Raw genomic sequence first — 51796 nt, 5'->3', positions numbered from 1 at the left:
TCGGGTGCGGGCAAGGCGGGCGCGGTCGCGAAGGCGTTGTCGGTGGCGGGCAAGGCGGGCAAGGTCATCGACCCGATGACGTATGTCGCCAAGGGGGCGGGCGCCGGCCTGTCGAAGATCGGCGACATCTCCAAGGCCCTGAAGGGCATGGGCAAGATCGACATCCCGGAACTCCCGGAGAACGCGATCACCCTGCCCAAGGGCTCGGTGAAACTCCCCGACGGCTCCTTCCACCTCCCCGAGGGCGCGCCGATCCCGGAAGGCGCGACGAAGCTGCCGGACGGCAACTTCAAACTCCCCGACGACGTCCCGGTCGTCCACGAGGGCGCACACCCCCTGCACACCCCCGAAGGCACCGGACAGGTGTACGGGCACCCGGACGGCCACATCGTCGACGGCAACGGCGACATCCTCATCCACGCCGACGAACTCGACCCCCCGGGCGCCGGCACCGGGGCGGGTACGGACCTCCCCCACACCCCGGCCCCGGTCAAGGAACCCGCCCTGGTCGGCGCAGGCGCCCACACGGCCGCCGACACCGCAGGCCACGCCGGCGAACACATCCGCCTGGGCCACAGCCTCGACACCGACCTCGGCGACACCGGCCGCATCGGCGACAACACCCACACGACACCCACCGTCCACGCGGGCGGCGACACCCCCACGATCCACGCGGGCGGCGAACACACGCCCGGCGGCCACCCTCCGCACCACACACCCGGCGGCCACGCGGGCGACCACCTGCCGGGCGGCAACGCCAACGAACACGGGCCGGGACCGAGTGCCCACCATGAGCCACCGTCGAGCCATGAGGAGAGCCGTTCCGGCGGCTCCGACTCGTCCGGCCATGATGGCCCTGCGGGCCGTGGCCACGAGACAACCTCTTCGGCCGGGCACGAGAGGGGAACCGGCGGCCGTGAGGGCGGTGTGAGCGGTCATGGCGAGGAGCCGGGTGGCGGCGGGCACACCGATGGAGGAGGCGGAGAGCCGCTTGGCGAAAACCTTCCTGACCAGCCCGAGCCAGGCCACGCCGACCACTTTGACGGATGGGAGAAACCGACAGAGGACTCAGGGCCGCTTGAACGTGGCGGAGAGCTCGAGCACCAGGTCCGGGACCAGATTCGTGGCACCAAGGTCAAGCCTGGGGACGTCGAGTCGATCTTGGACACTCTCAACAAGACTCCCGCCGGCAAGGAGATCGCCGATACGATCGCCGCGGGACGGTTCAGAGATTCGGCCGGTTTCTCGGACGTGGTGTCCAACCTGTCACGGCCGAGTGAACTATCTGGTTGCCTGGAGCAGATCCGCCTGGCAAACCGACTGCACGAGGGCGGCCTGACCGACATCTCCTTCGAAGTGAAGCAGGGCGGCCATGAGATCAAGCCCGGCGTCTTCACCGGGCCGAAGACAGATCTGGACTTGATGGCCAGGGAAGCGGACGGCACGACCCACGGGTGGCAGTTCAAGGACATGACAGGTGAGGATTCACCGGTAGAGGCGAGTAAGGTCGTACGCAACATCTTCAAGAAGATTTCTCAGCTGACAGACTCGCACGCCGACGTGCAGACGTTCGTCGTCGACACGAAGGCCCCCACTCTCGATATGGAAACCCAGTTGGGTCGACTCGAGAAGGGTTACCAGGGAAAGAATGTTCAGTTCGTCATCCGTACGCCTGACAGAACGTTCTTCATTCCTCGTGGTGGCCGGTTCACTCCGGAGGAATTGCTGTGATTGCTTCCACGCCTGTGGCCCGATGGATCTGGGGTCGTGACGATGAGACGGCTGACCCACTGGTTTGCTGTCTGCATGACCTGCTGAAAACTTATGGAATCCTCGTTGCGCAAAGTTTCGCAACCGGTATGCCAATGGTACGTGTCGTCGTCTCCGAGGCCGGTAAGTCGAACAGCTACCTGCTCCAAAGTGACCTTGCGGTGGACTTTTCGGCACCTGACGCCGTCAAGTTGTTGACCGACCAGGTGCGGGCGGCGCTGCGGCCTGGAGAAATCGGGTCCGTAGACGGGTCCATCGAGTGTTCCGGATCAGTTGTGACGAGTGCTGACGGGGCAGTGGTACGGCAGGAGAAGCTCTTCCGGCTGAGCGCTTCTTCATTCGCTGACTTTGTCAGTGTAGATTTGGTGACGCATTCCGACGTCTGGCTGCCGTACGATCTCAAGGGGCGCTCGCAGTCAGAAATCTATGAGCTGAACGGTCATCGTCTGTCCACCCTGTTGCGTACCATTTCCGAGGTCCTGGACACCGAGACGGACCCGGACGACCCCACCTACTTTGCCAAGCCGACCGAGACGGGCGCCGAGAACTATTTCGACCCGGACGGAAAAGCATCGGACGTATGGAGGAGTTTCGAGGTGCCGACCCGGTACGACGTGTTCACGCACGCCCCCGGTTTCGGGCGGATCGGGTATCGGCGTACGGCTGAAGGCGAAGTGCAGTGCGTGCCGGTGCATGGTGGGCAGGGCGAGCTGTTCGGTCACCTGTGGGTTTCCGTCTCCGAGAAAGCGGCGAGCTTCGAGCCCTGTGACGTCGGTGACGATGCCACTTACCGTGCCGGACTGGTGTGGTTGGAGCGTCTGAGGTCTGCCCATGACCGTGGTCTGTCACCTTCTGAAGCTCTGGTCGAGCTGACTTCACTGCCTGACGAGAACGGCTCGGGCCGGGCCTCGGACTCAGAACCGCGCACCATGTCTCTTGCCGCCCTCCGTGAAGGTCTGGCGGGGCGTTGACCGATGCACATGAGCGCTCACATCCTTGGACCAGCGGCAGAACGCTCGGTGTTCAGGTGTGCTGTCCGGACAGGTTGGTGACGCGGCTGGTCGGCGTTTGGCCGTTGATGCCGGTGTGAACGATGGCCCTGTATGCAAAGTGGAACTCCGGGTGGACCATCGCATGAAGCGGAAGACCGCTATCGAAGGCCCGGAACCCATTCCGTACGAAACCGTGATCCACGAGGCTGCGCTACGCATCAGGGTCGCCGGGCGGGCTGTGAGCCGCGCTCAACTGGAGCGTGTCCTGGAGATGTCCGAAGCCGACCACGTGACGGTGTACGTCGTCCCTTTCGCGCTGGACGACTTCGCAGGAGCCGGGAGCACCATGGTGTATCTGGGCGGCGCCGTCCCGCGCCTCGACACTGTGGTGCGTGACGCTCCCCATGGTACGGCCTTCGTCGACTCCGAAGCACAACTGGAGCACTTCCGGAAGCTGTTCCGTAAGGTCAGAGCGGGGTCGCTCTCCCCGGAACGTTCACGCGACCTCATCCATCAGCTGATCAAGGAAATGTGAGGCGCAGGCATGAGCCCCCGCATCCAGTGGAAGAAGTCGTCCTTCTCTGGCGGAGGTGAGGGAAATGACTGCGTCGAAGTCGCAAGCCTCCCCCTCCGCATATCCGTACGGGACTCGAAGACCCCGGTCAGAGCAACCCTCTCCTTCTCGCCCGGCGTCTTCACCGTCTTCGTCGATTCCCTGAAGACCGCGGAGGACCCGTCTCCGTGCTGATGCGCGCCCCGAGCGAGTGTGCTTCCTGGTTCTGGGACCTGGAAGATCATGCGACGCCGGGGTTGCGGGCAGCGCTCAGTGCCGCAGCCCGGATGTCCGGTGTGCTGAGGAAGCACGGGCTGCTCCGCCCGGACGGGCTGGAATGGTTCTGGGTCGTTCCTGAGCAGGGAGGTGCCGTCGGGAAGACCCGGCTGCAACTCACGGCTCCCCTTGATGATGAAGGGACAGCGCGCAGGGTCGAAGACTTGCGCCCCGTCGGTTTTCCCAATGCTGAATTCAGTGGCTTCCTTGTCACGGGGGCCGGTGTGTGGTTTGACGAGCACGGTGTCCAGCGCTATGAAGACCGCCTGGTCGAGCTCACTGTTTCGGCAGAGCCTCTGGGGCTGTCGGCCGATGTTTCCGTCCATCACGACATCTGGGGCCCGTACGACTTCAGTGGTACGCCACACCCCGATTCCCAGCGGCAGAACGCTCCGCGTCTCGCGGCGGCCTTGAAAGAGCTGGACGACGTGCTGGGAGTCGCTGCGGAGCCGGGGGAGGCGACGTATTTCGGGGTTGCGGAAGGGCACGGAGTCGCGGACCCCGAGGTGACCGACGGGCGTGGTCCAGACCTGACCAGCCGACTGTGACCGACAGGCTCACGTTCCCACGTGACAGCTGGGGCGATCTCTGCCGGAGGTGGTGAGATGGAACCTGGCAAGAGGGACAAGTGGCTTCCTCCCAGACCCCTGGGGGACGAGGTCGCCGCGCAGCGGTTGCGTGAGTGGTTGGAGGAGGACGGCGGCCTCGATGCCGTCGGACTCGGGTCGTCACCCCCGCCGGATAGAGGTGACGCCGTCCGGAGTCGCCGAGGGCTACGGACGGAGGGTGCGGAACCGCGGACCCGGCGGTGACCGACGGACGTGGCCCGGCGCCGGCCCGGCGCCGGCCCTGGACCAGTCAGCCGTGACCGCCGGAAGAACACGACGACAGGACGCCGAGGTGCGGTGACATACTCCGCCCATGAGCACCGAGGCGACAGCGAGGACCACTGCCTGGACACTGCGTCCCGCGGTGACGGCCGACATCGAGCCGATCGCTGAGTTGCGGGCCGCGGTCATGCGCGCCGACCTGGAACGTCTCGGGCGTTACGACGAACACCGGGTGCGGCAGCGGCTGCGTGACGCCTTCTCCACGCGGTACACGTCCGTCGTCATGGCCGACGGCGAACTCGCGGGATGCGTGACGTTCCGTCCGGCCGACGGCAGGTGGTGGCTGGAGCACTTCTACCTCGCGCCGCGGCACCAGGGCCGGGGCCTGGGCTCCGCCGTGCTGGGCACCCTGCTGGAACGGGCCGACGCAGAAGGCACGGCTGTCGCGCTGAACGTCCTCCAGGGCAGCCCCGCCCGCCGGCTCTACGAGCGCCACGGCTTCGTCCTCGAAGCGGAAGACCCGGTCGACGTGTTCATGGTCCGCCCGCCGGCAGCGCTTCCGCACACGGCCGCGATGCCCGCTTCGCGGCCCTGCGACGCCGAGTAGCCCGTAGCCCGTAGTCATTGCCAGTCGCCATGGCCCCGCCAGCCAGTAGCCGAACAGGATGAGTGGCCGAGTGGCCTCACAGGTGTTGTGCCGCAGCGCGGAGGCGGCAGGCGTCGCCCGCGACGGCTCACACCGCCCTCGGCGTCCGTGACGGACGCGAGCCCGTGACCGGTGCGGGCTCCGTCCCGTAAGCCTCGACGGCTGCGACGACTTCGCCGTGTCCGTCGCAACTGCCGTCTACCAGTTGTCGGTTGGCCAGAGCGAAGGCATCCTCGGCCTTGGGGTGGGACTTGCCCAGCCGGGCGTTCAGGACCAGCGCGCCCCTGCGCGCGAGAGCCGCCGGGGGCGGGTCGTCCAGCGCGTGCATGCCCTGACTTCAGGACCTTGTCCCGGAACCCGCCCATCGCCGTATGACCGCACCTGGCCAGTCAGGCGGCCGGCCTCACTCCTCGTCCCCGGCGAACACCTCCCGGGCATCCGCCGCCTGCACAGCCCGCTGGGCCCACTCCTCCAGCCGGTCCAAATTCGTGCAGGTGTTCACCCGCTCGCGGACGGCCTCCGGCACCAGGATGCCCCGCCATTCGAGGATGCGGAGGGTCATCTCCCGACGGTCCTGGAGACGGCCTTGCTCCATCCCCTGCTCCAGACCTTCCTCCCGGCCCTCCTCCCGCACCTGCTCGGCCAGCGGGTGCCGCCAGAAGTACTGTGTCGCCGTCATCAGTTCCCTCCACATCTGTTGTGCCTGGGGGTCGGCCAGGCAGGAGTCGACGAATTGCACGAAGACCGCGGCGTTGTCGGGGTCGATCGTCCGCAGGGCGGATGCCAGGGACTCCAGTATGGCCGGGGCCTGCGGGCCGCGGCCGTGTGCCATCGCCGAGAGCACCGCAAGGGGTACGTCCCGTTCGGCCTGCCGTTCGTCGGCGATCACGGGGACGTTGTCCGGGCCCAGCACCAGCGGACGGACGGTCAGCGACTCCCAGCCCGGGAAGCCGAGCCGGATCGGGCGGGACGCCCACCGTGCCGTGGCGCTGCTCTGGGTGGTCACGATGAGCACCGGCTCGCACCGGTACTTCTCGTACAGGTAGGACAAGTAGTACGGCCAGCTGCCCCTCTTGCGCTCGTCCTTCTTCCCCTGTGCCTCGACCACGAGGAGATACGTACCCACGTCCGTCTCCGCCCGCAACAGGGTGTCGACGCGGCGTTCCACCGGTTCGATCTCGGTCAGGTCCACGTTCAGCGCGGCGATCTCTGTTGGTTCGGGAAACGGAACGTGCAGCACCTTCTGCAGCGCTCTCGTCAGCAGCGCCGGATCCTTCTGGAAGATCCGGTGCAGCGCCTCATGCGACGAGCCGACCATCAGCTCTCCTTTCCGTACGAGCGGATCAACGATCCGCGCCGCCGGAAGTCGCGCCCGCGTTCGACAAGTGCCCCCCGCCCCGCTGTCACCCCCCACCGGTACCGTCGGCACCATGGCTCAACAGGCGGGGACCCAGACCGGTGAGCGGCGGTTCGCCGTGCTCGAAGGGGTGCTGGAGCGGATCACGTACGCGAACGAGGAGAACGGGTACACGGTCGCGCGGGTCGACACCGGCAGGGGCGCGGGGGACCTGCTGACGGTCGTCGGCGCGCTGCTCGGTGCGCAGGCGGGGGAGTCGCTGCGGATGGAGGGACGGTGGGGGTCCCATCCGCAGTACGGGAAGCAGTTCCTCGTCGAGAACTACACGACGGTCCTGCCGGCCACGGTCCAGGGCATCCGGCGCTACCTCGGCTCCGGGCTGGTCAAGGGGATCGGGCCGGTCTTCGCCGACCGGATCACGCAGCACTTCGGGGTGGACACCCTCAGGGTCATCGAGGAGGAGCCCAAGCGGCTCGTCGAGGTGCCCGGTCTCGGGCCCAAGCGGACGAAGAAGATCGCCGACGCCTGGGAGGAGCAGAAGGCGATCAAGGAGGTGATGCTGTTCCTCCAGACCGTGGAGGTGTCCACCTCCATCGCCGTGCGGATCTACAAGAAGTACGGGGACGCGTCGATCTCCGTGGTGAAGAACCAGCCCTACCGGCTGGCCGCCGACGTCTGGGGCATCGGGTTCCTGACCGCCGACAAGATCGCCCAGTCCGTCGGCATCCCGCACGACAGCCCGGAGCGGGTCAAGGCGGGGCTCCAGTACGCGCTGTCGCAATCCGCCGACCAGGGGAACTGCTACCTGCCCGAGGAGCGGCTGATCGCCGACGCCGTGAAGCTGCTCCAGGTCGACACCGGGCTCGTCATCGAATGCCTGGCCGAACTCGCGCAGCCCACCGAGGACGGCGGCGACCCCGGTGTCGTACGGGAGAAGGTGCCCGGGGCGGACGGCGACGCGCAGGAGTCCGTCACCGCCGTCTACCTCGTCCCCTTCCACCGTGCCGAACTCTCGCTCTCCGCCCAGTTGCTGCGGCTGCTGCGGACCGAGCAGGACCGGATGCCGGGGTTCCGGGACGTGGTCTGGGAGAAGGCGCTGGGCTGGCTCAAGGGGCGTACGCGGGCCGATCTCGCACCCGAGCAGGAGGCGGCCGTCAAGCTGGCGCTGACCGAGACGGTGGCGGTGCTGACCGGGGGACCCGGCTGCGGCAAGTCGTTCACCGTGCGCTCGATCGTGGAGCTGGCCCGCGCGAAGAAGGCGAAGGTGGTGCTGGCCGCGCCGACCGGGCGGGCCGCCAAGCGGCTGTCCGAGCTGACCGGGGCCGAGGCCTCCACGGTCCACCGGCTGCTGGAGCTGAAGCCCGGCGGTGACGCGGCGTACGACAGGGACCGGCCGCTGGACGCCGACCTGGTCGTCGTCGACGAGGCCTCCATGCTGGACCTGCTGCTCGCCAACAAGCTGGTCAAGGCCGTGCCGCCGGGTGCCCACCTGCTGTTCGTGGGGGACGTGGACCAGCTGCCGAGCGTGGGCGCGGGCGAGGTGCTCAGGGACCTCCTGGCCGACGGGAGCCCCCTTCCCGCCGTGCGCCTCACACGCGTCTTCCGCCAGGCCCAGCAGTCCGGCGTGGTGACCAACGCGCACCGGATCAACTCCGGGCAGCACCCCCTCACCGACGGCATGAAGGACTTCTTCCTCTTCGTCGAGGACGACACCGAGGAGGCGGGCCGGCTCGCCGTGGACGTGGCGGCGCGGCGGATCCCGGCCAGGTTCGGACTCGATCCGCGCCGGGACGTGCAGGTGCTCGCGCCCATGCACCGGGGCCCGGCGGGCGCCGGCACGCTCAACGGGCTGCTCCAGCAGGCCATCACGCCGGGCCGTCCCGACCTGGCGGAGAAGCGGCTGGGCGGGCGGGTCTTCCGCGTCGGCGACAAGGTCACCCAGATCCGCAACAATTACGAGAAGGGGGAGAACGGCGTCTTCAACGGCACCGTGGGCGTGGTCACCTCGCTCGACCCGGTCGACCAGCGCCTGACGGTGCTGACGGACGAGGACGAGGAGGTCCCCTACGAGTTCGACGAGCTGGACGAACTGGCGCACGCCTACGCCGTGACCATCCACCGCTCGCAGGGCAGCGAGTACCCCGCCGTGGTGATCCCGGTGACCACCGGCGCCTGGATGATGCTCCAGCGGAACCTGCTCTACACGGCCGTGACCCGGGCCAAGAAGCTGGTCGTCCTGGTCGGTTCGCGCAAGGCGATCGGCCAGGCGGTGCGGACGGTGTCGGCGGGCCGGCGGTGCACGGCGCTGGATTTCCGGCTCAAGGGGTCCTGAAGCACAAAAAACTCCGGATGGCCCGCAAGGACGACAAAAATACACGAACACACCCGGTCGGCACGGCATCGGCCCCACCCGCACCCCGGCATCACAAAAAATGATCGATCAAACGAGTCGCAAAGGTCACAGAACACTTCCCGTCGCCGGGTGGAGGGGGCAGGATGAGCAGGTTGGCGGCACTGAGTGCCGCCCATAGGCCCAATGGTCGACCCCGAGTGCACTCTCCTGAGCCAAATGGGGGATGGTAGAGACAGTCAGGGCACCTCGAAGATGAGGCACTACGTCGGTGAGGGAAGACGTGAGCGACAACTCTGTAGTACTGCGGTACGACGGCGGCGAGTACACCTACCCGGTGGTCGACAGCACCGTCGGCGACAAGGGCTTCGACATCGGGAAGCTCCGCGCCCAGACCGGTCTGGTGACTCTGGACAGCGGCTACGGCAACACGGCAGCGTACAAATCCGCCGTCACCTACCTCGACGGCGAGCAGGGCATTCTGCGGTACCGCGGCTACCCCATCGAGCAGCTGGCCGAGCGCTCCACCTTCCTGGAGGTGGCCTACCTGCTCATCAACGGTGAGCTGCCGACCGTCGACGAGCTCTCCACCTTCAAGAACGAGATCACGCGGCACACCCTGCTGCACGAGGACGTCAAGAACTTCTACAAGGGCTTCCCGCGCGACGCCCACCCGATGGCGATGCTGTCCTCGGTCGTCTCGGCGCTGTCCACCTTCTACCAGGACAGCCACAACCCGTTCGACGAGAAGCAGCGCGACCTGTCCACGGTCCGCCTGCTCGCCAAGCTCCCGACGATCGCGGCGTACGCGTACAAGAAGTCGATCGGTCACCCGTTCGTCTACCCGCGCAACGACCTCTCCTACGTCGAGAACTTCCTGCGGATGACGTTCTCGGTCCCCGCCGACGACTTCGAGCCGGACCCGGTCGTCGTCTCCGCGCTGGACAAGCTGCTCATCCTGCACGCGGACCACGAGCAGAACTGCTCGACCTCCACGGTCCGCCTGGTCGGCTCCTCGCAGGCCAACATGTTCGCCTCCATCTCGGCCGGCATCAACGCGCTGTGGGGCCCGCTGCACGGCGGCGCCAACCAGTCGGTGCTGGAGATGCTGGAGGGCATCCGCGACTCCGGCTCCGACGTCGACACCTTCATCCGTAAGGTGAAGAACAAGGAGGACGGCGTCCGCCTGATGGGCTTCGGCCACCGGGTCTACAAGAACTTCGACCCGCGCGCCAAGATCATCAAGGCCGCCGCGCACGACGTGCTCTCGGCGCTGGGCAAGTCGGACGAGCTGCTCGACATCGCCCTCAAGCTGGAGGAGCACGCGCTCTCCGACGACTACTTCGTCGAGCGCAAGCTCTACCCGAACGTCGACTTCTACACCGGCCTGATCTACCGGGCCATGGGCTTCCCGACCGAGATGTTCACGGTCCTGTTCGCCCTGGGCCGGCTGCCGGGCTGGATCGCCCAGTGGCAGGAAATGATCAAGGAGCCGGGTTCCCGCATCGGCCGCCCGCGCCAGATCTACACGGGCATCGTCGAGCGCGACTTCGTCCCGGTCGAGGAGCGCTGAGGCACACCGCCTCCCGGGCCGCGTGTCCCTGGGCCCCGTGTCCGCCGGTCGAGTTCGAGGCCGGCGGGTGCGGGGCTTCGTGCTGCGCCCGAAGCACGCCGGAACGCGAAAGACGCCCTGGCGCCAGTCCCCCCACGGGCCGGCGACCAGGGCGCCTTCCCATGTCCCGGTAACGGATTCCCCCCACGGGATCCGGCCGGGCGTCTGTGGAGACCAGCGCCTGAACCGCTGTACTGCCGTACTACCGCAGGGCCGTGATGCCGCGGTGCCGTACTGCTGCACCGCGTCACTGCACTACTGCCCTACTGCCCTACTGCGCTCTGCCGGGACAGCGCACGCCCGGGAGGGCCGCTCAAAGCTTCCCGATGTACGTGCCCCGGCAACGCAATTCCAGGGAAGTCCCCCAAGACATCCCCAGACGTCAGTCGGCGCCCCCCAAGACGCTTCCTGACATCGCCAAACTTAGACCTTCGAACCCCTTCGATGGTTACGTTCACGTCACTGTGACATGCGTCTCTTGCATATGTCCCATAGGTGCGCAAGAGCCCTGATATGGCGATCGAGGTCCAAGCGTAAGGAAGATGCGCGAGCCTTGTGAAGAGCTTATGTGAGGCGCGCGCCGGACTCCAGGGGGTCCGGCACTTTGTCCCGGCCGGGCACCCGCGGGGCGTCCGGCCGGGACCGGCTCAGCGGAACCTGCGCAGCCGCAGGCTGTTGGTCACCACGAACACCGAGGAGAACGCCATCGCCGCGCCCGCGATCATCGGGTTGAGCAGCCCGGCGGCGGCCAGCGGGAGCGCGGCCACGTTGTAGCCGAAGGCCCACACGAGGTTGCCCTTGATCGTGGCCAGCGTCCGCCGGGAGAGCCGGATGGCGTCACCGGCCACCCGCAGGTCGCCGCGGACCAGTGTCAGGTCGCCGGCCTCGATGGCGGCGTCCGTGCCGGTGCCCATCGCCAGGCCCAGGTCGGCGGTGGCGAGCGCGGCGGCGTCGTTGACCCCGTCGCCGACCATGGCCACGGTCCGGCCCTCGGCCTGGAGGCGCCGTACGGCCTCGACCTTGTCCTCGGGCAGCACCTCGGCGATCACGTCACCGGCGTCGATGCCGACCGCCCGTGCCACCGACTCGGCCACCGGCCGGTTGTCACCGGTCAGCAGCACCGGCCGCAGCCCCAGCGCGCGCAGCTGCCCCACGGCCTCGGCGCTGGTCTCCTTGACCGCGTCCGCCACGGCGACGACACCCCGTGCCACGCCGTCCCAGCCGACCACGACGGCCGTACGCCCGCTCTCCTCGGCCTCGCGCCGCGCCCGGTCCACCTCCCCGGGCAGCTCCTCGAACAGCCGCCCGACGGCGACCTCGTGGCCCTCGACGCGCCCGCGTACGCCCCGCCCGGGGACGTTCTCGAAGTGCTCGGCCGCGGGCAGCGGTCCGACGCGCTCCTCGGCGCCGGCCGCGACCGCACGGGCCACCGGGTGCTCGGAGGCGTGCTCCAGGGCGCCTGCGAGGCGCAGCAGCAGCTTCTCGTCGGTGTCCTCGGCCGCGTACACCTCCTGGAGGGTCATCCGGCCGGTGGTCACCGTCCCGGTCTTGTCCAGGACGACCGTGTCGACGCGGCGGGTGGACTCCAGCACCTCGGGGCCCTTGATGAGGATGCCGAGCTGGGCGCCCCGGCCGGTGCCGACCATCAGCGCGGTCGGCGTGGCAAGGCCCAGCGCGCACGGACAGGCGATGATCAGGACCGCGACCGCCGCCGTGAACGAGGCGGTGACGTCTCCGGTGGACAGCAGCCAGGCCAGCAGCGTGCCGACGGCGATGAGCAGGACGACGGGCACGAAGACCGCCGAGATCCGGTCGGCCAGCCGCTGCACCTGGGCCTTGCCGTTCTGCGCGTCCTCGACCAGCCGCGCCATCCGGGCCAGCTGGGTGTCGGCGCCGACCCGGGTGGCCTCGACGACCAGCCGGCCGCCCGCGTTGACGGTGGCGCCGGTGACCGCGTCGCCCACGCCCACGTCCACCGGCACGGACTCGCCGGTCAGCATGGAGGCGTCCACCGCCGAGGCGCCCTCGACGACCGTGCCGTCGGTGGCGACCTTCTCGCCGGGCCGTACGACGAAACGGTCGCCGGCGGCCAGCGCGGACACCGGCATCCGGACCTCGCGGCCGTCCCGCAGCACGGACACGTCCTTGGCGCCCAGTTCCAGCAGGGCGCGCAGCGCGGCGCCCGCCCGCCGCTTGGAGCGGGCCTCCAGGTAGCGGCCGAGCAGGATGAACGCCACGACCCCGGAGGCGACCTCCAGGTAGATCGTCGAGGCGGCGTCCATCCGGGAGACGGTCAGCCGGAACTCGTCGTGCATGCCGGGCATGCCCGCGTCACCGAGGAAGAGCGCCCACAGGGACCAGCCGAACGCGGCGAGCGTGCCGACCGAGACCAGCGTGTCCATGGTGGCGGCGCCGTGCCGGGCGTTGGTGAGCGCCGCGCGGTGGAAGGGCAGGGCGCCCCAGACCACGACCGGCGCGGCCAGGGTCAGCGCCAGCCACTGCCAGTTGTCGAACTGGAGGGCGGGGACCATGGAGAGCAGGACGACCGGGACGGCGAGCAGTGCCGAAACGATCAGGCGCTGCCGCAGGGAAGTCAGTTCCGGGTCGGCGGCGGGCGCGGCGTCCGTGTCCCCGGGGGCGGGCTCCGGCTTCGGGGGCGGCGGTTCCTCGGCCGTGTAACCCGTCTTGACCACGGTGGCGACGAGATCGGACACCGCTACCCCCCGGGGGTAGCTCACCTTCGCCTTCTCGGTGGCGAAGTTGACGGTCGCGCTCACGCCCTCCATCCGGTTGAGCTTCTTCTCGACGCGGGCCGCGCAGGAGGCGCAGGTCATCCCGCCGATGAGCAGCTCGACCTCGGAGGTCGGGGCGGTGCCGGAGGCGGCGGGCGTGCCGGCGGGTGCCGCCGGCCCGGCGGGCGTGGCTGTCCCGGCGGGTGTCGCTGTCCTGGTGGTGGTGCTGGTCATGTCCGTACTCCAGAGAACGGACCGGGCCGTACGGAACCAGTATCAGCTGGTCGATACGGCCCGGTGTCGAGAGGTACGCGAGAGGTGCGCCGGATGTTCAGGCGCGGCCGACGAGCTCGAAGCCCGCCTCGTCCACCGCGGCGCGCACCGCCGTCTCCTCCAGCGGGGTGGCGGAGACCACGGTGACCTCGCCGGTCGAGGCGACGGCCTTCACCGCGCTCACGCCCGGCAGTTCGGAGATCTCGGCGGAGACGGAGCCCTCGCAGTGGCCACAGCTCATTCCGCTCACCTTGTAGACGGTGGTGACGGTGTCCGGCGTCTCGGTCTGGGCGGTCATGTCGCTCTCCTCGTCGTGGCATGGGGGGTGGGAGTGCCCCAGAGGGGCTCACTTCACTCGACACTATACCCCTAGGGGGTATTTTTCAAAGGACCGGCGCGCGGCGCGGGCGTTAGCGTTCCCGCCAGGGCGCAGCGGGTCTGCGGGTTTCCCGTCGACGGAACGGGACTCCCCGGTGTGGAAGGCGAGGGCGGTCGGTGCGGGCTGTGGTGTTCGAGCGGTTCGGGGAGCCGGCCGAGGTGCGCGAGGTCGCTGACCCGCGGCCGGCGGAGCACGGGGTCGTGGTGCGGGTCGAGGCGACCGGCCTGTGCCGCAGCGACTGGCATGGCTGGCAGGGGCACGACCCCGGCATCACGCTGCCGCACGTGCCGGGCCACGAACTGGCCGGCCTGGTCGAGACGGTGGGCCCGCGCGTCACCAGGTGGCGGCCCGGCGACCGGGTGACCGTGCCCTTCGTCTGCGCCTGCGGCACCTGCGCCGCCTGCGCGGCGGGCGACCAGCAGGTCTGTGCGCGCCAGACCCAGCCCGGGTTCACCCACTGGGGCTCGTTCGCCCAGTACGTGGCGCTCGACCACGCCGACGTGAACCTCGTCGCCGTACCCGGTGAGCTGTCGTCCGCGACCGCCGCCTCGCTCGGCTGCCGCTTCGCCACCGCCTACCGCGCGGTGGTCCAGCAGGGCCGGGTCGCCGCGGGCGAGTGGGTCGCCGTGCACGGGTGCGGCGGCGTGGGGCTGTCAGCGGTGATGATCGCGGCGGCGTGCGGGGCGCGGGTGGTCGCGGTGGACGTGTCGCCGCGCGCCCTGGAACTGGCGCGGAGCTTCGGCACGGCGCGGACGGTGGACGCCGCCGCGGTCCCGGACACGGCGGCGGCGGTCCGCGAGGTGACCGGCGGCGGCGCCCACCTCTCCCTGGACGCGCTCGGCTCGCCCGCCACCTGCGCCGCCTCCGTCGACGGGCTGCGCCGACGGGGCCGCCACGTCCAGGTCGGCCTGCTGCCCTCGGCGAGCGGCACCACGCCGGTCCCGATGGCCCGCGTGATCGCGCTGGAACTGGAGGTCCTCGGCAGTCACGGCATGGCCGCGCACGCCTACCCGGAACTGCTGCGGCTCGTGGTGGCGGGTGCCGTGCGCCCCGATCTGCTGGTGACGCGGTCCATCGGGCTGCCGGCCGCTCCGCAGGCACTCGCGGCGATGGGGACGGCACCGGGTGCCGGAGTCACGGTCGTGGACCCCTGGCGCTGAGCGGACCGTCCGGGACGGGGCGGCGGGGACGGGCCCGACCGGCACGGGGTGCGTGGGGCAGGCGCCCCGGACAGGATGGCACCGCCCGCCCGGGACAGGGTGGGCGGAGTGGGACAGCCGGTGCGGGACGAGGTGGTCGAGGCGGAGCGGCCGGCGCGGGGCAAGGCGGCCGGCCCGGGACTGAGCAGCCGGGGGCTGGTCGGTCAGGCCGGGGGTGGCCGGGGATCAGTCGGCCCCGCGGCGGCCCCGGTTGCCCGGTCGGGCGGCGACCCAGGCGCGGACCGTGTCGGCGTACCAGTAGGGCCTGCCGCCCTCGACGTGGTCGGGCGGCGGGAGCAGGCCGTGTTTGCGGTAGGACCGCACGGTGTCCGGCTGCACCCGGATGTGTGCGGCGATCTCCTTGTACGTCCAGAGCCTTCGGTCGGTCATGACGTGCACCTCCCCGCGCGCCGCGGGGGCGGCCGGGCGGCCGTCGGGGGAGCCGGGCGCGCGCCGGCGATCAGTTGAGCCTGTGCCGCGTGAACGAGGCGCGGACGGCAGCGGCAAGGGCCTGTCGGAGAGATGTGACACAGAGGACACGGACCCGGGACCTGTGTGACGAAGGCGTTGCTTTTGTGACAGAGCCGGGCCGACCGGGCCGACCGTAACCGGGGGACCCGAGGGGCCGGAGGGGTCCAGGTGCCCGGCGGGGCGCGGGCACGCTTTCCCCCACCCGTTCCCTTCTCGTCCGAATGTCCGGACAAAGCATTGACAGGTCTCCGCCTCCGGCACTAGAACCGGGGGAGCCGACACGAAGGGGAACCGATGGTGTACGACGTGATCACCATGGGGCGGATCGGAGTGGACCTGTACCCGCTGCAGACGGGCGTGCCGCTGGCCCGCGTGTCCGCCTTCGGCAAGTTCCTGGGCGGCTCCGCGACGAACGTCGCGGTCGCCGCCGCCCGCCTCGGCCGCCGTACGGCGGTGATCACGCGGACCGGGGACGACCCCTTCGGCGCCTACCTCCACGAGGCGCTGCGCGGTTTCGGCGTCGACGACCGCTACGTCACGGCGGTGCCCGGACTGCCCACGCCGGTCACCTTCTGCGAGGTGTTCCCGCCGGACGACTTCCCGCTCTACTTCTACCGGTTGCCGAAGGCGCCCGACCTGGAGATCGAGGCCCGGGACCTCGATCTGGCCGCGATCGGCGGGGCGCGGGTCTTCTGGGTCACCGGCACCGGGCTGAGCGAGGAGCCGAGCCGTACGGCGACCCTCGCCGCGCTCGCCCACCGGGCGAAGTCCGGCCCGACGGTCTTCGACCTCGACTGGCGCCCCATGTTCTGGCGCGAACCGGCCGCCGCCCGCCCCTTCTACGCCGAGGCCCTGCGGCACGCCACCGTCGCCGTCGGCAACCTCGACGAGGTGGAGGTCGCCACCGGCCTGCGCGACCCGCACGCCGCCGCCCGCGCCCTGCTGGACGCCGGGGTCGAGCTGGCGGTCGTGAAACAGGGCCCCAAGGGCGTCCTCGCCCTCACCAGCAGGGGCGAGGCGGCCGAGGTGCCGCCGCTGCCGGTCGAGGTCCTCAACGGCCTCGGCGCCGGAGACGCCTTCGGCGGCTCGCTGTGCCACGGGCTGCTCTCGGGCTGGGACCTGGAGCGCGCCATGCGCCACGCCAACGCCGCGGGCGCCATCGTCGCCTCCCGGCTCGAATGCTCTTCCGCGATGCCCACCGCTGCCGAGGTGGAGTCGGCCCTGGCGGCCGGTGCGGTGCGGTGAGAACGGCGACCGGCAGCACGGCGGGAGCCGATCGCACGCCCGGAGTCGGCCGTACGCCTGGAGTCGGCCGTACGCCCGGAGTCGGCCGTACGGCCGGAGCCGATCGCACGCCTGGAGTCGGCCGTACGTCCGGAGTCGGCCGTACGCCCGGAGTCGGCCGTACGCCCGGAGCCGATCGCACGGCCGAAGCCGGACGCACGCCCGGAGCCAGATGCACGGCCGAAGCCGGACGCACCGAAGGGCAGGCGTACGACGGGAACCGCGCGGACGGCAGGAACCGCGCGCACGGTCGGCAGCGCGTGCTGCGGACGCCGGGCGAGCGCCGGTTGTACGGTGCAGGTATCCGCCGGTCCGGCGCGAGAAGAGTTCCAAACCCCGGGCGGGAGGCGCACGTTGGGTCGGAGCACCCGGGCGCCGCACGCCGCCCGGCCACCGATCGCCTCCGGCGCGGGAGGCCGCTTCGCCCTGGCAGGAGCGAAGTGCGAGCGACGACTCCCCGCCCGCTACGGCCCCGCGCCGGAGGTCCGCCGTCCTCGCAGGGACCGGTGCCGCCGCCCCCGTGCGAGGAAGGGGCGCGCGGGCGGGACGGCGGAGACTCCCACATGTGTCTACGCCGACCGGTGAACCGCAGACACAGTGTCGGGCGCGGTCCGGGCGCGTTGCTGGTGGGATGGTCTCGTGACGGCGACCGCACCCCGAGCCGGCGGCCCCGGACCCCTTCCGGGACCGGCCCCGGCCGCTGTCGCGGCACATGAGCCCCACGAACGGCACGTCTCGACCCGACGCCGCCATCTGCGAAGGAGTGACCCGGCATGACGAAGATCGTCAACCACTGGATCGGCGGGAAGGCCGTCGAAGGCGCCTCGGGGTCGTACGGTCCGGTGACGGACCCGGCGACCGGCGCGGTCACCACTAAGGTGGCCTTCGCCTCCGTGGAGGAGGTGGACGCGGCCGTGGCCGCCGCGCAGGACGCCTACCGCACCTGGGGCCAGTCCTCCCTGGCCCAGCGCACCACGATCCTCTTCCGCTTCCGTGCCCTGCTGGACGCGCACCGCGACGAGATCGCCGCACTGATCACCGCCGAGCACGGCAAGGTGCACTCCGACGCGCTCGGCGAGGTCGCGCGCGGCCTGGAGATCGTCGACCTGGCCTGCGGCATCAACGTGCAGCTCAAGGGCGAGCTGTCGACGCAGGTCGCCACGCGCGTGGACGTGTCCTCGCTCCGGCAGCCGCTGGGCGTGGTCGCGGGCATCACGCCGTTCAACTTCCCGGCGATGGTCCCGATGTGGATGTTCCCGATCGCCATCGCCTGCGGCAACACCTTCGTGCTGAAGCCGAGCGAGAAGGACCCGTCGGCCTCGCTGAAGATCGCCGAACTGCTGTCCGAGGCCGGGCTGCCGGACGGCGTGTTCAACGTCGTCCAGGGCGACAAGGTGGCCGTGGACCGCCTCCTGGAGCACCCGGACGTCAAGGCGGTCTCCTTCGTCGGCTCCACGCCGATCGCCCGCCACATCCACACCACGGCCGCCGCCAACGGCAAGCGCGTGCAGGCGCTGGGCGGCGCCAAGAACCACATGCTGGTGCTGCCGGACGCCGACCTGGACGCGGCGGCGGACGCGGCGGTCTCGGCGGCGTACGGCTCGGCCGGCGAGCGCTGCATGGCCGTCTCTGCCGTCGTCGCGGTCGGCTCCATCGCCGACGAGCTGGTCGGGAAGATTCGCGAGCGCGCCGAGAAGATCAAGATCGGTCCGGGCACCGACCCGTCCTCCGAGATGGGCCCGTTGATCACGGCCGCCCACCGCGACAAGGTCGCCTCCTACGTGAAGGGCGCGGCGGACGAGGGCTGCGAGGTCGTCCTGGACGGCACCGGCTACAGCGTGGAGGGCTACGAGGAAGGCCACTGGATCGGCCTGTCGCTGCTCGACCGGGTGCCGACCACGGCGAAGGCGTACCAGGACGAGATCTTCGGCCCGGTGCTGTGCGTGCTGCGCGTGGACACCTACGAGGACGGCGTGTCCCTGATCAACGCCTCGCCGTTCGGCAACGGCACCGCGATCTTCACCCGGGACGGCGGCGCCGCCCGCCGCTTCCAGCTGGAGGTCGAGGCCGGCATGGTCGGCGTGAACGTGCCGATCCCGGTGCCGGTGGGCTACCACTCCTTCGGCGGCTGGAAGGACTCGCTCTTCGGCGACCACCACATCTACGGCAACGACGGCACCCACTTCTACACCCGCGGCAAGGTCGTCACCACCCGCTGGCCCGACCCGGCCGACGCCCCCGCCGGTGTCGACCTCGGGTTCCCGCGCAACCACTGAGAGCGATCAGGGGCACCGTCGCGGCCGTCCGGATAACGGACGGCCGCGACTTTTTTTTGCGCCGACGCCTGCGATTCCCGTGTGCGGGGGAGGAAACGGATGCCGGAGGCGTAGCAGGGCTGACGCCTTCGAAACCAAGGTCACAAATTGTCAAGGCTTGATGAATACGCCGTTGCAGGCGTGTGGCCTGCGAAATCGAACCGTCACCAGCCGGGCCCCAGGTGCGGATTCCGAAGGTGAACAGCCATTGACGTGACGGTTTTCGTCGGGATTCCATGCTCGCGCCGGGAGCGGACGAAAGACAGCGAACGTACGACCGAAGCCGCCGGAGGCGATAGCGCTCCCGAGCCCCCATCACCTGTTGCACGAGTCGATCGGAACCGCCGCATGACCGACACGCTCCGCCCTGTCGACACCGCCTCCCCCCGGGCGGCCGACAGCCCCGCAGGAACGACGGACAGCCCCCAGCAGCTCAAGCGCTCCATCGGCGTCGTCGGCGGCACCCTCCTCACCCTCTCGTGCGTCACCCCCGCCTCCACGCTCTTCGTCGTGGTCCCGGACCTGTTCGGAACGCTCGGCACCGCCACCGCCCTCACCATCGCCATCGGCTCGCTGCTCTGCATCGCCGTGGCGTTCTGCTACTCGGAGCTGGGCACCCTCATCCCCAGCGCGGGCGGCGAGTACGCCATGGTCTCCACGATGGCCGGACGGCTGGCGGGCTGGCTGGTGTTCGTGCTGTCCCTGCTGGTCGTCATGATCGTGCCGCCCGTGATCGCCATGGGCACGGCGGACTACCTGGCGCCGCTCGTGCACCTCGACCCGGCCATGACCGGCGCCGGGGTGATGCTGCTCGCGACCCTCGCCGGCCTGCTGGACCTGCGCGCCAACGCCTGGATCACCGGCATCTTCCTGGTCCTGGAGGTCATCGCCGCGGGCGTGGTCGCCGTCCTGGGCTTCGCCCACAGCCACCGGGGCGCCGGCAGCCTGGTCTCCATGCAGGTGGCCGGGCAGGGCGGCCACACCGACACCGTGACGGCCATGCTCGTGGTCTCCGGCCTCGCCATCGCCCTGTTCATCACCCAGGGCTTCTCCACCGCCGTCTACCTCTCCGAGGAACTGGAGCACCCGCGCCGCAACGTCGCCCGCACCGTCCTCGCCACCCTGGCCATCTCCTCCGTGGTCATCCTCGTGCCGGTCGTCGCCATCACGCTGGGCGCCTCCGACCTCAAGGAGCTGACCGGCGGCGACCTCAGCTCGATGGTGACGGCCTGGTCCAACTCCGCCGTCGGCACCTTCGTCAGCCTCTGCGTCGCCCTCGCGATCATCAACGCCGGCATCGTCATGGTCATCCAGAACTCCCGCGTGCTGTTCGCCTCCGCCCGCGACAAGGCCTGGCCCGGCCCGGTCAACACCGTCTTCTCCAAGCTCGGCCGCTTCGGCTCCCCCTGGGTGGCCACGCTCGCGGTCGGCGTCCCCGGCGCAATCCTGTGCTTCGTCAACCTGGACACGCTGTACGGCGTCACGGGCGTCTCCGTGACCGGCATGTACCTGCTCGTCGCGGTCGCCGCCCTGCTGGCCCGCCGCGGCTCCCACAAGGACACCCAGGCCTGGCGCATGCCGCTGTGGCCCGCCGTGCCCGTGCTGCTGATCGCGGTGCTGGCGTACATCCTCAGCCAGCAGGAGGTCGGCTACCTGCTGTGGACCGGCGGCATCATGGCCGTGGCCACCCTGTACTGGGCCCTCTACCTCCGCCCGCGCCGCGACACCCGCTGGCTGGTGTCGATCCCCGAGGACGCCCAGGCCTGAGCCCCCGCGCCACCCGGGCCCGCGGAACCCGCGTACCGCGGGTGCGGTACGCCGCGGCGCCGGCGTACTCCCGGCGGAGGGGCGGAGGTTCGGTCCGGCGGTGGCATCGGCCGTGACCGGCGGCCCGTACCGTGGACGCATGGATCTTCGACTGCCCGGCCGGCGAGGGCTGCCGCGCGGACCCCGGCGGTGGCTCGCCGCCGGGGCCGCGCTCGTGGTGCTCGCCGGGGCCGGCACCTGGACCGCGGTCGCCTCCGCCGACGACCCGCCCGCGGTGCGCCGCGCCGACCGGGTCATGAGCACCGGCGACGGCGTACGGATCGACACGTCCTACTTCACCCCGGCAGGACCCGGCCGCCACCCCGCCGTCCTGCTCGGGCACGGCTTCGGCGGCAGCAAGGACGACGTACGGCAGCAGGCCGAGGACCTCGCCGGGGACGGCTACGCGGTGTTGACCTGGTCGGCGCGCGGCTTCGGCCGCTCCACCGGCAGGATCGGGCTGAACGACCCGAAGGGCGAGGTCGCCGACGTCAAAAGGCTCATCGACTGGCTGGCCCGGCAGCCGCAGGTCAGCCTCGACGGGCCCGGCGACCCGCGCGTGGGCCTGGCCGGCGCCTCCTACGGCGGCGCGATCTCCCTGCTCGCCGCCGGGTACGACCGCCGCGTGGACGCCATCGCCCCCGAGATCACCTACTGGAACCTCGCCGACGCCCTCTTCCCGAACGGTGTCTTCAAGAAGCTCTGGGCGGGCGTCTTCTTCAACTCCGGCGGCGGCTGCGCCCGCTTCGAGCCGGCGCTGTGCCGGATGTACGAGCGGGTCGCCGAGTCCGGCACACCGGACCCCGAGGCGCGCCGCCTCCTCCAGGAGCGCTCCCCGTCCGCCGTCGCCGACCGGATCAAGGTGCCGACCCTGCTGGTGCAGGGCCAGACCGACTCGCTCTTCCCGCTCGGCCAGGCCGACGCGGCGCAGAAGGCGATCCGGGCGGTCGGCGCGCCCGTGGACGTGGACTGGATCGCGGGCGGTCACGACGGCGGCGACCTGGAGAGCGGCCGGATCCAGGCCCGCGTGAAGACCTGGTTCGACCGCTACCTCAAGAAGGACGCCGGCGCGGACACCGGTCCGGCCTTCCGCGTCACCCGCACCGGCGGCGTCGACTCCACCGACGGCGCGGCCCTGCTGCGCGGCGCGAGCGCGGAGTCGTATCCCGGACTGGCGAGCGGACAGCGGGCGATCGCCCTGTCCGGGCGCGAGCAGCGGTTCCAGAACCCGCCGGGCGCCAATCCGCCCGCCGTCTCCGCCCTGCCCGGCCTCGGCGGCCAGGGCGCCGGGCTCGCTCAGCTCTCCGCGCTCGGCCTCGGGGTGTCGCTGGACTTCCCCGGCCAGTACGCGCACTTCGAGTCGGCGCCGCTCGACCGCGACCTGCGGATCACCGGTTCGCCCACGGTGACCGTCCACGTCACCTCCACCAGCGACGACGCGGTGCTGTTCGCCAAGGTGTACGACGTCGGACCGGGCTCGTCCCGGCCGGTGCTGCCCGCCCAGCTCGTCGACCCGGTGCGCGTCGAGGGCGCGCGGGCGGGCAAGGACGTCACCCTCACCCTCCCGGCGATCGACCACGAGGTGCAGAAGGGCCACCGGCTCCGCCTGGTCCTCGCCTCCACCGACCTCGGCTACGCCTCCCCGGCCGCCCCGGCCACGTACACCGCCGCCCTGCGCGGCGACCTGTCCGTGCCCACCGCGCCCGGCCTGACCACCGCGGCGGCCCCGCTGCCCGCCTGGGTGTGGTGGCTGCCCGTCGCGGGTGCGCTGATCGCGCTCGCGCTGCTGCTCACCGCCCGCCGCCGCACCGCCGCCCCCGCCCCCGACCCGGCGCTGTCCGGCGTCCCCCTCCAGATCACCGGCCTCAGCAAGCGCTACGCCCGCTCCGCCGACCGGTACGCGGTGCGCGAGCTGTCCTTCCGGGTGGAGCGGGGGCAGGTGCTCGGCCTGCTCGGACCCAACGGTGCGGGCAAGACGACCACCCTGCGCATGCTGATGGGACTGATCCGGCCGGACGAGGGCGAGATCCGGGTCTTCGGCCACGCCATCCGGCCCGGCGCCCCCGTGCTGTCCCGGGTCGGCGCCTTCGTCGAGGGCGCCGGCTTCCTGCCGCACCTGTCCGGCCGGGAGAACCTGGAACTGTACTGGCGGGCCACCGGCCGCCCGGCCGGCGACGCCCACCTGGACGAGACCCTGGAGATCGCCGGCCTCGGCGACGCGCTGGCCCGCGCGGTGCGCACCTACTCCCAGGGCATGCGCCAGCGCCTGGCCATCGCCCAGGCCATGCTGGGCCTGCCCGACCTGCTGATCCTCGACGAGCCGACCAACGGCCTGGACCCGCCGCAGATCAGGGAGATGCGCGAGGTGATGATCCGGTACGCGGCCGGCGGCCGCACCGTCATCGTCTCCAGCCACCTGCTCGCCGAGGTCGAGCAGTCCTGCACGCACCTGGTCGTCATGGACCGGGGGCGCCTGGTGCAGGCGGGCCCGGTCGGGGACATCGTCGGCTCCGGGGACACCCTGCTGGTCGGCACGGCGGCACCCGTGGACGAGCCGGTGGCCGGCAAGGTGGCCGCGCTGCCGGGCGTGGCCTCGGCGGTCCCCACCGGCGACGGCCTGCTGGTCCGGCTGGAGTCCGGCTCCACGGCCGAGCGCCTGGTGGTGGAGCTGGTGCGGCTGGAGGTGCCCGTCGCCTCGATCGGCCCGCACCGCCGCCTGGAGGACGCCTTCCTCACCCTGATCGGAGGTTCCGCATGAGCACGCTCACCGAGGAGGCCGGGCCCGCCGGGGTCGCCCCCGGCTACCAGCCCGCCCGCACCCTGCCGCTGCGGGTGGAACTGGCCCGGCAGCTCAAGCGGCGCCGCACCCTGATCATGGGGGGCATCCTGGCCGCGCTGCCGTTCGTCCTTGTCGTGGCCTTCGCGATCGGCGGCGACCCGGGCGGGCGCAACAACCAGGTGACCCTGATGGACACGGCCACCGCCTCGGGCGCCAACTTCGCCGCGGTGAACCTGTTCGTGTCGGCGGGCTTCCTGCTGGTGATCCCGGTGGCGCTGTTCTGCGGGGACACCGTCGCCTCCGAGGCGAGCTGGTCCTCGCTGCGCTACCTGCTGGCCGCCCCCGTGCCCAGGGCCCGGCTGCTGTGGTCCAAGCTCGCCGTCGGCCTCGGGCTGAGCCTGGCCGCCATGGTGCTCCTGCCCGTCGTCGCGCTCGCCGTCGGCACCGCCGCCTACGGCTGGGGCCCGCTGGAGATCCCCACCGGCGGCGCGCTCGCCGCGGGCACCGCCGCCCAGCGGCTGGTGGTGATCGTGGCGTACGTCTTCGTCTCCCAGCTGGTCACGGCGGGGCTGGCGTTCTGGCTGTCCACCAGGACCGACGCGCCGCTGGGCGCCGTGGGCGGCGCGGTCGGCCTGACCATCGTCGGCAACGTCCTGGACGCCGTCACCGCGCTGGGCCACTGGCGTGACTTCCTGCCCGCGCACTGGCAGTTCGCCTGGGCCGACGCCGTGCAGCCGCGCCCCGAGTGGTCCGGGATGATCCAGGGCACGGCCGTCTCCGTGGCCTACGCGCTGGTGCTCTTCGCCCTCGCCTTCCGCGGCTTCGCCCGCAAGGACGTGGTGTCGTAGGGCGTCGGCCGCACGGGTCCTCCCGCAGGGGTTCTCCCGCACGGGGGCCCCGCACAGGATGCCCCGCACACACGAGGGAGCGGGCCGCCGAGTCCTTTGGCGGCCCGCTCCGTGCATCGTGCCGCAGGCTCAGCGCTCGCTGTTCGCGGACAGGATCGACACGTCCTCCAGCAGGTGCGCCAGCGCGCCGTCCCGCTTGGCCTGCGTGGAGTTCTCGGTGCACTGCTGGTTCTGCCGGTCGGACAGGATCGGGATGTCCTGGACGTTGACGATCTGGAGCACCCCGACCGGCAGTTCGTTCACGGCGATGCACGGCTTGTTGAACGACCCCTGGATGAGCGCCATCTGCGGGCTCATGTTCCCGTACGTGGTCGCGTTGCCGTAGCTCTGCCACGCAGCGTTGCCGTTCGCGGCCGTCGGCCCGCTGTCGTTGCCGATCGCCAGGGCCTCGGGAGCCGCGGCGGCGGTGGCACCGAGCGCGGAGGCGGCGATGGCCGCGGTGGCGACAAACTTCTTGATCACTGGGTGGTCCTTTCTGAGGAAACCCCGTCACCGGAGCGTTCTGGTCAACTGCCCGCGGCCACCGGGGTTTCTCCCGTTCACCCCCACGGCGGATGCCCCGAAGTGTTTGTGTGTTTTCCGGACTCCGTGATTTTCCGGCGTTCCGTCATACCGTGCGGGCCAACCGGGTGAACCCCCGCAACCAAACATCTCCCGCCGTGTTGATGAGGCCGTAGGACCTGCGTCGCTACGAGGAAAGGAACGCGCAGTGCTCAAGAAGGCAATGGTCGCCGCTGCGGCCGCCGTATCTGTCGTCGGTGGGTCGGTGGCAGCTGCTCCCGCGGCGCTTGCCATCGGGAACGACGACGGCCCGGCCGTCGCGAACGGCAACGGCGCCACGTCGGCGTTCGGCAACTCGGCGACGAAGGGCGACATGAGCCCGCAGCTCTCGCTGATCGAGGGCACGCTCAACAAGCCGTGCCTGGGTCTCAACGAGACCAACGTCGGCGTGCTGCAGGTCGTGAACGTCCAGGACATCCCGATCCTGTCCGACCGGCAGAACCAGCAGTGCTCGGACAACTCCACCCAGGCCAAGCGGGACGGTGCCCTGTCGCACATCCTGGAGGACCTGTCGGTCCTCTCGGCCAACGGCGAGAGCTGAGCCGATTCCGGCCGGCCCGGGCTGCCCGCTGCTTCATTCGCGGGCGCCCGGGCTGTTTCCGCAGAACTCCTTATCGCCCGAGCAGCCGAGGGTGAGGCGTATGGTGCGCGGGGCAATCGAGTGAATTGTCGGGCGATTTACGTTCCGCCGTTTTTCAATACGTCTATTTCTCGTTCAGTGCCGCGACCGTGAAGGTCGTGCTCACTCGGTTTCTCGCCGTCATTGGGGCACCTCGCCCCGAGAAGGGAACTTTCATGAAGAAGAGCGTCGCTGTCATGACGGGCGCCGTCCTGGCGCTGGGCATGGCCGCCCCCGCCTTCGCCGACGCCGGCGCCGAGGGCGCGGCCGTCGGCTCGCCCGGTGTGATCTCCGGCAACACCATCCAGGTTCCGGTGCACGTCCCGATCAACCTGTGCGGCAACACCATCAACATCATCGCGCTGCTGAACCCCACGTTCGGCAACACCTGCGTCAACGACTGACCGCGCAGGCGCACCGGCCGCCTCGGCCGCGTCAGGGCCGGCCTTGGACGTCGAACTCACGACCCAGGGCCGGCCCTCCCTCATCTGAAAGCCCCTCAAGTCGCCGCGGCGGCTTCGAGCAGGAAGACCACTAGATTGCGACAGACCCTGAGCAGGGGAGTGTTCGCGGCGGCCGCCGCGACGAGCGTGCTGTCCCTGTACGGCAGCGCCGCCTTCGCCGACTCGACGGCGGACGGAGTCAGCGCGGGTTCGCCCGGTCTGCTGTCCGGCAACACCATCCAGGCGCCGGTCGAAGTACCGGTGAACGCCTGCGGCAACACCGTCGACGGTGCGGCGGCGCTCAACCCGGCGTTCGGCAACAAGTGCGCCAACGTCTCGCACAAGACGACGCCGCCCCCGACGCACCGCCCGGACTGCGACGACCAGGGCGCCTACGGCGAGCAGCCCTCCTCCGGGGCGTACGGCGAGCAGCCCTCCCCGGGCGAGTGCACGACGCCGCCGCCGAGCTCCCCGCCGCCCACGCACCGCACGACGCCGCCGCCCACGCACCACACCACCCCGCCGCCCACGCACCACACGACGCCGCCGCCTGTGGAGCACACCCCGCCGCAGATGGCCGAGACCGGCAGCGGCAACACCGGGGCGCTGCTGGGGGCCTCGGCCGCCAGCGCCGTGCTGATCGCCGGCGGCACCGTCCTCTACCGCCGCGGCCGGTCGGCCGGCGCCCACCGGTAGACAGCCCGCGGGGCCGACACCAGGCCGCCGCGACCGCGCCGTTACGGCGGCCGGTCGCGGCGGCGCCGTTTTTCCGGGCACCGTCACCCGGGCGGACGTGCGGCACACCCGTAGGCCGTACCGGCGGTGGCGGCCCCGCGTCATCCGTGCCTGACTTCTTAGGGCGAGCTGATGGCTCGTCACACCTTCGCCCTAACGCGTGGAAAGGAGCGGGCATGGCTGCACAGCGACGCCGGATCCGCCGGCTTGCCGTCGTCGCGGCGGCGGCCGTCACCGCGGCCGCCCTGGCCTGCGGGGCCGCCGCGTGGGCGGGCGACGCACCGCCGCCCTCCGGTCCGCCCCCGGTGCCGGCGAGCCCGCCCGCGCCCCCGTCCGGGCCGCCCCCGGCCCCAGTGGCCCCCGCGTCCCCAGCGACCCCCGCAGTCCCGCCCGTCGCGCCCCAGACCTCTCCCTCCGCTCCCGCTCCGCTTCCCCTTCCGGCCCAGGTGGCCGCGGGGTGGCGTCCCGCCTTCGGGGCCTTCCTGGAGTCGGACGCGCGGGGCGTGGCCCGGATGGCACAGCTCAGCAGCTGGCTGGGCGGTGCCGAACTGCGCGTGGGACACACCTATCTGCCCGGCGACCGCTGGCGGGACATCGAGGGCGCCCCGGGGTTCCTCGACGTCTGGGCGCACTGGCGGGAGCAGCGGCCCGACCGGATGCTCGTCCTCAACGTCCCCATGCAGGAGCGCAACGAGGAGCACCTGTCCGACGGCGAGGTCGGGTACCTGCTGCGGCAGGGCGCCGCGGGGCAGTTCGACCAGCACTTCGGCGCCCTCGCCCGGCGGCTGGTGGGGCTGGGGGTGCCGGACACGGTGATCGTGCTCGGCTGGGAGATGAACGGCACGACGTACACCCACCGCTGCGGGCCCGACCCCGAGGCGTGGAAGAGCTACTGGCGGCGCATCGTGACCGCCATGCGCGCCGTGCCGGGCCAGAGGTTCCGGTTCGACTTCGCGCCGAACCGGGGCCGGGACGCCGTTCCCTGGACCGAGTGCTACCCGGGAGACGACACGGTCGACATCGTCGGCATGGACTCCTACGACCAGCCGACCGGCCTGACCTTCGATCAGCAGGTCGCCGAGCCGTACGGACTTCAGGCGCACGTGGACTTCGCCAGGGCGCACGGCAAGCCCGTCTCCTATCCGGAGTGGGGGCTGTTCCGCAACGGCGACGACGCCGCGTACGTACGGGGCATGCTCGCCTGGATCGACCAGCACCGGGCGCTGTACAACACGCTGACCGACTACTGCCCGCACGGTGTCTGGCAGTGCGGGGCGAACCCCGCCTCCTCACGCGTCTACCGCTCGGTCCTCTTCGGCCGCACCGAACCGCCCGGCCCCGCCCGGCCCCCGGCCCCCGCCGTGCCCCCCGCATCCGTACCGGCCCCCGCCGTACCACTGGCACCCGTACCGGTCCCTGTCGTGCCGCCCGCACCCGTACCGGTACCGGCTCCCGTGCCCAGTTCCGCACCCGCACCGGCACCCGTGCCCAGCTCCGTACCCGGCCCGGTGCCCGCGCCCGGCACCACCCTCGCGCCCGCGTCGGTGCCCCCGCCGTCTCCCACCTGAGCCGCCCATGGCCTCCACGGCGTCCATGGGGACCACGGCGTCCACGGCGGCTCGGGGCCGACGGGAAGGTGACGGCCCCGCCTACGGCCCGACCTGAGGCCGGGCCGGCGGGCGGTGCCGGCGCAGGAGTTCCCTGCCCCGGCGGCGCAGGGCCGCCTCGCCGGCCACCGCGGTCAGCAGCGGGGCGGTGCGCCGCCGGGCCAGCAGCAGCCGCTCGTTGACGACCGGGCGGGGGCGCCAGTGGTGTTTGTAGGGCTCGTCGCCGCGCAGCAGGCTCAGGGTGTCCGGTGCTCCCTCACCGGTGTGCGCGGCGCACGCCTCCAGCAGCATCACCGCCACGTCGGCCTTGCGCTCCCTCAGGCGCGGATGGGCGCCGTAGAGGTAGCCGCCCATCAGCCGCCGGGAGCGCAGGGTCAGGTCCACGGCCACCACGTCGCCGTCGAGGCGGAACTCGGTGACCACCGCCTCCCCGTCGCGCACCATCGGACCCGCCGCCCGCACCAGGTGCTCGCGGAAGCGGGGCCGCAGGTGCTCGGGTGTGACGCTGCGCCCCTGCCACTGGAGGCGGTGCAGTTCGAGCAGCCGGCGCAGGGCCGTCTCGACCTCCCCGGGGCGCACGACGTGCCGCTCCACGCCGAGCGCCCGCAGTTTGCGCAGCTTGGCGCGGACCCGCTGGGCGCGGGGCGCCGGCAGCCGGGAGACCAGCTCGTCCAGCGGGAGGGCCGGCAGTTCCAGGCAGAGGGAGTCGGGCGCGCGGTACCGGGGCCCGCGCCAACGCTCGTAGACCTGTTCGACGGCACTGCCCGGCCGTACCTCGCGGAAGTCGATGAGCGCCGTGCGGGCGGCCCCCGCCAGCGCCTCGGTGAGCGCGGTGGCCGCCGGGTGGGGGCACCGGTCGTCGACGAGGACGTCGGCGTAGTCGGAGATCGCCCCGCCGAGCGGTACCAGCGCCGGCACGGGTGTGCGGCGCAGTATCAGCGGTGCGGCGGCGACCAGTTCGCCGTCCGCGCGCACCAGCAGCAGCCGCAGCCGCTTCGGGGTGCCGTACGACTGCCACCAGGAGTGCAGCCAGGCGTGGCTCTGGAACGGGGTCGCCGCCGCGCACCTCTCGAACAGCCGCGCCCACTGGGGGGCGAGGGCGGCGAAGGCGCGGGCGTCGGTGACGAGTTCCGTCGCGTACGAGGGGCCGGCCGTGCGCGTCGGTGGCGCGAGGGGGGTGGCGGTCACCGCAGGCCGCGGACGTCGGCGGCCGGGGCCGGGCCGGGGACCGAGGCGGCGGGCGCGGGCTCGCCGGGTTCGCCGCGCCGCGGCCGTACGAGCAGGGCCAGGCCGCCGAGCAGGCCGCCCGCGCTCGCGCCGACCAGGCCGGTCACCGTCGGCGAGGCGGACGAGGGGTCGGTGGGGCGCACCGCGCGCGCGAAGCGGACGAGCGAGACGTGAGTGCTGCCCGCGGTGGCCCCGGCGTGCCGGGTCAGCGCGTCGGAGACGGCGTCGGCCATGTCGGCGGCCAGCTTCGGCCGGGCGGAGGTGGCGGACACGGCGACCATCGGCGCGTCCGGCGAGGTCGCCGTGCGCACGCTGCGGCGCAGCGTGCGCACCGGCACGCGCGCCTGCCGCTGGGCGTCGCCGAGGACCGCGAGCTGGGTGGCGACCCGCCCGTAGGCCTGGGCGAAGCCCAGCGCGGCGGCGGGGTCGGACTTCTTGCCGGGGACGGCGACGACGTAGCTGGTGGCCGTGTAGACGGGGGTCTGCAGCACGCCGTAGGCGCCGCCGAGCAGGCCGCCCGCGGCGGTGCCGGCCACGACCAGGGACCAGGCGGGCAGCCGCCGCAGGCGGGCGGGGAAGAAGCGGCGGGGCCGGATCGGGCGGTCGGTCATGGGGAACTCGCTCCCTGGGGTGAGGCGGTGGGGGACGGGTGCGTCGGGGTGGGCGCGGCGGTGGCGACCGCGGCGGTGTACACGTCCATGAGCCGGGCCGCGGTGCGGGCGATGCTGTAGTGGCGGGCCGCCGCCGGGGGCGTGCGCGGGTGCGGGCCGCCCGCGCGCACTTCGGTGATCGCACGTGCGTACGCCTCCGGGCCGCCCTGGACGCGCCGGGCGCCGGCGGCGGCGTACGGGGGCAGGTCCTCCACGGCCGGGCAGGAGGCGTACAGCACGGGCAGCCCGGCCGCCAGGGCCTCCACCACCGCCAGGCCGAACGCCTCCTGCGGGGACGGCGAGGCGAGCACGTCCATCGCGGCGGTGAGCGAGGGCAGGTCGGGGCCGGGCGAGCCGTCGGGCGCGCAGGGGCGTTCGCCGGTGAACAGGACCCGGTCGGCCACCCCGGCCTCGTGGGCGGTGCGGCGCAGCACGCTCTCCTCGGGGCCGCCGCCCACCAGCAGCAGCCAGTGGTCGCGGGGCAGGCGGGCCAGCGCCCCGACGACGACGTCGAACCGCTTGCCCGCCGTCAGCCGTCCGATGCCGCCGACCACGTACGCGTCCTCGGGCAGGCCGAGGCGGCGGCGGGTCCGCGCGCGCCGGGCGGCGTCGAAGCGGAACCGGTCCAGGTCGATGCCGTTGGGGACCACCGCGATGCGCGGCGCGGGCACGCCCCAGCGCTGGAGCCGGCCGGCCACCGTGGCGGAGACGGCGACCGTGGTGGAGCCGAGCCGTTCACCGGCCAGGTACAGCGCGCGCACCCCGGTCGTGAGCGGGCGGCCCTCCATCTGCCCCTCGCCCAGCGAGTGTTCGGTGGCGACGACCGCGCGGACGCCCGCGAGGCGCGCGGCGAGCCGGCCGTACAGGCAGGCCCGGTACAGATGGGTGTGCACGAGGTCGTAGCGGCCCGCCCGGATCACCCGGACCAGGCGCGGCAGCGCGGACAGGTCGCGGTTGCCGCCCATGCCGAGGTGCACGACGCGCACGCCGTCGGCGGTCAGGCCGTCGGCGACCGGGCCGGGACGGGTGAGCGTCACGACGTCGCAGGAGACGGGCAGGTGACGCAGGAGCAGGCGCAGCTGCTGCTCGGCGCCGCCCACGCCGAGGCCGGTGATGATGTGCAGGACCCGCATCTCACACGCCCTCCACCGGGCGGCGCCGCAGCCCGTGCAGCCGGTGCTTGAGGTGCAGCCGCCAGGCCGTGTCCCGCTGCCCGAGGTGCAGCCGGGGCAGCGCGTGCGGGCCGGTCAGCGGGCCCGGGTCGACGGCGCAGGCGTACGTGTACCCCGCCTCCCGTACGGCCGCCACGACCCGGGCGTCCACGGAGCCGTAGGGGTAGCAGAAGCCGTCCACGGGGGCGCCGGTCAGCTCCTGGAGCCGGGTGCGGCTCGTGGCGACCTCCGCGGCCAGGGCGCGGTCGTCGGCCCGGGTGAGGTCGGCGTGGGTCAGCCCGTGCGAGCCGATCTCCACGCCCTCGGCCGCCGCGTGCCGGATGCCGTCGGCGGCCAGCAGCGGCTTGCGCGGGCCGCGCGGGTCCCAGGCGTTGTCGCCGCCGAGCCGGCCGGGCAGCACGAACAGCGTGGCGCCGCAGGCGTGCCGGTGCAGCAGGGGCAGCGCGTCGGTGACGAAGTCGGCGTACCCGTCGTCGAAGGTGAGCCCGACCAGGCCCTTGCCGCCGCCCGCGGCGCGGGCGGCCAGCAGCTCGCGTACGGACACTCCGCGCAGCCCGCGCCGCCGCAGCCACCGGAGCTGAGCGGCCAGCCGCTCGGGCGTCACGGTGATGCGGTACGGGTCGTCCGAGCGGTCGCCGACCGAGTGGTACATCGCCACCCAGGGGAAGGGCGCGGGCGGTTCGCCGGCGACGGCGGGCGGGGCGGTTTCAGCGGGAGAGGCCATGCCGGAGCCTTCGTGTGACGGAGCGTACGGAGCCGAGGACGGGTTCGACGCCCTGGGCGCCGAGAGCGCGGGCGAGGAGGAGGTGGACGGTGGTGACGGTCAGCACGCCGGACAGCAGGCCCGCCGCGGCGGACCGCGGCAGGCTCGCCGCGAACACCCCGGCGGCGGTGGCGACCACCGCGGCGCGCAGCGGCCTGCTCGTCTCGGTCAGCACCCGCCGCACCCGCAGCGGCACCCCGCACCGGCCCGTTCCGGCCAGCAGCAGCGCGGCGGTGACGGTGATGCCGGCGGCGTTGGCCGCGGCGATCCCCGTCACGCCCCAGGGGCCGACGGCGGCGGCGCCGATCCAGGAGGTCGCCACGACGCCCGCGGTCATCGCGGTGAGCGGGTACCAGACGGGCCGCACGCCCGAGAAGTAGGAGCGGACCAGGGCGCCCACCAGGGCCTGGCCGAGCAGTCCGAGCGCGTACACCCGCATCACGCGGGCCGTCGCCGCGGTGTCGGCGGCGGTGAACGCGCCGCGCTCGAACAGGAGCCCGATGATCTGCGGGGCGCAGGCGATCACCGTGGCAGTGCCGAGCAGCACCAGGCAGGAGACCACCGCCAGGTCCCGTTCCACGCGGTCGCGGGCCCGCTCCGGGTCGCCGTCGGCGAGCGCCCGCGCCACCACCGGGAAGGTGACGGTGCACAGCATCAGCGACAGCGTCATCGGGATCTGGGCCACCTTCTGCGCGTAGTTCAGGTGCGAGATGGCCCCGGCGGGCAGCGGCGAGGCGAGGAAGCGCTCGATGAGGACCTGCGACTGACGGCACAGGGCGAACAGCAGCACCGAGGCGACGAGCGCGAGGTCCATGGGCCGGCCCGCCGCCGCGCCCCCGGTCACGGCCGGCGGGCGCAGGCCCGTACGCAACTGCTTCCACAGCGCGGGCACCTGGACCGCGACCATGAGGCAGCCGCCCACCGCGACGCCCGCCGCCGCCGACCGCACCCCCCAGGCACCGCCCAGCAGGAACATCGAGGCGACGATGCCGGCGTTGTAGGCGACGTAGATCGCCGCGGGCGCCACGTAGCGGCCGTGCGCGCGCAGCACGGCGCTGCAGTAGCCCGCGAGGCCGAAGCTGAGCACGCAGGTGGCCGTCAGCCGGGTGCAGTCGGCGGCCAGGCGCGGGTCGGGCAGGCCCGGCGCCAGCACCTGGACGAGCTGCGGGGCCGCGCCGGCGACCAGTGCGCACACCGCGGCGAAGGCGAAGGCCAGCCGGGGCAGCGTGCCGGTGACCAGGGAGCGCACCGGGTCGCCCGTCGCGCCCTGCGCCCGCCGGGACAGCGCCGCGCTGAACGCCGGGACCAGCGCGAAGGCCAGCCCGTCCTCGATGAGCAGCGTGGCGGCGAACTCCGGCACGGTCCACGCCACCAGGAAGGCGTCCGTGTCGCTCCCGGCCCCGAACAGCCGGGCCAGCGACTGGTCCCGGACCAGGCCGAGCAGCGACCCCGCCGCCGACAGCACGGCGGTGACCAGGGCGGCCCTGGCGAGGAACCCGCGGGAAGCCGCAGCCCGTACGCCACCGCCGGCACCCGTGGCGGCCCGCGCCGCGGGTACGGTCGCCGTGCCGTCGCCGCCGTCGCCGCCGGTGTCCTCGGAGCGTGGCAGGGGTGGTGGGGTCACGGTCATCGCGGCACCGCCTTTACGGGCCGCCCGGCGGTCGTGGGGCCGTCGGTCACGGGGCCGTCGGGCCGGGGCGTGGCCCACCAGGCCACCAGCCCGAAGGACACGGCGGTCAGTACGGTCGAGGGGCCGCCGATGTCCCCGTACACGAAGTCCGTGAGCTGCCAGACCAGCAGCCCGCAGGCCACCAGCGCGCAGTCGAGCCCGCCCGCCCGCGACGGCGGCCGGCGCCGCTCGCGCAGCAGGCCCCGCACCCCGCACACCAGCAGCGACAGCCAGCTCCCGGCCACGGCCACCAGACCGCACAGCCCCTGCTCGCTCAGCACCAGCAGGTACATGCCGTGCGGCGACAGCAGCGGCTGCCTGCGGAACGCGGCGCCCGCGCCCCCGGTGTCGCTCGCCGAGGACAGCGCCATCGGCGCGTGTCCGTCGCGGTACTCCGGGAAGTTCTTCAACCCCACTCCCGTCAGAGGATGTTCGCGCCAGATGCCGAGGGCGGCCGTCCACAGCGCGTAGCGGTCGCGGACCGACTGGTCCGGGGCGAGCGTGACCTGCGTGATGCTGTCGAACCGCTGCTCCAGCAGCGTCGTGCCGACACCCAGCCCGCCCACCAGGACCACGCCCGCCGCGACCACGGCCGCCCCCGCCGCCAAGGCACGCCGCACCCCGGCCAGCAGCAGTTGCACCGCGCAGGTCACGGCCGTCGCGATCCACGCACCCCGGCTGAAGGACAGCGCCAGCGGCACCACCAGCGCCGCCGCGCACAAGGCGGCCACCACCCGCCGCCGCACCTCGCACGAGCGCCCCAGGGCGAGTCCCACCGCGCACACCAGGCCCAGGGCGACCGCCGTCGCCATCCCCATCACGTCCCCGGGACCGAAGGTGCCCACGGCCCGGATCTGCGTGCCCTGGTAGGAGGCCCCGGTCCCGGTCAGGTACTGGTGCGTGCCCACGGCGCCCTGCCACAGCCCGAGGCCCACGAACGCCCAGGCCAGCAACCGGAAGTCGGCGCGGTCCCGGACCAGCAGCAGCACGGCCGCCGGAACCAGGACGAAGACCTGCAGATACCGGCCGAAGCCCGCGTACGCGGCCGCCGGGGAGGAGGCCGCCAGGGCGGCCAGCGCGAAGCCCGCCACCGGCAGCCCCAGCACCACGGCCGCCGTCGGCGTGAGCGGACGCCGCCGCGCGCGCACCAGACGCAGCACGCAGGACAGCACCAAGAACCCGGAGACCACGTCCGCGGGGCCCGCGCCGCCTGCCTCGCCGCCGCCGGGGCCGAACGGCAGGGCGAGGGCCGCCAGGACGGCCACCACCGGCAGGACCGGGCTGCGCAGAACCGCCCGGGGCGGCAGCAGGGCCGCCCCGCCGGACCGGCGCCCCGGCGGGGCGGGCGCGGCGAGGGGGCGCGGCGGCTCGGGCAGCGCGGCGTGGGTCATGTCCCTCAGCTCCCCGTCGGCCGCACCAGCGCGACCGCGGTGCGCAGCAGGATGCAGACGTCCTGCCACAGCGACCAGTTGTCGATGTAGGCGTTGTCGAGGCGGGCCCGGTCCTCGATCGAGGTGTCACCGCGCAGCCCGTGGACCTGGGCCAGCCCGGTGATCCCGGCCCGCATCCGGTGGCGCGCCGCGTAACCGGGGTACTCCTGGCTGAACCGGGCGGCGAAATAGGGGCGTTCCGGGCGCGGGCCGACCAGGCTCATGTCGCCGCGCAGCACGTTCCACAACTGCGGCAGCTCGTCGAGCGAGGTGCGCCGCAGCACCCGGCACACGGGCCGCATCTCCCGTTCGCCCGCCACACTCCACCGCGTCGCCGCCTCAAGGGCGTCGGCCGGCCGGTGCGTGCGGAACTTCAGCAGCGTGAAGGGCCTGCCGTCCCGGCCGATGCGCTCCTGCCGGAACAGCACCCCCGGCCCCTCGGCCAGCCGCAGCACCGCAGCGCACCCCAGCAGCAGCGGCCCGGCCAGCAGCAGCAGGGCACCGGAGACCACTACGTCCAGCACCCGCTTGCCCGCGCTGCCGCGCCGCGCCCCCGACATCAGCAGGCGCCGGCAGGAGAACCCGGCCAGCCGCTGCTTCGTCGCGTACGACGGCGACTCCGCGTCGATCTCCCACACCGCGCACCCCGACTCGGCCAGCGCCCGCAACAGCGGTCCCTGCTCGGTCCGTACAGAGGGGTGGACGGCGAGCACCGCCCGCACCCCGTTCTGCACGACAGCACGCTCGACCTCCGCACCGCGGGTCAGCACCGGCAGCCCGCCCGCGCCGCCGTCCGGCTGCCCGGCGACGACACCGACCGGCCGCATCCCGCACCGCGGCTGCCGCAGCAGGGCCGCGGCCACCCGCTGCGCCGTCCGGGCCGGGCCGACGACGAGCGCGGCGCGCGGCCTGCGCAGCAGCAGCGCGCGCCGCCGGGCGTGGACGGCGCCGCGCAACGCGCAACCCGCCGCAGCCTGCAGCGCGAACCCGGCCAGCAGGGTGCGGCCGCCCAGCGCGTGTTCCGGCCGGTACGCCGCCACCAGCGCCGCCAGCGCCAGCCACGCCACCGCGACCCGGCCGCACACGGCGGGCAGTTCGTCCAGGACGGACGGCACGGGCTGCCCGGCGTGCTGGGCCCGCAGCAGCAGGGACGCGGCCACCAGCAGGGCGACCAGCAACGGCCGGTGCGCGGCCCCGGCGAACGCCGGGGCGGCCAGCAGGGCGGCGGCGCCGTCCGCGAGGATCAGCGGCACCGGAGCGGCCGGCCCCAGCGGGGACCGCTGCCGCCGCACCGGGAAGCGGAAACCAGGGGCCCCGCGGCGCGGCCGGAGGACCTGGACGGCCGTGGGCCCGTGCTCGCGGGCCGGCGGCCCGGGGGCCAGCCCGGGCGAGGGAACGGTGCTTTCCGCGCTCACGAGTGGCTGGACTCCCTGTGCTCGGTGGACCCGAGGGGCTCGGCGGTTCCAAGGGGCTCGGTGGGCGTGAGGTGCTCGGCGGGGCGTGCGTGCTCGGCGGGGGTGAGGTGCTCGGCGAGGGGGAGGTGTGCTGCCGCAGCGGGTGCGGCCCCGGCCGGTGCGATCCCGGTCTGCGGCGCCCCGCCCGGTTCTCCAGCCGGTTCTCCGAGTGGTTCTCCGAGCGGTTCTCCGATCGGTTCTCCGAGCGGTTCTCCGATCGGTCGTTCTCCGCCGGGTCGATCTCCGGCCGGGCCTGTGCCGGTCGGTCGATCTGCGGCCGGTCGTTCTCCGGACGGTGGTGTCGCGGGCTCCGGTCGTGCGGCGGGCGCCGTTCGTGTCGCGGGCGCCGGGCGCGGGACAGGCACCCGTCGTGCCGTGGTCAGGCGGGCGGTGAGCAGGTCGCGGTAGAGAGCCGTGATCGCGTCGGCGCCGCGGCGGGCGTTGTGCGAGGTCAGTACGTGAGTGCGTCCGAGGCGGCCGAGCGAGGCCCGCAGAGGTGGGTCGAGCAGCAGTTCCGTGACCGCGCGGGCCAGCGCCGCCGGGTCCTCCGCGGGGACCAGGCACCGTGCGGCGAGCGCGGGCGGCAGGCTCTCGCGGGCGCCGTCGACGTCCGTGACCACCACGGGCCGGCCGCACGCCATCGCCTCCAGCGGAGCCAGGGCCATGCCCTCCCACCGGGAGGGCAGCACGACGACGTCGGCCGCCCGGTACCAGGGCACGGGGTCGGCGACGGCACCGGCGAACTCCACCGACGCCGGGGCCAGTCGCCGCAACCGTTCCCGGTCGGGGCCGTCTCCGACCAGCACGAGCCGCGCCCCCGGCACCCGGTCCGCCACCGTGCCCCAGGCCCGCAGCAGCACGTCCTGCCCCTTCTGCCGGCACAGCCGCCCGACGCACACCACGAGCGGTGCGCCCGCCGCGGCGGCGGGGGTCCGAGGGGGTGCCTCGGCGGTGGCGTACGCGGGTGTTCCGGCCGCTGCCGGGTGGAATCGGTGCGGGTCGACGCCGTTCGGCACGATCCGCCAGCGCGCGGTGATACCCGCGCGTACGCCCGTCGCGCGCTCCCCCTCGCTGACGCACACCACCCGGGTCGCCCACCGCGCGCCCCACCGTTCCCAGGCTCGCGCGAGCACCGCGGCGCTCCCGTCGACCGCCTCGAACGACCAGGCGTGCGGCTGGAAGACGGTCGGGATCCGGCCGCGCACGGCCAGACGCCCGGCGAGCCCGGCCTTGGCACTGTGCGCGTGCACCAGATCGGGCCGTACGTCGTCGATCAGGCGTACGAGCTGTCGTACCTCCCGGGGGAGTGAACGCCCAGGCGCACGCGCCGCGTTCCAGGGGCGCACGTCCGCGCCGAGCACCCGGAGGTGCCCGCCGAGCGCGCCGTCCGGGCAGGCCACGGTCACGTCGAAGCCGTCAGCGAGTTGTGCCCGCACCAGGTCCGTCACGACGCGCGCGACCCCGCCGTCCACGGGCTGGGTGAGGTGCAGGACCCGCGGCCGAAGAAGGAGCCGCATGACCGTCGTTGCCTCTTTCGGGTGTCCGTCGAAGGGGAGGGTCGAGAGGTCCGCAACTCTAGCGACAAATGGAACTAATGCGATGAAATCGGGCAAGTGTGTCGGAACTGTGAAGCCGGTTCGATCCGGAGATCACCCTTTCGGTGGCACAACCCCGCCCCCTGGCGCGCGTTGACACAGCGCCGGGCATCCCTGCCCGGGTGTTTGTGCGTCAACTGCAAGGAGTTTCTTTCCATGTCGCGTATCGCCAAGGGCCTGGTCCTTACCTCCGCCGCCGCCGCGGCTGTCGCCGGCGGTGCCGGCATCGCCGCCGCGGACAGCGGTGCCAACGGTGTCGCCGCCCACTCGCCGGGCGTGATCTCGGGCAACGTCATCCAGATCCCGCTCCACGTGCCGGTCAACGTCTGCGGCAACACCATCGACATCATCGGTCTGCTGAACCCGGCGTTCGGCAACACCTGCGTCAACGGCTGACACCGGCGCGGCGACTTCCCGGCCGGCCGCCCTTCCCGGAACCCGTGTCCCCGCGCGCCGCGCGGATCCCTCCGGGGAGGGCGGCCGTCGCTGTTCCCTCGAACGGGCGGCGGGGCCGTGGCCGGCCCCGGAGCACGTCCCGCAGGTGGGACCCAGGGCGGCCGGGGGGCGCGTGGGCAGGCGGGTGAACGATCGGTTGCGAAGATCGACAAGCGCTCTCACGGTGGGCTCCAGATCCGGTGCTCATCGAAAGGAACTCCCATGCGAGGTCTGTCAGCGCGTCGTGTCGCGTCCACCGCACTCTGCACCGCCTTCCTGGTCGGGATCAGCGGCCCGGCCGCCATGGCGGCCGCCTCGGCCCCCGCACCCCATCCCGCCGCGGCGCCCAGTGCCCCCCTCCCGGACGCCGGCGCACTGCTCACCCAGGTCCAGAACCTCGGTGACCTCGGCGGCACCCTCGCCCCCGTCCGCGATCTGGTGACCGCCGTACTCAGCCCGGACCGGGGCACGCTGTCCGTCCCCGTCGTCCAGCAGCTCGGCGACGCGGCGAAGGACGCCCTGGCCAAGGTGGACGCGGCGGTCGCCGCCGCCTCGGCCACGAAGTCCGCGGGCGCCCTGCCCGGCGCCCCCGCGGTCCCCTTCACGCTCGCACCGGCCGCCCAGGCCGGTCAGGCCGCTCGGGCCGTCGCTCCGGGCGTGCTGCTGCCCGCGGCCGACACCCGGGTGGCCTCGCGGCGCGCGGCCGACCCCGCCGCCGACGCCCTGGCCGCCGTACAGAAGGGTCTGGACGGCCTGTTGAAGGCGATCACCTCGGGGGACGCCGGCCAGGTGCTCCCGGCGGTCGACGGCCTGGTGAAGAACCTGACCTCGCTCGTCACCAGCGGGCTGTCGGGCAGCGGCCTGACCGCGCTGCCGAACACCTCGACGACCCCGGCGACGAGCACCACGCCCGCGGCGTCGGCCTCGACCCTGCCGGCCCTCACCGTGCCCGACGTCGCGGTCCCGGCGGCGACGGTCCCGGCCGCGGTGGGCTCGTAACCCGGACGCGAGTGCCCGCCCAGCCGCCGTACCGGTCGCAGGAGCCGGTACGGCGGCTGCCGCACGCCTCCCGCCCGGCACCCTTCGCGAAGAGTGGGCGTTCCGCACGTGGAAGACCTCATCTGCGGAAGATCTCGTATGCGGAAGATCTCGTATGAGGACTCGGCAATCTCCCGTCCCGTGGTTTCCGGCCCGTCCGGCACTCGTTAGGCACGGCGACCCCATCCCCCTCCGGTGACGTACGTCGCCGCGGAAAGGAACACGATGAAGTCGCTCAAGGCTGCCGCCGTCCTCGCCGGATCCCTGGTCGCCGCCGGTGCCGCCGCGCCCGCGTTCGCCCACGACGCCACCGACCTGACGCCCACCAGCCTCAACGGCGCCGTCAACTCGCTGACCAGGGACCCCATCGACGTCATGCCGATCAAGCACCAGTCCGACGCGCTCGACACGCAGAAGAAGGGCTCGCTGCTCCACTCCGTCAACGGCGCCACCAAGACCCTGAACTCGGCCACCCCGCTGCTCGGCGGGCTGCCGCTGCAGAGCTGAGTCCGGGAGGCGCACCGACCGGCTGGGCCGACCGGCTGGGCCGACCGGCCTTACGGGTCGTACGGGTCGTACGGGTCGTACGGGTCGTACGGGTCGTGGGCGCCCGTCATACCCGTCGTACTACTGCGGCACTCGGGGGAATCTAGCGCTGGTCGCGAAGTCCGGATCGTTGACCGGTACGGACGACCCGAACCCGACCGCACCTGAAAGGGACCGTGCCTGCCATGAAGTCGACCACCCGAGGAACCCTCGCCGCCCTCGTCACGGGCGTGGCCGCGGCCGTCGGCGCCGCCGCTGCCGCGACTCCCGCCGCCGCGGTCGGCACGGTTCCTCTCCCCGTTCCGCTCGGCGGTGCCGAGTCCGCCCTCGGCATGGAACTGCCAAGGGTGGGCGGAGAGCTTCCGCTGCCCACGGCCGGCAGTCCGGAGGGGCCCCGCTTCGCCGAGGGCAGGCTCCTGCCGGCGGGCGCCGTGCCGCGGCTGCCGGTCGAAGGGGGGCTGCCCGGCCTGGACGTCCGGGCCCCGCTGGCGCACGCCCTCGGCGACGGTTTCGACCACGTCGGCGTCAGCACGCCCGCCTCCGGCCTGCGGGCCGTCTCGCCGGGGCTGACCGCGGACGGCCCGCTGACCGGACCCAGGGCCGGCCACGCCGGACTTCCGGACCTGAAGCAGCCGCAACTGGGCCTCCTCACCCCCGCCCTGCGGACCGTGCCCGGGGCCGACATGGTGGCGGGCCCCGGCCTGTAACGGCACCTCGGCCGGCCGTCACGGCACCTCGGCCGGTTGCCATGGCACCTCGGCCGGTTGCTACGGCGCACCGGCCCGGGCGCCACCGTTCGCCGTCCGGCGCCACCGTTCACCATCCGGCGGTATCGCGGTGACCGTCCCGCGCCTTCGCCGGTTACGGCTGCGGACAACCGAACCGGACGAGGAGTGAGCCATGGGCGTCGGCTACGGCAACGAACACGGCAGTGACAGCGGCAGCGGCAGTGCCAGCGGTGATGCGGGGGGTACCGGAGGGGCAGGAAGTACGGCAGGGGCCGGAGGCAGAACGCGGCGCGAGACGACCCGGCGGCTGCTCGCCTGCGCCGCCGCCGTCGCGATGGCCCCGGTGGTCGGCGCCTCCCGGCCCCCGCACCCCGCGGCCGACCCGCACAGCGGTCCGTGGAGCGGGCCGGGCGGCACCGCCTTCGAGGAGACCTACCGCGGCCGTCGCATCCGGGGCGTGTGGACCCCGCAGCGCGGCGCCGGCGGAACCGGCCTGTGGTACGTCACGGTGGACGGCCGTCCGCTGCACCTGATGCGCCGCGCCGACGGAACCTGGCTCAGCATGGTCGACCACTACGGCTCGTACCGCACGCCCCTGGAGGCGGCCCGCGGCGCCGTCGACGAGATGGGCCCCGGCCGGCGGCTGCGCGACCTGGCCCCGGGCCCGGTCGGCGGCCCGTACGAGGGGTCGTCCGAAGGCTCGTCCGACGGCCCGTACGAGGGTCCCTCCGACGGCTCGTTCACGAGGGGGGAGCACGGTGGCGGCGTACACGCGTAAGAACGTCACCAGGCTCACGCGCACCGAGAAGCGGCGGTTCGTGAACGCGCTGCTGGAGATCAAGCGACGGGGCGAGTACGACGACTTCGTGCGCACGCACGTCGCGCACTTCACCGCGGACGGCGAGAACGGTCTGCGGCCGGCCCACATGGCGCCCTCCTTCCTGCCCTGGCACCGCAAGTTCCTGCTGGAGCTGGAACGGGCGCTGCGCCGGGTGGACTCCTCGGTGACCGTGCCCTACTGGGACTGGACGCGCGACCGCACGGTCACCTCGGCGCCCTGGAGCGCCGACCTCATGGGCGGCGACGGACGGCGTTCCGACCGCCGGGTGACGACCGGTCCGTTCGCGTACGCGCACGGTGGCTGGACGCTCAAGGAGGGCGTGACCGACGGGCAGTTCCTCACCCGGGACCTGGGGCGCTCGCGCGAACCGATCCAACTGCCCACCAAGAACGAGCTGGAGTGGGCGCTGAAGGACCCCGTCTACGACGTCGCGCCCTGGGACTCGACGGTCAGCAGGGGGTTCCGCAACAAGCTGGAGGGGTGGGGCACCGGCCGGGGCAGCGTTTCCTGGCGCAACCACAACCGGGTGCACCGCTGGATCGGGGGCGCGATGCTCGGCGCCGCCTCCGTCAACGACCCGGTCTTCTGGCTCCACCACGCCTTCCTCGACCTGCAGTGGTCGCGCTGGCAGAGCCGCCACCGGGGCGCCCGCTACCTGCCCGCGTCCCCTCCGGGGCCAGGTGACGAGCAGTACGGCCGGATCGTCGCCCGGCACCAGGAACTGCCGCCCTGGGACGTCACCCCGGACTCGCTGGAGGACGTGAGCCGCATCTACCGGTACGCCTGACCCCGGGCGCAGTCCGGGCACAGTCCGGGCACAGGGGAGAACCCCGGCGCTCGAGGTGCCGGGGCTCTCCTGTGGATCCTGCACGGAACCTGTGAGTCCGAATGCTGCACGGACCCTGGGGATCCCGCACGGAACCTGTGGGTGGGAATGCTGCACGGACCCTGTGGATCTGGGTCCCGCACGGACGGCGTGCCCTGGGCGGACGACGCCGGCCGCTCCGGCTGCCGGGACGTCAGCCGCCGTAGCCGCCCGGCTTGTCGTCGCCCTTGCCGTGGTGGCCGACGTTGGCGCAGGTGTTGCCGAAGGCCGGGTTGAGGATGCCGACCACGTCGATGGTGTTCCCGCACAGGTTGATCGGGATGCTGACCGGGACCTGGATCGTGTTGCCGGACACGACGCCGGGCGAGCCGACAGCCGCCCCCTCGGCGCCGGCGTCCGCCATGGCGAGACCGGCTCCGCTGATCACCACGGCACCCGTACCGAGGGCGACGGCAGCCGCTTTCGCGATGCGAGACATCACGTTCTCCTAACTTGCTCGATGAGTGCGGCAGCAGGTAGCGCGACCGCACTTCCCGTTCAACGCGACCGCTGCGCCCGGGTCACGGCGTATCTCCCCAGATCACCCTTTTTGAACAGTGTCGGCCCGAGGCTCCGCCGCGCGGATCCGGTGAGGCGCCGAGCAAGGCCCGGCAGGGCGGCGGCAGGACTCTGGTAGAGACCAATTCGACTGCTGTTCGGCCAACCCGATTGACGGGGCGGCGGCCGCTCCCCTGTGCTGTGCGGTAGCGGGGAGGCGAAGTCCGGGTGTCACACGGCTGGAGGCGCGAGCCTCGTCCGGGAGGGGCCATGTCCGTCGATGCAGCTCAGGTGTGGGGGGGAGTTCGGGCGGCGGTTGCGGTCCCGGCGAAGACAGGCCGGGCTCACCCAGCTGCAGCTCGGCCTGCGAGTGGGCTACCACCACACCCTCATCAGCAAGCTGGAGAGCGGGCTGCGGGAGCCGCCCGCCGGCCTGGTGCGCCGGCTCGACGCCGTCCTGGAGACCGGGGGCGAGCTGGCCGCGATCGTCGCCGCGCCGCGCGAGTCGCCACCCGCGCGCAGCCGTCCGCCGCTGGACCGGAAGCTGTTCGGCGCCATGCCCGGGATGGACGCCGCCGACGGCGGGGAGGCGTGGGACCCGCGGCTGTGGCCTGCGGAGCTGCCCGCCGAGGGACTCGCGTGCCCGCTGCACGGCACGGTGGGCTGCGCGGTGCCCGGACAGGGTGAGTTGCCGGCCCTTCTTGCGGGGCTGTCCGGTCGGCCGCCGGGCGGTTCCGCCCTCACGACGGGCAGTGCGGGCAGTGCGGGCATTGCGGTCATCACGGACGTGGCGGGCCGGGCAGGCCTGGCGGGTCTGGCGGGTCTGGCGGTGGTGGTGGGCCCGGGAGACGCCGCAGCCGGGGCCCGAGCCGGGGACGGCGCCGGCGCGGGTGCGCGTCCTGGCCGGGGCGGTGGCGGTGCGGGCGGGGGCGGCGTGCGCCTCGGCGGCGCGACTGCCGGTAGGGGTGCGGGTGGGGGCGCGGCGCGTGGCCCGGGCGCCGAGGCGGACCTGCTGCACGCCCTCACCGCCGTGCTGGCCTGCCTGATCCGGGAGGCGCACCACCGGACCACCGCGGGCGGCGTGGTCCTCGTGGAGCGGCTGCTGCGGGCGGTGGTCGGCTGGGCCGAGGCGGTCAACTCCACGGGTCGGCTGCCGTACGGACAGTTGCGGCTGGCCGCCCAGTGCGCCCAGGTCGCCGGACGCCTGCGGATGCAGCGGGGGCAGAGCAGCATCGGCATGGCGTGGTTCGGGCACGGCCTGGGGTGGGCGGACGCCGTCCACGACGCCCCGGCGCGGGCGACGCTGCTCAGCGACATGTGCACGCTGGTCCGGCTCGACGACGACCCCGGCTCGACGCTCGCGTACGCCCGGGCCATCGGCGCGGTGGACAGCCGGCGGCGGTGGGTCGCCACGGTCCGACCGCCGGGCCCTGGCCGCCCCCCGCGATGCCGGGGGCCGGCCGGGGCCCGGCGGTGTGCCGGGCGGGTGGGCCCGCCGTGTGCGCTTGCCGTGCATGCCCGTCACCCGCACGGTGGAGGTATGGGCGCACAGGAAGGCCCCACGCTCATCGCCTCCGTGCAGCGGGCGTTCCGGCTGATGGAGGCGGTCGGGGCTCATGAAGGAGGCGCACCGGCCAAACTGCTGGCGCGGGAGACGGGGCTGGCCCTGGCCACCACGTACCACTTGCTGCGGACCCTGGTGCACGACGGCTACCTGCGCAAACTGGAGGACGGCTCCTTCGTCCTCGGTGATCGGCTGGATGCCCTGCACGACGGCAGCCGGACGCAGACCCGGCTCAGCCGGATCCGCCCGGCCCTCGGCTCCCTGCGCGACGACCTGTCCGCCGCCGCCTACCTCACCTTCTACGAGGACGGCGAGATCCGCGTGGCGGAGATCGTGGACGGTCCCCGGGCGCCGCGTGCCGACCTGTGGGTGGGGTTCGAGGAGGCGGGCCACGCCACCGCCCTGGGCAAGTGCGTGCTGCGCGAGCTGGACGACGAGGGGCGCCAGGAGTACCTCTCCCGGCACTTGCTGGCGGACCTCACGCCCAGGACGATCACCCACCGCACGGAGCTGCTGCGGCGGCTCGACGCCTTCCCCGACGCCACGGCCGTCACCGACCTGGAGGAGTACTCCCTCGGGGTCGTCTGCGTGGCGGTGCCCGTGTACCAGGGCGAGACCCTCGGGTCGCTCGGCGTCTCCCTGCGCGCGGACCGTGACCGCCCGGCCGCGCTGCGGGAAGCCTCCCAGCGGCTGCTCGCGACGGCGGCCCGGGTGACGCGGGGGCTCTCGCTCACCATCTGAAAATCGCACCCTTGTGGCCGGGTGTGCGAAAGCCGTCTACTGGATGTAACGCGGCATACATGGCACATACGCCATACGTCGTATAGCGGACGGCGAGAGAGGCAGAGAGCGAAGAGTGCGGACGCCCATACAGCCCATCCCGGAGAACGACACCCTCGAAGTGCGCGTGGTGAACGGCTGGACCGTCGTCACCGTCACCGGGGAGGTCGACATCTGCTCCTCCGGCGAGATCCGCGCGGCCGTCGGCCGCCTCATCGACGCCGGGCACCGGCACTGCGTCCTGGACCTGTGCCAGGTGACCTTCCTGGACTCCATGGGTCTGGGTCTGATCGTCGCGCTCACCAAGCGCCTCCGGTCGCACGCGGGGTCCCTGGTCCTCACCTGCGCCGACCGCCGCATACTCAAAGTGTTCAAGGCCGGCGGCCTGTACTCCGTCTACGCCTTCCACGACTCCGTCGCCGAGGCGACGCGCCGCGCCCCCGAGGGCAGCGGCCTGGCCGACTGGCCGCACCGCCGGGACGGGGAGTGAGGGGCGAGGAACTCGTGCGCGGGCGGGGCGGAGGCTGGAATGCCGGGCCCGCCGGGGCGAGTTCCGGTCGTTTCCGGGCAGCAGAAACGCCCTCCCGGGGGAGGGCGTGAGCGCCGCACGAGCGGAGCGCCCCCGGCAGGACTCGAACCTGCGGCCAAGCGCTTAGAAGGCGCCTGCTCTATCCACTGAGCTACGGGGGCCTGGTGTGGTGGCCTCTGTCGTGGTGCCGCCCCGGTACGGGCCGTTCCGTGACGTCGCCGGGGACAAGGATAGGGCTCCCGCGTCCTTGCCCCTGCTGCTTCGCCTCCGTGGCTCGATGTGGAGGTTCGGTGAAGCGGTCCTGATAATCGCAGGCAGGTACGAATCGTGCACCGCTTTTGGTGGCTCGGGCGCCGGGTGTTGTGCACTCGTTATGCCTGGACTGCGCCCTCGTCCCAGTCGTCCGTTCCATCCCTTGTGTTCCGTCGGCGCGCAGACATGCTCATATGCTTCAGAATTCCCCTAAAATTGGGCATTCTTCGCATGTGGTGACCTTGGACGTACGGCCTCAGCTGCTCGAAGCACTCTCCGCCCTGCGCGACCGTGTCGCCGCCGCACGCTTCCCGCTGCCGCTCGCGGGCGCCCCCCGCGCGCGGTCCAACCGCGACGAACTGCTCGCCCAGCTCGACGACTACCTGGTGCCCCGGCTCAAGGAGCCCGACGCGCCGCTGCTCGCCGTCGTCGGGGGATCCACCGGCGCGGGCAAGTCCACGCTCGTCAACTCCCTCGTCGGACGGCGGGTCAGCGAGGCGGGAGTCCTGCGGCCGACGACCAGGACCCCCGTACTGGTGTGTCATCCGGAGGACCACCACTGGTTCAGCGGCATGCGCGTCCTGCCCGACCTCGCGCGCGTGTGGGTGCCACGGCAGGAACCCGGAGCCGGAGCGATCGGCGACGAACCGCTCGAACCGCAGGCGTCCGACGACGAGCCGGCGCGCGTGCTGCGCGTGGAGACCGTGGAGACCGTGCCCTGCGGCCTCGCCCTGCTCGACGCGCCGGACATCGACTCCCTGATCGCCGAGAACCGCGCCCTCGCCGCCGAGCTGATCTGCGCCGCCGACATCTGGGTCATGGTCACCACGGCCGCGCGCTACGCCGACGCCGTCCCCTGGCACCTGCTGCGTACCGCAAAGGAGTACGACGCGACGCTCGTGACCGTGCTGGACCGGGTGCCGCACCAGGTCGTCTCCGAGGTCTCGCGGCAGTACGGGGCACTGCTCGCCAAGGCCGGCCTCGGCGACGTACCCCGGTTCACGGTGCCCGAACTGCCCGAGTCGGCCTGGGGTGGCGGGCTGCTGCCCGCCACCGCCGTGGCCCCGCTGCGGACCTGGCTCGTCCACCAGGCCCAGGATCCCGCGGCCCGCCGGCACGCCATGGCCCGCACGGTCCACGGCCTGCTCGACTCGCTCAAGTCCCGGATGCCCGAGCTGGCCGGCGCCGCCGCCGCGCAGCACTCGGCCGCCCTGCGGCTCATCTCGGCCGTGGACGGCGCCTACGACGGCGAGCACGCACGCGTGCGGGGCCGTCTGCAGGCAGGGGCCGTGCTCGCCGGGGACGCCCTGAAACGCTGGCGCGCCTACCCCCTGGACTGCACCGCGGGTGAACTGCTCGACGCGCTGGTGGAGAGCCTCTGCGCGCTGCTGCTGTGCGCCGTGACCGCCGCCGACGAGCGCATCGACGACGCCTGGCGGCGCGAGCCGGCCGCGGCGGCCCCGGGGCTCGGCGACCACGTCCCCGCCGTGGAGAGCGCCGAGCACCGCATCGGGCTGGCGGTACGGCGCTGGCGACGGGAACTGGAGGAGTACGCCGAGGACGAGGTACGCGAACTGGACCGCAGCGTCGCGCCGGACCCCGAGGCCGTCGCCGCCCTGGCCGCCACCGGGCTGCTGGGAGGTCGCCGGGGGCGGTCCGCGGGGGAGGGGCTCGCCGAACGGATCGGCGCGCACGGCGCCCTGCGGCTGCGCGACCGCGCCGGGCGGCTGCTCGCCGACTACCTGGACCGGGTGATGAACGCCGAGCGGGAGCGGCGGCTGGCCCCGCTCGACGCCCTGGAAGTGCATCCCGAGCCCCAGGCCGAACTCATCGCCTCGCTGTCCGTACTGCTGAAGGAGAGGTGACCGGTGACCGCCGTCACTGACCAGGACCGAACGGAACACGCCGCGCACAGGGATCGCCCAGGGCGCGCAGGTCGCACGGAGCGCACGGAGGGGGCGGTCTCCGCCGAGGTGGAGGGCTCGGACCCGGTGAACGGCCGGACGAGAAGGGACCCGGGGGAGCGGAGGGCCGACAGCGGCAGCAGGGATCCCCAAGACGCCAGAGACCTTAGGGATCCCAGGAGCGCCGGGGACCCCAGGGACCGCAGGGATGCCAGGGACGGCAGGGATGCCAGGGACAGCAGGGACAGCAGGGGTGGCAGGGGCCCCGGGGACCGCGAGGCTTCGGGCAGCGCGCTCGGGAAGCACGCGGACCGGCAGGGCGATCGGTACGGCGACCGGCACGACCGGGCGGACCGTCTCGCCGACCGCCCCACCGACCGGCACGCGCGCGTGAGGGACGACGACGCCCCCGGCCGTGGCGGAGCCGACGGCGCCTGGGACGACGGACTGATCGCCCGCCGCGTCACCGAGACCGGCACGAGCGCCGCCGAACTCGCCCCCGTGGACCCCCGCCCCGCGCGGTCGCTGCCCGTGCCGCCGCTCGCCTACGACGGACCGCTGCGCTCCCGGCTGGACGCGCTGCGCGAACTCGTCGGGCTCTCCCGCGCCCGGCTGGACAGCCGCACCCTCGCCGAGGCGGGACGTGTCCTCGACGAGGCGGCGGCGCGCCGCCGGCTGTCCGGGCAGCACACCGTCGTCGCCATCGCGGGCGCCACCGGCAGCGGCAAGTCGCAGCTGTTCAACGCCCTCGCCGGCGTGCCGATCTCGGAGACCGGCGTCCGCAGGCCGACCACCGCGGCGCCCATCGCGTGCAGTTGGAGCGACGGAGCGGCCGGCCTCATCGACCGGCTCGGCATCCCCGGCCGGCTGCGCCGACGCCCCGTCCAGGGCCCGGACGCCGACCCGCAGCTGCGCGGGCTCGTCCTGGTCGACCTGCCCGACCACGACTCGGCCGCCGTACAGCACCGGGAGCACGTGGACCGCATCCTCGGACTGGTCGACGCGGTCATCTGGGTGGTCGATCCGGAGAAGTACGCCGACGCCATCCTCCACGAGCGTTACCTGCGGCCCCTGGCGGGCCACGCCGAGGTCATGTTCGTCGTCCTCAACCAGGTCGACCGGCTGCCCGGAGAGGCCGCCGACCAGGTCCTCGACGACCTGCGGCGGCTGCTCGACGAGGACGGCATCGCCCTCGGGGAGTACGGCGAGCCGGGCGCGACCGTGCTCGCGCTCTCCGCGCTCACCGGGGACGGCGTCGGGGAACTGCGGGAGTCACTCGGCCAGTTCGTGGCCGAGCGCGGTGCCGCCGCCCGGCGCATCGCGGCCGACGTCGACGCGGCGGCGGCCCATCTGCGGCCCGTCTACGCCACCGGGCGGCGGGCCGGGCTGAGCGAGGAGGCGCGGGAGGAGTTCGCGGCCCGGCTCGCGGACGCGGTGGGCGCCGTCGCCGCGGGCGAGGCGGCCGAACGTGCCTGGCTGCGCAACGCGGGCCGCGCGTGCGGCACGCCCTGGCTGCGGCTGTGGCGGTGGTACCAGGACCGGCGCGAACCACCCACGGGCCGCCTGCCGGTGCGCGCGCAGCCCGACGAGGAGGCCACGGCGCGTCAGCGCGTCGAACAGGCGGTGCGCACGGTGGCCGAACGGGCCGCGGCCGGACTGCCGGCGCCGTGGGCGCAGGCGGTGCGCGAGGCCGCGGTGCGCGGTGCGCAGGGGCTGCCCGAGGCACTGGACGAACTGGCGGCGCGGGCAGGCCTGCCCCCGGGACGCCCGCCGCGGCCGGGCTGGTGGCCGGCGGCGGTCCTGGCCCAGGCCTCGATGACGGTCCTTCAGGTCTTCGGCGGACTGTGGCTCGTCGGCCAGATCGCCGGTGCCCTGTCGCCGGACCTCGGGGTGCCGGTGCTGCTGATGATCGCCGGGATCGTCGGCGGACCGCTCGTGGAGTGGAGCTGCCGCATCGCGGCGCGCGGCCCGGCCCGGCGGTACGGCCAGGAGGCGGAACGCCGATTGCGGGAGGCGGCCGGGGGGTGCGGCCGGGCCCGGGTACTGGACCCGGTGGCCGCGGAACTGCTGCGCTACCGGGAGGTGCGGGAACAGTACGCCCGCGTGAACGGGGCGGGGACGGGAGCGGGAGCGGTGCCGGGCACGCGGTGAGGCGGCCGACGGGGCGGCGGGCCGGTGCGGGGACGGGAGCCTGTCACCTGTCCGGGTGAGCGAGTTGTCCACAGGCGGGCGGTGGTCCACAGGTCTCTGCGGGCCCGTCCCGACGGCGGCAGTCTGGTGCCGCGGCGATCGCGACGGACGCGGTCGGCGCGGCAGAGGCAGTCGTACGGGACGGGCCCGTACGCGTGTCCGCCCGGCCCGGACGGCCGGGCGAGGGAGGGGCAGACGATGAACGAGACGATGGTCTGCGTGGTCGGGAACGTGGCGACCCAGCCGGTGTACCGGGAACCGGTGTCGGGGGCGTCGGCGCGGTTCCGGCTGGCGGTCACCTCGCGCTACTGGGACCGCGAGAAGAACGCCTGGACGGACGGGCACACCAACTTCTTCACGGTCTGGGCCAACCGCCAGCTCGCCACGAACGCGATGGCGTCGCTGAACGTGGGCGACCCCGTGCTCGTCCAGGGCAGGCTGAAGGTGCGTACGGAGACCCGGGACGGCACCAGCCGGACGTCGGCCGACATCGACGCCGTGGCGATCGGCCACGACCTGGGGCGGGGGACGGCCGCGTTCCGGCGGACCGGCAGGCCCGAGCCCGGCACGGCCGGCGCCCAGGCACAGCCCGAACCGTCCTGGGAGACACCGGAGCCGGACCCGGGCGTCCCCTCGGCGAACCGGCAGGACCGCGAACCGGCCGCGGTGACGTGACAGCGAGCGCGGCCGACCCCTCCAGGCCGGCCGCACCCCGCGCCCGCTCCACGGCTCCGCACGTCAACTCCCGCCCGACACACCCGGTCGGGGCGGATTTGTCGATGACCCCTGCTCGCGGCAGGGACGGTCGGCGATAACGATTCCGATTCGGATCCGTCGGCTGACGATCTGACAGCAAGTGCCGGTGCGAGGGGTCCTTAGGATGCCGAGGTAGCTCTCTGGGCTTGGAGATTCTGCTGGTGGGACCGCACCCCCACGTGAACGGGTCCTGCTCGAAGGGGAATTCTGTGTGTGCTTCGTACTCCGCGCGGTCCGTGCGCGGGCGGGGGGCGGCCGGTCTCGCCGCCCTCGCTCTGACGTCCGGACTCGTCGCCACGGGTGTGCTGGCCGCCGCCGGCCCGGCCGCCGCCGAAGGGAGGCCCCAGAGCCAGGGCGGGGCCACCGCGACCATGGGCGGCCTGAAGACGTACGGCGCCGCCGTCCTCCACGAC

42 protein-coding genes, 1 tRNA gene and 6 pseudogenes (1 of these 49 running past the window's edge) are annotated in these 51796 nt (G+C 73.0%); 33 read left to right on the top strand and 16 right to left on the bottom strand.

Going from position 1 to position 51796, the window contains the following annotated elements:
- From AB0G56_RS30665 to AB0G56_RS30640, 6 genes and pseudogenes are all read left to right on the top strand, one after another.
- Positions 1-1731, top strand: a pseudogene (locus AB0G56_RS30665) (hypothetical protein); the annotation flags it as partial.
- On the top strand, positions 1728-2741 hold the full coding sequence (locus AB0G56_RS30660) for a hypothetical protein (RefSeq protein WP_360975548.1): 1014 nt from the start codon (positions 1728-1730) through the stop codon (positions 2739-2741). The pseudogene AB0G56_RS30665 and the gene AB0G56_RS30660, both read left to right, overlap by 4 nt.
- Before the next feature lie 136 nt (positions 2742-2877).
- Positions 2878-3297 (top strand): annotated as a pseudogene (locus AB0G56_RS30655) (DUF5753 domain-containing protein); the annotation flags it as partial.
- Positions 3298-3306: 9 nt separating this feature from the next.
- Entirely contained in the window at positions 3307-3510 is a 204-nt protein-coding gene (locus AB0G56_RS30650) for a DUF397 domain-containing protein (protein ID WP_360975545.1), read from the top strand.
- Positions 3510-4139, top strand: a complete 630-nt coding sequence (locus tag AB0G56_RS30645) for a hypothetical protein (RefSeq protein ID WP_360975557.1) — start codon at positions 3510-3512, stop codon at positions 4137-4139. The genes AB0G56_RS30650 and AB0G56_RS30645 overlap by 1 nt, the downstream gene beginning before the upstream one ends.
- A 373-nt stretch (positions 4140-4512) precedes the next feature.
- Positions 4513-5028 carry a GNAT family N-acetyltransferase gene (locus tag AB0G56_RS30640; RefSeq protein ID WP_360975542.1) on the top strand — a complete coding sequence of 172 codons (516 nt, stop codon included), beginning with the start codon at positions 4513-4515 and terminating at the stop codon, positions 5026-5028.
- A 127-nt stretch (positions 5029-5155) separates the two neighbouring features.
- On the opposite strand, the gene AB0G56_RS30635 is transcribed toward AB0G56_RS30640, so the two are convergent.
- Both AB0G56_RS30635 and AB0G56_RS30630 read right to left on the bottom strand, forming a co-directional pair.
- Entirely contained in the window at positions 5156-5395 is a 240-nt protein-coding gene (locus tag AB0G56_RS30635) for a hypothetical protein (protein WP_360975539.1), read from the bottom strand.
- A 75-nt stretch (positions 5396-5470) separates the two neighbouring features.
- Positions 5471-6385, bottom strand: coding sequence for a hypothetical protein (locus AB0G56_RS30630; RefSeq protein ID WP_360975536.1), 915 nt, complete (start codon positions 6383-6385; stop codon positions 5471-5473).
- A gap of 112 nt (positions 6386-6497) precedes the next feature.
- On the opposite strand from AB0G56_RS30630, the gene AB0G56_RS30625 reads away from it, so the two are divergent.
- Together AB0G56_RS30625 and AB0G56_RS30620 are read left to right on the top strand one after the other, a co-directional pair.
- Positions 6498-8756, top strand: coding sequence for an ATP-dependent RecD-like DNA helicase (locus AB0G56_RS30625; RefSeq protein ID WP_360975533.1), 2259 nt, complete (start codon positions 6498-6500; stop codon positions 8754-8756).
- Positions 8757-9057: 301 nt separating this feature from the next.
- Entirely contained in the window at positions 9058-10347 is a 1290-nt protein-coding gene (locus tag AB0G56_RS30620) for a citrate synthase (RefSeq protein ID WP_360975530.1), read from the top strand.
- A 686-nt stretch (positions 10348-11033) separates the two neighbouring features.
- On the opposite strand, the gene AB0G56_RS30615 is transcribed toward AB0G56_RS30620, so the two are convergent.
- Together AB0G56_RS30615 and AB0G56_RS30610 are read right to left on the bottom strand one after the other, a co-directional pair.
- The gene (locus AB0G56_RS30615; RefSeq protein ID WP_360975527.1) at positions 11034-13352 is read right to left on the bottom strand and encodes a heavy metal translocating P-type ATPase; all 2319 of its coding nucleotides are present in this window, start codon (positions 13350-13352) and stop codon (positions 11034-11036) included.
- A 97-nt stretch (positions 13353-13449) separates the two neighbouring features.
- A complete protein-coding gene (locus tag AB0G56_RS30610) occupies positions 13450-13689 on the bottom strand; it encodes a heavy-metal-associated domain-containing protein (protein WP_360975524.1) in 240 nt (79 codons plus the stop codon).
- Positions 13690-13886: 197 nt separating this feature from the next.
- On the opposite strand from AB0G56_RS30610, the gene AB0G56_RS30605 reads away from it, so the two are divergent.
- Positions 13887-14930, top strand: coding sequence for a zinc-dependent alcohol dehydrogenase family protein (locus tag AB0G56_RS30605; protein WP_360975521.1), 1044 nt, complete (start codon positions 13887-13889; stop codon positions 14928-14930).
- A gap of 225 nt (positions 14931-15155) precedes the next feature.
- Here AB0G56_RS30605 and AB0G56_RS30600 read toward each other — a convergent pair whose 3' ends face one another.
- Positions 15156-15359: a MerR family transcriptional regulator gene (locus AB0G56_RS30600; protein WP_360975518.1), complete on the bottom strand. Its 204-nt coding sequence runs from the start codon at positions 15357-15359 to the stop codon at positions 15156-15158.
- A 375-nt stretch (positions 15360-15734) separates the two neighbouring features.
- Here AB0G56_RS30600 and iolC point away from each other — a divergent pair, with 375 nt between their 5' ends.
- From iolC to AB0G56_RS30565, 7 genes and pseudogenes are all read left to right on the top strand, one after another.
- Entirely contained in the window at positions 15735-16685 is a 951-nt protein-coding gene (gene iolC, locus AB0G56_RS30595; protein ID WP_360975515.1) for a 5-dehydro-2-deoxygluconokinase, read from the top strand.
- A gap of 333 nt (positions 16686-17018) precedes the next feature.
- Positions 17019-17210, top strand: a pseudogene (locus tag AB0G56_RS30590) (hypothetical protein); the annotation flags it as partial.
- A 63-nt stretch (positions 17211-17273) separates the two neighbouring features.
- A pseudogene (locus AB0G56_RS30585) lies at positions 17274-17501 on the top strand (hypothetical protein); the annotation flags it as partial.
- Complete coding sequence (gene mmsA, locus AB0G56_RS30580) at positions 17498-19000, top strand: CoA-acylating methylmalonate-semialdehyde dehydrogenase (RefSeq protein WP_360975512.1); 1503 nt, start codon at positions 17498-17500, stop codon at positions 18998-19000. The pseudogene AB0G56_RS30585 and the gene mmsA, both read left to right, overlap by 4 nt.
- Before the next feature lie 387 nt (positions 19001-19387).
- Positions 19388-20806: an APC family permease gene (locus AB0G56_RS30575; protein WP_360975509.1), complete on the top strand. Its 1419-nt coding sequence runs from the start codon at positions 19388-19390 to the stop codon at positions 20804-20806.
- A gap of 139 nt (positions 20807-20945) precedes the next feature.
- Positions 20946-23603, top strand: coding sequence for a CocE/NonD family hydrolase (locus AB0G56_RS30570; protein ID WP_360975506.1), 2658 nt, complete (start codon positions 20946-20948; stop codon positions 23601-23603).
- The gene (locus AB0G56_RS30565) at positions 23600-24472 is read left to right on the top strand and encodes an ABC transporter permease (RefSeq protein ID WP_360975503.1); all 873 of its coding nucleotides are present in this window, start codon (positions 23600-23602) and stop codon (positions 24470-24472) included. Before AB0G56_RS30570 ends, AB0G56_RS30565 begins: the two co-directional genes overlap by 4 nt.
- Positions 24473-24601: 129 nt before the next feature.
- On the opposite strand, the gene AB0G56_RS30560 is transcribed toward AB0G56_RS30565, so the two are convergent.
- Positions 24602-24994: a rodlin gene (locus AB0G56_RS30560; protein WP_360975500.1), complete on the bottom strand. Its 393-nt coding sequence runs from the start codon at positions 24992-24994 to the stop codon at positions 24602-24604.
- A gap of 247 nt (positions 24995-25241) precedes the next feature.
- On the opposite strand from AB0G56_RS30560, the gene AB0G56_RS30555 reads away from it, so the two are divergent.
- The 4 genes from AB0G56_RS30555 to AB0G56_RS30540 all read left to right on the top strand — a co-directional run bounded on the left by AB0G56_RS30555 (position 25242) and on the right by AB0G56_RS30540 (position 28458).
- Positions 25242-25634 carry a rodlin gene (locus AB0G56_RS30555; protein ID WP_360975497.1) on the top strand — a complete coding sequence of 131 codons (393 nt, stop codon included), beginning with the start codon at positions 25242-25244 and terminating at the stop codon, positions 25632-25634.
- A 254-nt stretch (positions 25635-25888) separates the two neighbouring features.
- A complete protein-coding gene (locus AB0G56_RS30550; protein ID WP_360975494.1) occupies positions 25889-26116 on the top strand; it encodes a chaplin in 228 nt (75 codons plus the stop codon).
- A gap of 135 nt (positions 26117-26251) precedes the next feature.
- A complete protein-coding gene (locus AB0G56_RS30545; protein WP_360975491.1) occupies positions 26252-26851 on the top strand; it encodes a chaplin in 600 nt (199 codons plus the stop codon).
- A gap of 215 nt (positions 26852-27066) precedes the next feature.
- Positions 27067-28458, top strand: coding sequence for a glycosyl hydrolase (locus AB0G56_RS30540; protein WP_360975488.1), 1392 nt, complete (start codon positions 27067-27069; stop codon positions 28456-28458).
- Between the two features lie 81 nt (positions 28459-28539).
- Here the strand turns inward: AB0G56_RS30540 and AB0G56_RS30535 are convergent, their stop codons facing one another.
- The 8 genes and pseudogenes from AB0G56_RS30535 to AB0G56_RS30500 all read right to left on the bottom strand — a co-directional run.
- The gene (locus AB0G56_RS30535) at positions 28540-29685 is read right to left on the bottom strand and encodes a GNAT family N-acetyltransferase (RefSeq protein ID WP_360975485.1); all 1146 of its coding nucleotides are present in this window, start codon (positions 29683-29685) and stop codon (positions 28540-28542) included.
- Positions 29682-30335: a lipopolysaccharide biosynthesis protein gene (locus AB0G56_RS30530; RefSeq protein WP_360975482.1), complete on the bottom strand. Its 654-nt coding sequence runs from the start codon at positions 30333-30335 to the stop codon at positions 29682-29684. Before AB0G56_RS30530 ends, AB0G56_RS30535 begins: the two co-directional genes overlap by 4 nt.
- Entirely contained in the window at positions 30332-31507 is a 1176-nt protein-coding gene (locus AB0G56_RS30525) for a glycosyltransferase (RefSeq protein WP_360975479.1), read from the bottom strand. The genes AB0G56_RS30530 and AB0G56_RS30525 overlap by 4 nt, the downstream gene beginning before the upstream one ends.
- Before the next feature lies 1 nt (position 31508).
- Positions 31509-32270: a polysaccharide deacetylase family protein gene (locus AB0G56_RS30520; RefSeq protein WP_360975476.1), complete on the bottom strand. Its 762-nt coding sequence runs from the start codon at positions 32268-32270 to the stop codon at positions 31509-31511.
- Entirely contained in the window at positions 32254-33939 is a 1686-nt protein-coding gene (locus tag AB0G56_RS30515; protein ID WP_360975473.1) for a lipid II flippase MurJ, read from the bottom strand. The genes AB0G56_RS30520 and AB0G56_RS30515 overlap by 17 nt, the downstream gene beginning before the upstream one ends.
- Positions 33936-35369, bottom strand: a complete 1434-nt coding sequence (locus tag AB0G56_RS30510) for an O-antigen ligase family protein (RefSeq protein WP_360975470.1) — start codon at positions 35367-35369, stop codon at positions 33936-33938. The genes AB0G56_RS30515 and AB0G56_RS30510 overlap by 4 nt, the downstream gene beginning before the upstream one ends.
- Before the next feature lie 5 nt (positions 35370-35374).
- A complete protein-coding gene (locus tag AB0G56_RS30505; protein ID WP_360975467.1) occupies positions 35375-36823 on the bottom strand; it encodes an exopolysaccharide biosynthesis polyprenyl glycosylphosphotransferase in 1449 nt (482 codons plus the stop codon).
- A 431-nt stretch (positions 36824-37254) separates the two neighbouring features.
- Positions 37255-38379, bottom strand: a pseudogene (locus tag AB0G56_RS30500) (glycosyltransferase); the annotation flags it as partial.
- Between the two features lie 234 nt (positions 38380-38613).
- Here AB0G56_RS30500 and AB0G56_RS30495 point away from each other — a divergent pair.
- The 6 genes from AB0G56_RS30495 to AB0G56_RS30470 all read left to right on the top strand — a co-directional run bounded on the left by AB0G56_RS30495 (position 38614) and on the right by AB0G56_RS30470 (position 42832).
- Entirely contained in the window at positions 38614-38853 is a 240-nt protein-coding gene (locus AB0G56_RS30495) for a chaplin (RefSeq protein ID WP_360975464.1), read from the top strand.
- A gap of 261 nt (positions 38854-39114) precedes the next feature.
- Complete coding sequence (locus AB0G56_RS30490) at positions 39115-39891, top strand: hypothetical protein (protein ID WP_360975461.1); 777 nt, start codon at positions 39115-39117, stop codon at positions 39889-39891.
- A gap of 264 nt (positions 39892-40155) precedes the next feature.
- On the top strand, positions 40156-40437 hold the full coding sequence (locus AB0G56_RS30485; RefSeq protein ID WP_360975458.1) for a hypothetical protein: 282 nt from the start codon (positions 40156-40158) through the stop codon (positions 40435-40437).
- Between the two features lie 224 nt (positions 40438-40661).
- Positions 40662-41183 carry a hypothetical protein gene (locus AB0G56_RS30480; protein ID WP_360975455.1) on the top strand — a complete coding sequence of 174 codons (522 nt, stop codon included), beginning with the start codon at positions 40662-40664 and terminating at the stop codon, positions 41181-41183.
- 193 nt (positions 41184-41376) lie between these two features.
- Positions 41377-41982: a tyrosinase family oxidase copper chaperone gene (locus tag AB0G56_RS30475; protein ID WP_360975452.1), complete on the top strand. Its 606-nt coding sequence runs from the start codon at positions 41377-41379 to the stop codon at positions 41980-41982.
- Positions 41963-42832 (top strand): tyrosinase family protein, encoded by an 870-nt coding sequence (locus AB0G56_RS30470; RefSeq protein WP_360975449.1) that lies wholly within the window; start codon positions 41963-41965, stop codon positions 42830-42832. The genes AB0G56_RS30475 and AB0G56_RS30470 overlap by 20 nt, the downstream gene beginning before the upstream one ends.
- A gap of 232 nt (positions 42833-43064) precedes the next feature.
- Here the strand turns inward: AB0G56_RS30470 and AB0G56_RS30465 are convergent, their stop codons facing one another.
- Complete coding sequence (locus AB0G56_RS30465; protein ID WP_360975446.1) at positions 43065-43349, bottom strand: chaplin; 285 nt, start codon at positions 43347-43349, stop codon at positions 43065-43067.
- 339 nt (positions 43350-43688) lie between these two features.
- Here AB0G56_RS30465 and AB0G56_RS30460 point away from each other — a divergent pair.
- The 3 genes and pseudogenes from AB0G56_RS30460 to AB0G56_RS30450 form a co-directional block, all read left to right on the top strand.
- Positions 43689-43829, top strand: a pseudogene (locus AB0G56_RS30460) (helix-turn-helix domain-containing protein); the annotation flags it as partial.
- A 1119-nt stretch (positions 43830-44948) separates the two neighbouring features.
- A complete protein-coding gene (locus AB0G56_RS30455; protein ID WP_360975554.1) occupies positions 44949-45713 on the top strand; it encodes an IclR family transcriptional regulator C-terminal domain-containing protein in 765 nt (254 codons plus the stop codon).
- 115 nt (positions 45714-45828) lie between these two features.
- A complete protein-coding gene (locus tag AB0G56_RS30450) occupies positions 45829-46242 on the top strand; it encodes an STAS domain-containing protein (RefSeq protein WP_360975442.1) in 414 nt (137 codons plus the stop codon).
- A 127-nt stretch (positions 46243-46369) separates the two neighbouring features.
- Here AB0G56_RS30450 and AB0G56_RS30445 read toward each other — a convergent pair.
- Positions 46370-46442 (bottom strand) — tRNA-Arg (locus AB0G56_RS30445).
- A 324-nt stretch (positions 46443-46766) separates the two neighbouring features.
- Between AB0G56_RS30445 and AB0G56_RS30440 the strand changes: the two genes are divergently transcribed.
- The 4 genes from AB0G56_RS30440 to AB0G56_RS30425 all read left to right on the top strand — a co-directional run.
- A complete protein-coding gene (locus tag AB0G56_RS30440; RefSeq protein WP_360975439.1) occupies positions 46767-48398 on the top strand; it encodes a dynamin family protein in 1632 nt (543 codons plus the stop codon).
- Between the two features lie 3 nt (positions 48399-48401).
- Positions 48402-50588, top strand: a complete 2187-nt coding sequence (locus AB0G56_RS30435; RefSeq protein ID WP_360975436.1) for a GTPase — start codon at positions 48402-48404, stop codon at positions 50586-50588.
- 237 nt (positions 50589-50825) lie between these two features.
- Entirely contained in the window at positions 50826-51302 is a 477-nt protein-coding gene (locus tag AB0G56_RS30430) for a single-stranded DNA-binding protein (RefSeq protein ID WP_360975433.1), read from the top strand.
- Positions 51303-51592: 290 nt separating this feature from the next.
- Positions 51593-51796, top strand: partial view of a Cys-Gln thioester bond-forming surface protein gene (locus tag AB0G56_RS30425; RefSeq protein WP_360975430.1) — the 5' end (the start) only. It continues 1236 nt past the right edge of the window; the window shows 204 of its 1440 coding nt (coding positions 1-204); the start codon lies at positions 51593-51595; the stop codon falls past the right edge of the window.

Origin of the sequence: Streptomyces sp. NPDC021356 (genome assembly GCF_040641015.1) — a bacterium.
Classification (GTDB): Bacteria; Actinomycetota; Actinomycetes; order Streptomycetales; family Streptomycetaceae; genus Streptomyces.
Note: the sequence above shows the minus strand (reverse complement) of the source record. Positions and strands in the feature narration are given on the sequence as shown.

Bases quoted from the DNA above. Each gene is read 5' to 3' on its own strand.
- AB0G56_RS30650 (WP_360975545.1), top strand. From the start codon at position 3,307: ATGAGCCCCCGCATCCAGTGGAAGAAGTCGTCCTTCTCTGGCGGAGGT.
- AB0G56_RS30645 (WP_360975557.1), top strand. From the start codon at position 3,510: ATGCGCGCCCCGAGCGAGTGTGCTTCCTGGTTCTGGGACCTGGAAGAT.
- AB0G56_RS30640 (WP_360975542.1), top strand. From the start codon at position 4,513: ATGAGCACCGAGGCGACAGCGAGGACCACTGCCTGGACACTGCGTCCC.
- AB0G56_RS30635 (WP_360975539.1), bottom strand. From the start codon at position 5,395: ATGCACGCGCTGGACGACCCGCCCCCGGCGGCTCTCGCGCGCAGGGGC.
- AB0G56_RS30630 (WP_360975536.1), bottom strand. From the start codon at position 6,385: ATGGTCGGCTCGTCGCATGAGGCGCTGCACCGGATCTTCCAGAAGGAT.
- AB0G56_RS30625 (WP_360975533.1), top strand. From the start codon at position 6,498: ATGGCTCAACAGGCGGGGACCCAGACCGGTGAGCGGCGGTTCGCCGTG.
- AB0G56_RS30615 (WP_360975527.1), bottom strand. From the start codon at position 13,352: ATGACCAGCACCACCACCAGGACAGCGACACCCGCCGGGACAGCCACG.
- AB0G56_RS30610 (WP_360975524.1), bottom strand. From the start codon at position 13,689: ATGACCGCCCAGACCGAGACGCCGGACACCGTCACCACCGTCTACAAG.
- AB0G56_RS30600 (WP_360975518.1), bottom strand. From the start codon at position 15,359: ATGACCGACCGAAGGCTCTGGACGTACAAGGAGATCGCCGCACACATC.
- iolC (WP_360975515.1), top strand. From the start codon at position 15,735: ATGGTGTACGACGTGATCACCATGGGGCGGATCGGAGTGGACCTGTAC.
- mmsA (WP_360975512.1), top strand. From the start codon at position 17,498: ATGACGAAGATCGTCAACCACTGGATCGGCGGGAAGGCCGTCGAAGGC.
- AB0G56_RS30575 (WP_360975509.1), top strand. From the start codon at position 19,388: ATGACCGACACGCTCCGCCCTGTCGACACCGCCTCCCCCCGGGCGGCC.
- AB0G56_RS30570 (WP_360975506.1), top strand. From the start codon at position 20,946: ATGGATCTTCGACTGCCCGGCCGGCGAGGGCTGCCGCGCGGACCCCGG.
- AB0G56_RS30565 (WP_360975503.1), top strand. From the start codon at position 23,600: ATGAGCACGCTCACCGAGGAGGCCGGGCCCGCCGGGGTCGCCCCCGGC.
- AB0G56_RS30550 (WP_360975494.1), top strand. From the start codon at position 25,889: ATGAAGAAGAGCGTCGCTGTCATGACGGGCGCCGTCCTGGCGCTGGGC.
- AB0G56_RS30540 (WP_360975488.1), top strand. From the start codon at position 27,067: ATGGCTGCACAGCGACGCCGGATCCGCCGGCTTGCCGTCGTCGCGGCG.
- AB0G56_RS30530 (WP_360975482.1), bottom strand. From the start codon at position 30,335: ATGACCGACCGCCCGATCCGGCCCCGCCGCTTCTTCCCCGCCCGCCTG.
- AB0G56_RS30525 (WP_360975479.1), bottom strand. From the start codon at position 31,507: ATGCGGGTCCTGCACATCATCACCGGCCTCGGCGTGGGCGGCGCCGAG.
- AB0G56_RS30520 (WP_360975476.1), bottom strand. From the start codon at position 32,270: ATGGCCTCTCCCGCTGAAACCGCCCCGCCCGCCGTCGCCGGCGAACCG.
- AB0G56_RS30515 (WP_360975473.1), bottom strand. From the start codon at position 33,939: ATGACCGTGACCCCACCACCCCTGCCACGCTCCGAGGACACCGGCGGC.
- AB0G56_RS30510 (WP_360975470.1), bottom strand. From the start codon at position 35,369: ATGACCCACGCCGCGCTGCCCGAGCCGCCGCGCCCCCTCGCCGCGCCC.
- AB0G56_RS30495 (WP_360975464.1), top strand. From the start codon at position 38,614: ATGTCGCGTATCGCCAAGGGCCTGGTCCTTACCTCCGCCGCCGCCGCG.
- AB0G56_RS30490 (WP_360975461.1), top strand. From the start codon at position 39,115: ATGCGAGGTCTGTCAGCGCGTCGTGTCGCGTCCACCGCACTCTGCACC.
- AB0G56_RS30485 (WP_360975458.1), top strand. From the start codon at position 40,156: ATGAAGTCGCTCAAGGCTGCCGCCGTCCTCGCCGGATCCCTGGTCGCC.
- AB0G56_RS30480 (WP_360975455.1), top strand. From the start codon at position 40,662: ATGAAGTCGACCACCCGAGGAACCCTCGCCGCCCTCGTCACGGGCGTG.
- AB0G56_RS30475 (WP_360975452.1), top strand. From the start codon at position 41,377: ATGGGCGTCGGCTACGGCAACGAACACGGCAGTGACAGCGGCAGCGGC.
- AB0G56_RS30465 (WP_360975446.1), bottom strand. From the start codon at position 43,349: ATGTCTCGCATCGCGAAAGCGGCTGCCGTCGCCCTCGGTACGGGTGCC.
- AB0G56_RS30455 (WP_360975554.1), top strand. From the start codon at position 44,949: ATGGGCGCACAGGAAGGCCCCACGCTCATCGCCTCCGTGCAGCGGGCG.
- AB0G56_RS30430 (WP_360975433.1), top strand. From the start codon at position 50,826: ATGAACGAGACGATGGTCTGCGTGGTCGGGAACGTGGCGACCCAGCCG.